Source organism: Achromobacter ruhlandii, assembly GCF_902859695.1.
Classification (GTDB): Bacteria; Pseudomonadota; Gammaproteobacteria; order Burkholderiales; family Burkholderiaceae_B; genus Achromobacter; species Achromobacter ruhlandii.
This window is the reverse complement of the sequence record NZ_CADIJL010000027.1, coordinates 1-55089: the sequence shown is the minus strand read 5'-3', so window position 1 is coordinate 55089 and position 55089 is coordinate 1. Positions and strand designations below refer to the sequence as shown.

General features: G+C 69.8%; 55 protein-coding genes and 1 pseudogene (1 of these 56 only partly in view). 32 read left to right on the top strand and 24 right to left on the bottom strand.

Annotated features, from left to right (window positions below; translation table 11 throughout):
- On the top strand, positions 1–1133 hold the 3' portion of the coding sequence (locus tag HV742_RS24730) for a tetratricopeptide repeat protein (protein WP_175146623.1). Its footprint begins 781 nt before the window's first position; 1133 of the gene's 1914 nt are visible here — the last part of the coding sequence; its start codon lies off the left edge, out of view; the stop codon is at positions 1131–1133.
- A gap of 96 nt (positions 1134–1229) precedes the next feature.
- Here HV742_RS24730 and HV742_RS24725 read toward each other — a convergent pair whose 3' ends face one another.
- The gene (locus HV742_RS24725; protein WP_006385295.1) at positions 1230–2357 is read right to left on the bottom strand and encodes an acyl-CoA dehydrogenase family protein; all 1128 of its coding nucleotides are present in this window, start codon (positions 2355–2357) and stop codon (positions 1230–1232) included.
- Between the two features lie 127 nt (positions 2358–2484).
- Positions 2485–2931, bottom strand: a complete 447-nt coding sequence (locus HV742_RS24720; RefSeq protein ID WP_175146622.1) for an Rrf2 family transcriptional regulator — start codon at positions 2929–2931, stop codon at positions 2485–2487.
- A gap of 93 nt (positions 2932–3024) precedes the next feature.
- Here HV742_RS24720 and HV742_RS24715 point away from each other — a divergent pair, with 93 nt between their 5' ends.
- Positions 3025–3984, top strand: a complete 960-nt coding sequence (locus HV742_RS24715) for an NAD(P)/FAD-dependent oxidoreductase (RefSeq protein ID WP_175146621.1) — start codon at positions 3025–3027, stop codon at positions 3982–3984.
- 75 nt (positions 3985–4059) lie between these two features.
- On the opposite strand, the gene HV742_RS24710 is transcribed toward HV742_RS24715, so the two are convergent.
- Together HV742_RS24710 and HV742_RS24705 are read right to left on the bottom strand one after the other, a co-directional pair.
- Positions 4060–5415: a hypothetical protein gene (locus tag HV742_RS24710; protein ID WP_254601242.1), complete on the bottom strand. Its 1356-nt coding sequence runs from the start codon at positions 5413–5415 to the stop codon at positions 4060–4062.
- Positions 5412–6047, bottom strand: coding sequence for a DUF2971 domain-containing protein (locus tag HV742_RS24705; RefSeq protein WP_211485586.1), 636 nt, complete (start codon positions 6045–6047; stop codon positions 5412–5414). The genes HV742_RS24710 and HV742_RS24705 overlap by 4 nt, the downstream gene beginning before the upstream one ends.
- Before the next feature lie 90 nt (positions 6048–6137).
- On the opposite strand from HV742_RS24705, the gene HV742_RS24700 reads away from it, so the two are divergent.
- Positions 6138–6590, top strand: coding sequence for a hypothetical protein (locus HV742_RS24700; RefSeq protein ID WP_175146620.1), 453 nt, complete (start codon positions 6138–6140; stop codon positions 6588–6590).
- A 67-nt stretch (positions 6591–6657) separates the two neighbouring features.
- Here the strand turns inward: HV742_RS24700 and HV742_RS24695 are convergent, their stop codons facing one another.
- Positions 6658–7686, bottom strand: coding sequence for an alpha/beta hydrolase family protein (locus HV742_RS24695; protein ID WP_437340600.1), 1029 nt, complete (start codon positions 7684–7686; stop codon positions 6658–6660).
- A gap of 241 nt (positions 7687–7927) precedes the next feature.
- On the opposite strand from HV742_RS24695, the gene HV742_RS24690 reads away from it, so the two are divergent.
- Positions 7928–9082 carry a porin gene (locus HV742_RS24690; RefSeq protein ID WP_175146619.1) on the top strand — a complete coding sequence of 385 codons (1155 nt, stop codon included), beginning with the start codon at positions 7928–7930 and terminating at the stop codon, positions 9080–9082.
- Between the two features lie 164 nt (positions 9083–9246).
- Here the strand turns inward: HV742_RS24690 and HV742_RS24685 are convergent, their stop codons facing one another.
- On the bottom strand, positions 9247–10491 hold the full coding sequence (locus HV742_RS24685) for a hypothetical protein (protein ID WP_175146618.1): 1245 nt from the start codon (positions 10489–10491) through the stop codon (positions 9247–9249).
- 284 nt (positions 10492–10775) lie between these two features.
- Between HV742_RS24685 and catB the strand changes: the two genes are divergently transcribed.
- On the top strand, positions 10776–11426 hold the full coding sequence (catB, locus tag HV742_RS24680) for a type B chloramphenicol O-acetyltransferase (RefSeq protein ID WP_175146617.1): 651 nt from the start codon (positions 10776–10778) through the stop codon (positions 11424–11426).
- On the opposite strand, the gene HV742_RS24675 is transcribed toward catB, so the two are convergent.
- From HV742_RS24675 to HV742_RS24640, 8 genes are all read right to left on the bottom strand, one after another.
- Positions 11401–11763: a winged helix-turn-helix domain-containing protein gene (locus HV742_RS24675; RefSeq protein ID WP_175146616.1), complete on the bottom strand. Its 363-nt coding sequence runs from the start codon at positions 11761–11763 to the stop codon at positions 11401–11403. The genes catB and HV742_RS24675 overlap by 26 nt on opposite strands.
- A 21-nt stretch (positions 11764–11784) precedes the next feature.
- Complete coding sequence (locus HV742_RS24670) at positions 11785–12090, bottom strand: DUF4148 domain-containing protein (RefSeq protein WP_054417486.1); 306 nt, start codon at positions 12088–12090, stop codon at positions 11785–11787.
- A gap of 152 nt (positions 12091–12242) precedes the next feature.
- Complete coding sequence (locus HV742_RS24665; RefSeq protein WP_175146615.1) at positions 12243–13973, bottom strand: ABC transporter substrate-binding protein; 1731 nt, start codon at positions 13971–13973, stop codon at positions 12243–12245.
- A gap of 111 nt (positions 13974–14084) precedes the next feature.
- Complete coding sequence (locus HV742_RS24660) at positions 14085–14393, bottom strand: DUF2160 domain-containing protein (protein WP_064528077.1); 309 nt, start codon at positions 14391–14393, stop codon at positions 14085–14087.
- A gap of 16 nt (positions 14394–14409) precedes the next feature.
- Entirely contained in the window at positions 14410–15222 is an 813-nt protein-coding gene (locus HV742_RS24655; protein ID WP_006385279.1) for a carbohydrate ABC transporter permease, read from the bottom strand.
- Positions 15215–16105, bottom strand: a complete 891-nt coding sequence (locus HV742_RS24650) for a carbohydrate ABC transporter permease (RefSeq protein WP_006385278.1) — start codon at positions 16103–16105, stop codon at positions 15215–15217. Before HV742_RS24650 ends, HV742_RS24655 begins: the two co-directional genes overlap by 8 nt.
- Positions 16102–17190 carry an ABC transporter ATP-binding protein gene (locus HV742_RS24645; protein ID WP_175146614.1) on the bottom strand — a complete coding sequence of 363 codons (1089 nt, stop codon included), beginning with the start codon at positions 17188–17190 and terminating at the stop codon, positions 16102–16104. Before HV742_RS24645 ends, HV742_RS24650 begins: the two co-directional genes overlap by 4 nt.
- Entirely contained in the window at positions 17190–18275 is a 1086-nt protein-coding gene (locus tag HV742_RS24640; protein ID WP_175146613.1) for an ABC transporter ATP-binding protein, read from the bottom strand. The genes HV742_RS24645 and HV742_RS24640 overlap by 1 nt, the downstream gene beginning before the upstream one ends.
- Before the next feature lie 230 nt (positions 18276–18505).
- Between HV742_RS24640 and HV742_RS24635 the strand changes: the two genes are divergently transcribed.
- Together HV742_RS24635 and HV742_RS24630 are read left to right on the top strand one after the other, a co-directional pair.
- Positions 18506–19297: a DeoR/GlpR family DNA-binding transcription regulator gene (locus HV742_RS24635; protein ID WP_035360337.1), complete on the top strand. Its 792-nt coding sequence runs from the start codon at positions 18506–18508 to the stop codon at positions 19295–19297.
- Positions 19298–19400: 103 nt separating this feature from the next.
- Positions 19401–20999, top strand: a complete 1599-nt coding sequence (locus HV742_RS24630) for a glycerol-3-phosphate dehydrogenase/oxidase (RefSeq protein ID WP_175146612.1) — start codon at positions 19401–19403, stop codon at positions 20997–20999.
- 163 nt (positions 21000–21162) lie between these two features.
- Here HV742_RS24630 and HV742_RS24625 read toward each other — a convergent pair whose 3' ends face one another.
- From HV742_RS24625 to curA, 3 genes are all read right to left on the bottom strand, one after another.
- A complete protein-coding gene (locus HV742_RS24625; RefSeq protein ID WP_175146611.1) occupies positions 21163–21777 on the bottom strand; it encodes an HD-GYP domain-containing protein in 615 nt (204 codons plus the stop codon).
- Between the two features lie 129 nt (positions 21778–21906).
- The gene (locus HV742_RS24620; protein ID WP_054417482.1) at positions 21907–22587 is read right to left on the bottom strand and encodes a type 1 glutamine amidotransferase domain-containing protein; all 681 of its coding nucleotides are present in this window, start codon (positions 22585–22587) and stop codon (positions 21907–21909) included.
- Positions 22588–22610: 23 nt separating this feature from the next.
- Positions 22611–23648 carry an NADPH-dependent curcumin/dihydrocurcumin reductase gene (gene curA, locus HV742_RS24615; protein WP_049073412.1) on the bottom strand — a complete coding sequence of 346 codons (1038 nt, stop codon included), beginning with the start codon at positions 23646–23648 and terminating at the stop codon, positions 22611–22613.
- 120 nt (positions 23649–23768) lie between these two features.
- Here curA and HV742_RS24610 point away from each other — a divergent pair, with 120 nt between their 5' ends.
- From HV742_RS24610 to HV742_RS24565, 10 genes are all read left to right on the top strand, one after another.
- Positions 23769–24536, top strand: a complete 768-nt coding sequence (locus HV742_RS24610; RefSeq protein WP_175146610.1) for a TetR/AcrR family transcriptional regulator — start codon at positions 23769–23771, stop codon at positions 24534–24536.
- 2 nt (positions 24537–24538) lie between these two features.
- Positions 24539–25510: an HlyD family secretion protein gene (locus HV742_RS24605; RefSeq protein WP_175146609.1), complete on the top strand. Its 972-nt coding sequence runs from the start codon at positions 24539–24541 to the stop codon at positions 25508–25510.
- Positions 25507–26469 (top strand): ABC transporter ATP-binding protein, encoded by a 963-nt coding sequence (locus tag HV742_RS24600; RefSeq protein ID WP_054417478.1) that lies wholly within the window; start codon positions 25507–25509, stop codon positions 26467–26469. Before HV742_RS24605 ends, HV742_RS24600 begins: the two co-directional genes overlap by 4 nt.
- Complete coding sequence (locus HV742_RS24595) at positions 26466–27611, top strand: ABC transporter permease (RefSeq protein WP_175146608.1); 1146 nt, start codon at positions 26466–26468, stop codon at positions 27609–27611. The genes HV742_RS24600 and HV742_RS24595 overlap by 4 nt, the downstream gene beginning before the upstream one ends.
- A gap of 8 nt (positions 27612–27619) precedes the next feature.
- Complete coding sequence (locus HV742_RS24590) at positions 27620–29101, top strand: efflux transporter outer membrane subunit (protein WP_175146607.1); 1482 nt, start codon at positions 27620–27622, stop codon at positions 29099–29101.
- Positions 29102–29244: 143 nt separating this feature from the next.
- Complete coding sequence (locus HV742_RS24585; RefSeq protein WP_059270821.1) at positions 29245–29964, top strand: response regulator transcription factor; 720 nt, start codon at positions 29245–29247, stop codon at positions 29962–29964.
- A gap of 74 nt (positions 29965–30038) precedes the next feature.
- Positions 30039–30527, top strand: coding sequence for a YbaK/prolyl-tRNA synthetase associated domain-containing protein (locus HV742_RS24580; protein WP_049073405.1), 489 nt, complete (start codon positions 30039–30041; stop codon positions 30525–30527).
- A 79-nt stretch (positions 30528–30606) separates the two neighbouring features.
- Positions 30607–32535, top strand: a complete 1929-nt coding sequence (locus HV742_RS24575) for an FUSC family protein (RefSeq protein ID WP_254601241.1) — start codon at positions 30607–30609, stop codon at positions 32533–32535.
- Positions 32536–32538: 3 nt separating this feature from the next.
- A complete protein-coding gene (locus HV742_RS24570) occupies positions 32539–33348 on the top strand; it encodes an NRDE family protein (RefSeq protein WP_175146606.1) in 810 nt (269 codons plus the stop codon).
- Between the two features lie 77 nt (positions 33349–33425).
- Positions 33426–33860, top strand: a complete 435-nt coding sequence (locus tag HV742_RS24565; RefSeq protein WP_049073402.1) for a peptidase associated/transthyretin-like domain-containing protein — start codon at positions 33426–33428, stop codon at positions 33858–33860.
- A gap of 71 nt (positions 33861–33931) precedes the next feature.
- On the opposite strand, the gene HV742_RS24560 is transcribed toward HV742_RS24565, so the two are convergent.
- Entirely contained in the window at positions 33932–34306 is a 375-nt protein-coding gene (locus HV742_RS24560) for an MAPEG family protein (protein ID WP_049073401.1), read from the bottom strand.
- A gap of 227 nt (positions 34307–34533) precedes the next feature.
- On the opposite strand from HV742_RS24560, the gene HV742_RS24555 reads away from it, so the two are divergent.
- Positions 34534–35385 carry a CPBP family intramembrane glutamic endopeptidase gene (locus tag HV742_RS24555; RefSeq protein WP_175146605.1) on the top strand — a complete coding sequence of 284 codons (852 nt, stop codon included), beginning with the start codon at positions 34534–34536 and terminating at the stop codon, positions 35383–35385.
- A 49-nt stretch (positions 35386–35434) separates the two neighbouring features.
- Here the strand turns inward: HV742_RS24555 and HV742_RS24550 are convergent, their stop codons facing one another.
- From HV742_RS24550 to arfB, 3 genes are all read right to left on the bottom strand, one after another.
- Positions 35435–36493, bottom strand: coding sequence for an alkene reductase (locus tag HV742_RS24550; RefSeq protein WP_049073399.1), 1059 nt, complete (start codon positions 36491–36493; stop codon positions 35435–35437).
- Positions 36494–36538: 45 nt separating this feature from the next.
- Positions 36539–36880: an ArsR/SmtB family transcription factor gene (locus tag HV742_RS24545; RefSeq protein ID WP_175146604.1), complete on the bottom strand. Its 342-nt coding sequence runs from the start codon at positions 36878–36880 to the stop codon at positions 36539–36541.
- Positions 36881–36979: 99 nt separating this feature from the next.
- On the bottom strand, positions 36980–37396 hold the full coding sequence (gene arfB / locus HV742_RS24540) for an alternative ribosome rescue aminoacyl-tRNA hydrolase ArfB (protein WP_049073397.1): 417 nt from the start codon (positions 37394–37396) through the stop codon (positions 36980–36982).
- A gap of 623 nt (positions 37397–38019) precedes the next feature.
- Between arfB and queE the strand changes: the two genes are divergently transcribed.
- The 11 genes from queE to HV742_RS24485 all read left to right on the top strand — a co-directional run bounded on the left by queE (position 38020) and on the right by HV742_RS24485 (position 49317).
- A complete protein-coding gene (gene queE, locus HV742_RS24535; protein WP_049073396.1) occupies positions 38020–38652 on the top strand; it encodes a 7-carboxy-7-deazaguanine synthase in 633 nt (210 codons plus the stop codon).
- Positions 38649–39092 (top strand): 6-carboxytetrahydropterin synthase QueD, encoded by a 444-nt coding sequence (gene queD, locus HV742_RS24530; protein WP_049073395.1) that lies wholly within the window; start codon positions 38649–38651, stop codon positions 39090–39092. Before queE ends, queD begins: the two co-directional genes overlap by 4 nt.
- Before the next feature lie 312 nt (positions 39093–39404).
- Positions 39405–39878, top strand: coding sequence for a MarR family winged helix-turn-helix transcriptional regulator (locus tag HV742_RS24525; protein ID WP_006387237.1), 474 nt, complete (start codon positions 39405–39407; stop codon positions 39876–39878).
- Positions 39875–41926, top strand: a complete 2052-nt coding sequence (locus HV742_RS24520; protein ID WP_068953647.1) for an FUSC family protein — start codon at positions 39875–39877, stop codon at positions 41924–41926. The genes HV742_RS24525 and HV742_RS24520 overlap by 4 nt, the downstream gene beginning before the upstream one ends.
- On the top strand, positions 41923–42135 hold the full coding sequence (locus HV742_RS24515) for a DUF1656 domain-containing protein (protein WP_020927916.1): 213 nt from the start codon (positions 41923–41925) through the stop codon (positions 42133–42135). Before HV742_RS24520 ends, HV742_RS24515 begins: the two co-directional genes overlap by 4 nt.
- A 2-nt stretch (positions 42136–42137) precedes the next feature.
- Entirely contained in the window at positions 42138–43058 is a 921-nt protein-coding gene (locus HV742_RS24510) for an efflux RND transporter periplasmic adaptor subunit (RefSeq protein WP_049073393.1), read from the top strand.
- A gap of 55 nt (positions 43059–43113) precedes the next feature.
- Positions 43114–44535, top strand: coding sequence for an efflux transporter outer membrane subunit (locus HV742_RS24505; protein WP_049073392.1), 1422 nt, complete (start codon positions 43114–43116; stop codon positions 44533–44535).
- 385 nt (positions 44536–44920) lie between these two features.
- Positions 44921–45784, top strand: a complete 864-nt coding sequence (locus tag HV742_RS24500; protein ID WP_175146603.1) for a hypothetical protein — start codon at positions 44921–44923, stop codon at positions 45782–45784.
- Positions 45768–47501 (top strand): thiamine pyrophosphate-binding protein, encoded by a 1734-nt coding sequence (locus HV742_RS24495; RefSeq protein ID WP_175146602.1) that lies wholly within the window; start codon positions 45768–45770, stop codon positions 47499–47501. The genes HV742_RS24500 and HV742_RS24495 overlap by 17 nt, the downstream gene beginning before the upstream one ends.
- 42 nt (positions 47502–47543) lie before the next feature.
- A complete protein-coding gene (locus HV742_RS24490; RefSeq protein WP_175146601.1) occupies positions 47544–48521 on the top strand; it encodes a Bug family tripartite tricarboxylate transporter substrate binding protein in 978 nt (325 codons plus the stop codon).
- 1 nt (position 48522) lies between these two features.
- Entirely contained in the window at positions 48523–49317 is a 795-nt protein-coding gene (locus HV742_RS24485) for an SDR family NAD(P)-dependent oxidoreductase (protein WP_049073389.1), read from the top strand.
- A gap of 123 nt (positions 49318–49440) precedes the next feature.
- Here the strand turns inward: HV742_RS24485 and HV742_RS24480 are convergent, their stop codons facing one another.
- Both HV742_RS24480 and ypfH read right to left on the bottom strand, forming a co-directional pair.
- Complete coding sequence (locus HV742_RS24480; protein ID WP_063587757.1) at positions 49441–50247, bottom strand: IclR family transcriptional regulator; 807 nt, start codon at positions 50245–50247, stop codon at positions 49441–49443.
- Between the two features lie 82 nt (positions 50248–50329).
- Entirely contained in the window at positions 50330–51049 is a 720-nt protein-coding gene (ypfH, locus tag HV742_RS24475) for an esterase (protein WP_049073388.1), read from the bottom strand.
- A 162-nt stretch (positions 51050–51211) separates the two neighbouring features.
- Here ypfH and HV742_RS24470 point away from each other — a divergent pair, with 162 nt between their 5' ends.
- A complete protein-coding gene (locus tag HV742_RS24470) occupies positions 51212–52753 on the top strand; it encodes an amino acid permease (RefSeq protein WP_054447476.1) in 1542 nt (513 codons plus the stop codon).
- Between the two features lie 147 nt (positions 52754–52900).
- Here HV742_RS24470 and HV742_RS24465 read toward each other — a convergent pair whose 3' ends face one another.
- Positions 52901–53962: a methyl-accepting chemotaxis protein gene (locus tag HV742_RS24465; RefSeq protein WP_332849336.1), complete on the bottom strand. Its 1062-nt coding sequence runs from the start codon at positions 53960–53962 to the stop codon at positions 52901–52903.
- A gap of 319 nt (positions 53963–54281) precedes the next feature.
- Between HV742_RS24465 and imuA the strand changes: the two genes are divergently transcribed.
- The gene (imuA, locus tag HV742_RS24460; protein ID WP_049073385.1) at positions 54282–54980 is read left to right on the top strand and encodes a translesion DNA synthesis-associated protein ImuA; all 699 of its coding nucleotides are present in this window, start codon (positions 54282–54284) and stop codon (positions 54978–54980) included.
- Positions 54910–55089 (top strand): annotated as a pseudogene (locus HV742_RS32140) (DNA polymerase Y family protein); the annotation flags it as partial. The gene imuA and the pseudogene HV742_RS32140, both read left to right, overlap by 71 nt.

The window sequence follows — 55089 nt, the reverse complement described above, 5'->3', positions numbered from 1 at the left end:
ACGCCGGCGCGATCGAGCCGATCGTGCAACTGGCCGGGCCGCGCTTCGATGCCGCGCTGCACGGCATCCAGGTCGGCAACAACCTGATCCGCGCCTACGTCGAACTGGGCCGCCACGACGAGGCCCGCGCCATCCTCGACCAGCTCTACGCGCAGCAGCGCCCCGACTGGAAGGACAACCTGGCCTATTGGGACACCGAACTGGCGCGCGCCGCGCTGGGCGACGGCGCCACCGAACCGGCGCAGATGCGGCTGGCAATGCTGCTGGGCCGCGGCCCGGTCTGGCTGACACCCGATTCGCCCGCGGCGGCGCTGTTCACGCCGGTGACGCCCGACCGTCCGCTGGTGTCGTTCCTGGGCGGCTCGGCCGAGATCGGCGACGCGCCCGAAGGCGCCGAGCGGCAGCTGGCCGACGCCACCGGCCGCCTGAGCCGCGCGCTGCCGCTGTACTTCAACGAACAACTGGCGCTGCGCTGCGGCCTGCGCACGCAGACGCTGGTGCCGTGGCTGACCGAACCGCATCCCGGCTTCCTGCTGAGCGGCGCGGCCTGGGACGACACCGATGCCATCGGCTACGCGCAGCAATGCGAGGCGCAAAGCGATTACGTGGTGATCTCGCACCTGGTCACCGTGGCCGAGCCGTGGCGCGCCGAGGTGCGCCTGGTGCGCACCGAGGACGCCGAGTGCATCGGCGCGCTGTCGGCCGAATTCCCGATGGCCGATCCGACCGCCGCGATCCAGCGCCTGACCGAGGACCTGGTGGCGCTGGTCGGCCGCGCCACCGCGCAGGCGCCGCTGGCGGCGCCCGCCAACTACACGGTGCCGGACGGCGCCGCCTTCCCGTACTACCTGTTGCGCCTGGAACAGTTGCTGGCGGTGCGCTGCAACGGCGCCGACCCGGACCAACCGGGCCAGCTCAATGGCGAACGCGAGATCATTGACGGCAACCTGCGCCAGTGCCTGGACTTCCCGCGCAGCGTCAACGCGCGCCTGCTGCTGGCGCAGACGGTGCGCGCCATGAAGAAGGTGCGGCCGGATGTGGCGGGCGAGTTCGAGGAAAAGATCGCGCGGTTGCAACGTGAGCAGCCGCTGGCAGCGCCGGCGCAGGCCGTGGTGCAGGCCCTGTTGGACTGATACCCCGGCAGGCCCTGCCGGCGCGCAGCGTCAACCAGGCCGCCGACGCCCGCGGACCGCCCGCCCGGGCCGACACCGCCCGCGCGTCGCGCCGTTCTACAAAGCGCGCGCGATCACCAGCCGCTGGATGTCGCTGGTGCCTTCGTAGATCTGGCACACGCGCACGTCGCGGTAGATGCGCTCCACCGGGAAGTCGGCCAGGTAGCCATAGCCGCCCAGCGTCTGGATCGCGGCCGAGCAGACCTTCTCGGCCATCTCGGAGGCGAACAGCTTGGCCATCGAGGCCTCGGTCAGCGCCGGCCTGCCGGCCTCGCGCAGCGCCGCCGCGTGCAGCACCATCTGCCGCGCCGCGTGGATCTGCGTGGCCATGTCGGCGAGCCGGAACGACACCGCCTGGTGCTCCATGATGGGTTTGCCGAAGGCCTGGCGGTCACGGGCGTAGTCGCGCGCGCATTCGAACGCCGCGCGCGCCATGCCGACCGACTGCGAGGCGATGCCGATGCGGCCGCCCTCCAGGTTCGACAGCGCGATCTTGTAGCCCTCGCCCTCCTCGCCCAGCCGCCACGCGGCGGGAATGCGCATGTCCTCGAATGCGATCTGGCAGGTGTCGGACAGATGCTGGCCGAGCTTGTCCTCGACCCGCACCACCTGGTAGCCCGGGGTGTCGGTCGGCACGATGAAGGCCGAGATGCCGCGCTTGCCGGCCTGCGGATCGGTCACCGCGAACACGATCACCAGTTGGCCGGTGCGGCCCGAGGTGATGAACTGCTTGGCGCCGTTGAGCACGTAGTGGTCGCCGTCGCGCACCGCGCGGGTGCGCAGGCTGCTGGCGTCGGAGCCGGCCTGCGGCTCGGTCAGGGCGAAGCCGCCGATGGCCGCGCCCGTGGCCAGCGGCCGCAGGAACTGGTCCTTCTGCGCGTCGCTGCCGTACTTCAGGATCGGCATGCAGGCGACCGAGTTGTGCACGCTCATGATGGTCGAGCAGGCGCCATTGCCCGCCGCGATCTCTTCGAGCGCCACCGCGTACGACAGGTAGCCGCTGGCGTTGCCGTCCCATTCCTCCGGCACCAGCATGCCGAAGAAACCCAGGTCGGCCATCTCGCGGATGGCGTCGGCCGGATAGTGGTGTTCGCGGTCCCAGCGTTCGGAATTCGGCGCCAGGCGTTCCTGGGCGAAACGGCGCGCCATGTCCTGCACGCTGAGCTGTTCTTCGGTCAATAGCATGTTCGATGTCTCCTGGTCGGGCAGTGCCGGACTGGCGCGGGTGGCCGCCGTCCGTGTTCTCTGGCGCGGGCCGGCGTCCGGGATGCGGACACGGCACGATTGCGAGGATACACCGCCGCTCTACCCGCTAGCGCTCCGTGCGGTGCGGATGCAGCTTGAGTCGTTCCTGGAAGTCCCGCGCCAACTGATCCATGCGGATCGTCGCGAAGCGTTCCAGCAGCAGCCGGCGCGACTCGGCCATCGCGCCTTCCAGCCCGGCGTTGACGGCCTGCTCCACCAGGCATTTTGGTTCGCTCTGGTCCAGCCCGAGCGCGAAGATTGGCGGCTCGCCCAGCGCCTGGTAGACGTCCAGCAGCGTCAGCTCGGACAACGGGCGCGTCAGCACCCAGCCGCCGCCGTGGCCCTTTTCCGATTGCACATAGCCGCGCTCGCGCAGGCCGGACATCATGCGCCGCACCACCACGGGATTGGTGCTCAGCATCTTGCCGATGGTCTCGGAAGTCAGCGGCGCGTCCTGCTCCGCCATGTGCAGCAGCACGTGCAGCATGCGGGACAGGCGGTTATCGCTGCGCATGGAAAGACTCCTGGTTCATGGTTTGAAACATTATAAGTTGCGTGACCGGGCGGGATCGCCGTATCATGCAACTTTTAAAGTATCGAGATAGCGATGAAGCCCGAAAAACTGCCCCCCTGCTACGACGCCATCATCATCGGCGGCAGCTTCGCCGGCCTGTCGGCCGCCATGCAACTGGCCCGCGCCCGCCGCCGCATCGCGCTGGTGGATGCCGGCCTGCCGCGCAACCGCTTTGCCGCGCATTCGCACGGGTTCCTGGGCCAGGACGGCAAGACGCCGGCCGAGATCGCCGCCGTCGGGCGCGCCCAACTGGGCGCCTACCGCACGGTGGACTTCATCGCCGGCGCCGCCGCCAGCGCCGCCGGCGAATCGGGCCGCTTCCTCGTCACCATGGAAGATGGCCGCGAACTGCGCGGCGCCCGCCTGATCCTGGCCATCGGGGTGCGCGACGAACTGCCCGCGCTGCCGGGCCTGCGGGAACGCTGGGGCCAGACGGTGCTGCACTGCCCCTACTGCCATGGCTATGAAGTGGCCGACCAGCCGCTGGGCGTGCTGGCCGCCCACCCCATGTCCTCGCACCAGGCCGCGCTGCTGCCCGACTGGGGCCCGACCACCTATTTCACCCAGGGCGAGTTCGAGCCCGATGCCGAGCAGGCCGCGCTGCTGACCGCCCGTGGCGTGCGCATCGAGCGCACCCCGGTGACGCAGTTGCTCGGTTCGGCGCCACGCATCGACGCGGTGCAGTTGGCCGATGGCCGCCGCCTGCTAGTCAATGCGCTGTTCGTCGCCAGCCGCGTGCACATGGCCAGCCCGCTGGCAATGCAGCTGGGCTGCGCCTTCGACGAGGGCTTGCTGGGGCCTTACCTGCGGGTCGACGATTTCAAGCAGACCACGGTGCCGGGCGTGTACGCCGCGGGCGATGCCAGCCTGCAGATGGGCAATGCCACGCTGGCCAGCGCCTCGGGCGTGATGGCTGGGATCGGCGTACACCAGTCGCTGGTGCGCGATGACCCCGTCAAGTGCTGGCGCGCGCAGGCCAGCCGGCCGGTGTAGGCATGCGCGCGGTCCGCGTCGCGTACGCAGTGAAAGGCGCGGCGGGGATCCCCGCTGATGCCGGCGGCGCGACGTTCAGGTGCATTGCCACAGATGTGCGCTGACGCGGCAGTGGCCGCACCAGAAGCTGTAGTTGCAGCCGCCGCTGCCCCACATCCAGTCGCCGCCGTCCGCCTGCGGCAGGTCGGAATCGAGCTGCATCGCGAACGACATGCGCCGGTCGCAATCCGGACAGGCGGGGTAGTCCGCCGACTGCACCCAGCTGGGCGGGCCGCCGACACGGCTCAGGTTCTGGCGGCCGTTGGAATCGCCCCAGTCCTGCCAGGCCCAGCGCGCCGGGGCCTGGAACAGGGCCACGTCGGCCTCGCGCAGCGGTTCGGCGGGAAACTCCGGCGTCACCGGCTCGGCCTGGCGCTGCGACGGATGCGCTTGCGGCGCGCCGTCGCCGTCGTGTTGGAAGAAGAGGATCGGGCCGTCCTGTTCCCACCCCTGGCACGACAGGCAGGTGGCCAGCGTCAGCGGTGTGGCGCAATCGATACCGGCCACCTCGGGCCGCGGCAAGGTCAACAGGCGATGCAAGGGTCCATGGCACAGGCCGCAGGCGGCCGCGAGCGTGCCGCCCATGCGGCCCGCCGTCACGGTGGCCATCGGCCACTCGGCGTCCGGCGCCGGCGAACCCCAGGTGGGATGCAGGCGCTGGATCTCGCGCCGCCACGCGGGTTGCGAGGCCGTCATCTGCTTGCGTTGCGCCGCGTCGAAACGGATGTGCAGGGGCTGCTCGCCATGCAGCGCGCGCGCCTGGCCGTCGTCGTCGGCATAGCCCACTTCCATCAGCCAATAGATGGCGTCGGGATCCACGCCGCCCCCGAAGCCCTGGCGCCAGGCGCGCGACACCGTCCGCGGCTGGCGCGAGTGCAACAGGGCGCGGGCGCGCAGTTGGTCCGGGGAATCCGCTTCGATCGTCGGCGGCAGTTGCGCCAGCCACGCCCGCGCCGTCTCGGCGTCCAGCGCGCGCCACGCCCGGTCGGTATTGAAACGCGGGCCGCCCGCGCCGGCTTCCGCCATGGCCAGCAGCGCCGGCCAGTGGCCCGCGAACAGCTGCGGCCATTGCAGCGCGGCCGAATCCAACACTTCCGCCACGCCTTCCGAGGCCGGCCCGCGCATCGCCCGCTGCCACGCCTGGCGCAACGTGGCGGCATAAGTGGCGTCGTCCATCAGGTCGAGCGCGGCGTCGATGAAGGTGGCGTGCTTGAGGCCGCGATCCAGGAACCGCGTGACCAGTTCCCCCAGCGCCGCCGGGTCATCGCGGCGCAGCCGCAACACCTGGCCCATGGGGTCGTTGTTCGTCCAGCCCAGCCGCTCAAAGGCGTCGACGATCTGCGCCGGCGACAGCGCGGCCTGCGCGGCCATCTTGTCGTTGCCGTCCGTCATGCGGGCTCCTTGCGGCCGGCGCTGGCGAATTTCTTCCAATCCTCGTTCTCGACCAGCGTCGAGCGGAACACGCGCAGTTTCTCGCAGCCCTTGATCGACTTCAGCACCTTCTTGACCTGATCGCACACGGTGGCGGGCAGCCACGGGCTGAGCGTGACGCGCTTGATGGTCGCGGGTGCCACCGGAATGCGCAGCACCGGCGTATCGCGCGTCCTGCGGCAGACGAACAGGCGGAACTCTTTTTCATCGCGGAAGGCGTGGCGCTTGAGGAACGGCAGGTCGGCCTCGACGGGCGGCTGCTCGCGCAGCGACTTGATGGTGCGATACTGCACCGCCTCGGCCCGCAGGTCGGGCACGGCTTTGACCTGCTCGATCAGCTTTTCCTTGTCGAACTCGATGCAGACCCCGCCGCTGCCGTGCGAGAACACGCGCCAGTGGTGATAGGTCTCGGAGGCCTCGGCCAGGCACAGCGCGTAGATGCCCTGCAGGCGCTTGGCGCGGGCGTATTCCTCGATGTAGAACGAGTCGTTGCGGTCGTCCCACGCCTTCGGATTGAGCAGCGCCAGCTCGCCTGTCTGCAGGTAATCGATCAGGTAGGGAAGCTCGGTGTATCTGCGCAACGAGGTGGCCAAGGCGGTGCTCCGGTGTGTACCCAGCCGCCAGTCTACCCGCATCGCCGCCGGCACGACGTTACACTGGCCGCTTGCCAAAAAGGAGACCCCATGCAGCAGAACAATGGCGAAGGAAGGCAAGCTCCGCGGCGCCACGCGCCTACCAGTCAGCGGTTCTGGTACATCGTCCTGGCGGGCATGCTGATCACCCTCAGCTATGACCTCATGCCGCTGCTGCGCGGCCAGCTCTCGCCCCTGCTCAAGCTGATCGTGCCCGGACTGCTGCTGGCCGGGCTGTACCGTGGCAGCGAATGGGCGCGATGGCTGCTGATGGTATTGCTGCTGGGATTCGGCGTGCTGGTCATGTACCTGACGACCTCGCTGATGCCCTACTCGATCGACATCTGGCTGCACCGCTTTGTGTGCAGTGCCGCCATGATCGCGACGGGGCTGTACCTGGCGCTGGCCAGGAAGGACTTCCAGCGCTATTGCAGCTACGTGGCGTTTCGCGACGGCCCCAAGGCCGCGGCCAGGAAGCGGGCCGCCGCCGACGCCCGCCGCTAGCGCCCGGCACGCCGGGACGCACGGCCGTCAACCGCTCACGCCGGCAGGCCGGCGCGTCCCCGGGCGGTCAACGCAACGCGGTCTTGAAGAACGCGACCACCGCCGCGTTGAAATCACGGTGCCACGCCGCGCGGTCGAAACCCGGCGCATCGCGGCAGATCGCCGGCATGGCCTCGGCCTGCGCGGCCGAGCACGGCGCCAGGAAGGCGAAATGCCCGGCGCCAGCCACCGGGTGGAACTCGGATGCCGGCAACCCCTGGCGCACCGCCTCGACACTGGCCGGCGTGACGCCGTCGCCGCCCAGCGCCGATGCCCACAACTGCACCGGCGCCGACACCGCCTTGAGCGCATCCGCGCCGAAAGCGTTGAGCGGGTCGGCGATGACCAGCGCCTTGATGCGCGCATCCTTCACGTAGGGTTGCGCCGGCACCTTGCCGTCGCGGATGTCGCGGCACATTGGCAGTGACGGTTCGTCGCCGCAGAGCGCCAGGCCGCGCGTGAAATCGGGCGTCGCGCCGGCCAGCACCAGCCCCGTGTAGCCGCCGCGCGAAAAACCGAAGAAACCCACCGCGCCGTCCAGTTGCGCCCGCTGCGGCCAGGCGCCGGCCAGATAGTCGATCAGCCGCTTGATCTCGCGCGGCCGGGTCGAGAAGATCGACAGATAGCCCTGGCGCGAGCGGTCCACCGCGTTGTCGCCGACATGGTTGATGGCCGCCACCACGAAGCCCGCGTCCGCCAGCGCCGCGGCGGTGTCGTGATGGCCCAGGTAAGAGCCGGCCGATCCGTGCGACATGACGATGAGCGGCTTGCGCCCGTCGGTCATCGGGCAGTCCGGCGTTGCCGCGAGGGTGACGCGGCCGATGGCGACTTCCCTTGGCGGCGCGGCGCACGGATACCAGATGCCGCCCTGCAGGGCCGGGCCGTTCATGTCCATCGGCAGGTTCAGGCGCTGGAAACCGGCGGCGTGCGCGTTGGCGCCGAGCGCCAGCGACAGGCCGACGCAGGCGCGCGCCAGGCGCAGGCCGGCGGCGGCGGCGGCGGCGGCGGCGGCGGAAAAACAACGGAAAAACGCGGAGCGAATGGAAGCAAGGCGCATGCGGGCAGGCGGAATCGGAGGGAATCGGATGGCGCGCCGCAGGGGCGCGGCGGGTGACGCGCCGCGCGGGCGCGGTTAGCAGGAAATGATGACGGCAGCCAGGCCGCGGCGTGATCGGAATTGTCATTTTAATGTCCGCGAACTGTCGAAGCGGCGCGCCCAGACTGTCTTTCGCCGCGCGCCCGCTGGCCGAGCCCGCGCCGCGTGGCGCAATCGAGTCATCCCGTCTACGGAGTCATCCATGAAAAGAATATTCGTCGCCGCGGCCGCTACGGCCCTGTCCGGCGCGGCGGCCGCGCAAACGTCCGTCACGCTCTACGGTGTCATCGACACCGGCATCGGCTATGCCAATGTCGATGGCAGCTACACCGACCCGGCCACCGGCCGCCGCAGCAGCATCGACAGCAGCCGCATCGGCACCACCACCGGCACCACGGCCGGCTCGCGCTGGGGCCTGCGCGGCAAGGAAGACCTGGGCGATGGCCTGTACGCGGTCTTCCAGCTGGAGTCGGGCTTCGACAGCCGCAACGGCAACTCGCTACAGAGCGGCCGCCTGTTCGGCCGCGAAGCCACCGTCGGCCTGGGCAGCGCCGAGTGGGGCGAAGTGCGGCTGGGCCGGCAGTACAACGTCGCCACGCGCTATTTCGGCGGCATGCTCGGGCCCGCCTTCGGCGGCGGCTTCAACCAGCTGAACACCGGTGGCGGCCTCGGCTTCAGCTCGGCCTACTTCCCGCGCTACGACAACCTGGTGGTGTACGAGACGCCGTCGATGGGCGGCTTCAAGGCGGCCGTCGGCTACGCCTTCAACGTCGACGACCAGAAGACCGCGCAGACCGGCTTCGCCACCGCCGACAACACCCGCGCCATCACCGCCGGCCTGCGCTACGACAACGGCCCGCTGATGGGCTTTGCCACCTATGACCAGTTGACCGCCTCCAACAAGCTGAGCCAGGGCCAGGTCGACGCCACGCCGCGCTCGTACATCGTCGGCGGCTCGTACGACTTCGAGGTCTTCAAGGTAGCGCTGGCGTACAACCGTCTCACCGACGGCTGGTTCGCCGGCAAGAGCCTGCCCGGCGGCGCCGGCATCGGCGGCTTCACCGGCACGCCGTCCTATGCGTTCTCCAAGGGCTTCCGGTCGAATTCGTACATGCTCGCGGTGGCGGCCCCGGTCGGCAAGTCGGGCGGCGCCTTCGCCTCGTGGCAGCGCGCCGACGCCAACAGCGCGCAACTCACCGGCGGCGACTCGGCCAGCAACACCTACAGCCTGGGCTACAACTACAACCTGTCCAAGCGCACCGACCTGTATGCGGTCGCCTCGTACACGACCAACTGGGCGTTCCTGGACAACGCCAAGGCGACCGAAGTGAATCTGGGGATACGCCACCGCTTCTGATCGCGGACGCATCGATTCCCCTTGCGCAAGTTCCCGTTGATGACGCCCGCCTCCGCGAAGGGATGGGTGGTTTGTCGCCGCGCGTTTCCGGGTCCGTCCGGGGACGCGCGTTTTTTTGCGCGGCGCGGCGCGGCGCAAGACCTCGCAGGCGCGCTTGCCGCGCCCTAGACCTCCTCGATCACCGCCGTGGGCGCGAACGGCGTGCCCAGCCCCAACGCGCGATAGATGCGCTCCAGGATGCGCTGGCGCCGCGTCGGCCGGCCCATGCGCCAGCGCGTATCCAGAATCAGCAGCGGCAAGGCGACGCACAGCCACGCCGCCAGCAGAAACACGAACGTCACCACGGCCAGTTCGGGCGCCGTCTCGCGGCCCGAGGGCGAGTCAGAGGAAGACAGCACCGCCACCACCACCAGCCAGCACACCAGGAGCAGGATCGCCAGCAAAGACAGCATCGGCACGCGCTGCCTCAGGCCCACGCCCACGGGCGCGATGTCGGTGAAAGCGGCGCGGAAATAGTGGTGACAGACATAGACGCGGCCGTCTTCCCGGTTGCGCAGGCCGTACACCAGTTGCTCGGGCCCGGCGCCGGCGATGTGGCCGGCATAGGCGGCCACATCCACCTGGTCGCCCTCGGCCAGAAACGGCAGCACGTCGCCGAAATTCTCGGCGACGTACATGATGAAGCGGCGCGCGCCGACCTGGAAGCGATAGACGCCATAGCTGGGCGTCGTGCGCATTGACGGCCGGGCCTCATGCGTCAGCGATGCCAGGGCGCCACGTATCAGCAGGATCTCGGGCGCCGCGTCGGTGATCAGCGTCTCGCCCTCGCCTTGCGGGCGCGAGACGGACGCTTGCGCCGGCGGCGCGACATGGCGCACCGGGGTCCGCAGCAAGTCGCGGTACAGCGCTTCGCTGCGCAGGATCGCCGCCCGATGCCGGCGGTTGTCCCACAGGCCGTACAGCGAGAAGCCCGCCAACAGCACGGCAACCAGCGCCACCGTCAGCGCCAGCACGAGCAACAGGACCTGCGCGAACGATGACAGGTCCAGCAGGCTGGCGCCGGCGCCGGCCACCGCGGCCACGGCCAGGCTGATGCCGATGCCGCGCCATCCGCGGCGGCGCTGGTCGACGTAGTAGCGCGGCGGGATGCCCCGGCCCTGCCCCGCGTTCAACCAGGAAAAGTGGCGCAATCCCCCAGGTCCGCCTTCGAGCACGCCGACGCGCACCGGCGTGGCCTGTTGCCGCAACCCTTGCAGCGTGCGGATATCGGCCGGATCATCGAAGGTGCCGTTGACCGCCACGCCGTTCACCCGCAACCACACCTGGCCGCGGACAAGAGGCACCGCGACCCGCATCGCGTCGATGCGGCCTTCGACCGTTGCGGCCACCGTGTTCGTGCGTCTGGACATGCGCGCTGACGGGCCGCAACGCGGGCGGCCGATGTTGAAAGCGCCCAGCATACCGCAAGCCTGCGCGGGCACGGGCGAGGACGATGTTTTCAATGGCGGTTTGCACATCCATCGGCTTCGACCGCCATCGACGGCCGCGCCCTCGTGTCCGCCGCCTGCGTCGCAGTCGGCGCGCGGGCAAGGCGATGCGCGCCGGCCCGCGATTGTGCGATCATCGACGATTGCAAGCCGCTGCGCCAGCCGCCACGACACCGCGCGAGCCGGAGCCGGCCACCGAGGCCCTCATGACCAATCACTTCGAAAGCCCCTTCAAAGGCAAGCTGCTCTCCGACGACGTCACCAACAGGAACATCAAGGTCGGCCGCTACAGCTACTATTCCGGCTATTACCACGGCCACTCGTTCGACGACTGCGCGCGCTATCTCATGCCGGACCGCGACGACGTGGACCAGTTGATCATCGGCAGCTTCTGCTCCATCGGCTCGGGCGCCGCCTTCATCATGGCGGGCAACCAGGGCCACCGGTACGACTGGGCGTCGTCGTTCCCGTTCTTCTACATGAGCGAAGTGCCGGCGTTCGCGCAAGCACGCGACGCATTCCAGAAAGCCGGCGACACCGTCATCGGCAACGACGTCTGGATCGGTTCCGAAGCCATGATCATGCCCGGCATCACGATCGGCCACGGCGCCGTGATCGGCAGCCGCGCCCTCGTCACCCGGGACGTTGACCCCTACACGATCGTCGGAGGCAATCCCGCCAAGCCCATCAGGAAGCGCTTTGCCGACGACGACATCGCCCTGCTGCTGGAAATGCAGTGGTGGGACTGGACGGAGGACAGGCTGGGCGGCGCCATGCCCCTGCTGTGCTCGGGCGACATCAAGGGCCTGCACCGGTATTGGCGCGACGGCGTCACAGCGGCCCCGCGGCCAGCATGAAGCTGCCGCCACGGATCACGTGCAGCAAGCGCGGCCGGCTGCCGCCATCGACCTTCCTGCGCAGGCGGCGCATGGCGATCGCGACGGCCTGGCACTTGACGTGTCCCGCGCCCAGGGCGGGCGCCCGGGCCTTCCAGACCGACTCGGCCAATTGCCAACTGGTGAACACCGCGCCCGGCCTGCCCATGAGCATGGCGAGCAGCCCGAACTCCTTCGGCGTCAACAGCAGCGGCTCGCCATCCCGGTACGCGCGACAGCGCAGCAGGTCCAGCTCCAGGTCCGCGAATTGCAGCCTGTCGCCGGACGCGGGCATGCACGTCAACGAAACGTGGCCCATTTCGGCCTGACTCCGGCGCCGTTATCGGCGCAGTTCGTTCTGGCGCTGCACTTCGGCCTGGTAGTCCGGACCCGAGCGCAGCCGCACATACTCCGAGAACGCCGCCTTGTACTCGGGGCTGTAGATGTCCGGCGTGGCCTCGCCGCGCCAGAACCGGTCCACGCCGGCGCGCTTCCACAGCGCCAGGTCGGCCAGCACCTCGGCGCGCGAGAGCGACGCGCCGTAGGGGCTGGTCAGGGCCGTGGACGGCGCCGGCTGGGCCAGCGCCGTGCCGGAAACACCCGCCGCCAGGGCCAGGATCAGTGCGGTTTTACGAAGAATCTGCATGCTTCACTCCTATGAATCGTGGGGGGTACTGCACGGGATTCATTCTAGGAAGGCGATGCGGACAGAAAGCGGATAAGGGGATTACGTTTTTGCAATGAAAAAGCGCCACGGAAACCGTGGCGCTTCGAGATCGCGAAGATATCGCGCGGTGCCTACCGCACCTTCCCCGCCTTCCAGGCTTCCAGCAGCTTCTCGTACGCCACCGTTTCGCCCTTGGGCTTTTCATTGGCCAGCTTCTTCCACGGCGCGTGCTGATCCGACAGCCACTTGTTCGGATCGCCCTTGGCGTTCAGCTTGGGCGCGCATTGCGCCATGCCGGCCCGCTCCAGCCGCGCCATCACCTGGTCCATTTCGTTGGCCAGGTTGTCCATCGCGGCCTGCGGCGTCTTCTCGCCGGTGACGGCGGTGGCGACGTTCTTCCACCACAGTTGCGCCAGCTTGGGATAGTCGGGCACGTTGTTGCCGGTCGGCGTCCAGGCCACGCGCGCGGGGCTGCGGTAGAACTCGATCAGGCCGCCGTAGTTGGCCGCGTTCTTGCTGAAGTAGTCGCTGTGGATGTCGCTGTCGCGGATGAAGGTCAGGCCGGTGATCGACTTCTTCAGCGACACCGTCTTGGCCGTGACGAACTGGGCGTAGAGCCAGGCGGCGGCCATCTTGTCGGGGTTGGTGGACTTGAAGAAGGTCCACGAGCCCACGTCCTGGTAGCCGTTCTGCATGCCGTCCTTCCAGTACGGGCCGTACGGCGACGGCGCCATGCGCCACTTGGGCGTGCCGTCCTCGTTGACCACCGGCAGGCCCTTCTTGGTCATGTCGGCGGTGAAGGCCGTGTACCAGAAGATCTGCTGCGCGATCTGGCCCTGCGCCGGCACCGGGCCGGATTCCGAGAAGGTCATGCCCATGGCCTGCTGCGGCGCGTACTTCTTCATCCAGTCGACGTACTTGGTCAACGCATAGACCGCGGCCGGGCTGTTGGTGGCGCCGCCGCGCGCCACCGAGGCGCCCACCGGCGTGCACTTGTCGTCGGCCACGCGGATGCCCCACTCGTCCACCGGCATGCCGTTGGGCAGGCCCTTGTCGGCGGCGCCGGCCATCGACAGCCACGCGTCGGTGAAGCGCCAGCCCAGCGACGGGTCCTTCTTGCCGTAGTCCATGTGGCCATAGACCTTCTTGCCGTCGATCTCCTTGACGTCGTTGGAGAAGAAGTCGGCGATGTCCTCGTAGGCGGACCAGTTGGTCGGCACGCCCAGCTCGTAGCCGTACTTGGCCTTGAACTTGTCCTTCAGGTCCTGGCGCGCGAACCAGTCGGCGCGGAACCAGTAGACGTTGGCGAACTGCTGGTCGGGCAGCTGGTACAGCTTGCCGTCCGGCGCGGTGGTGAACTTGGTGCCGATGAAGTCCTTCAGGTCCAGGCCCGGGTTGGTCCATTCCTTGCCGGCGCCGGCCATGTAGTCGGACAGCGGCAGGATGGCGCCGTAGCGGTAGTGGGTGCCGATCAGGTCGGAGTCGGAGATCCAGCCGTCGTAGATGGACTTGCCCGACTGCATCGAGGTCTGCAGCTTCTCGACCACGTCGCCTTCCTGGATCAGGTCGTGGTTGACCTTGATGCCGGTGATCTCGGTGAAGGCCTTGGCCAGCACCTTGGACTCGTACTCGTGGGTGGTGATGGTTTCCGACACCACGTTGATTTCATTGACGCCCTTGGCCTTGAGCTTGGCGGCGGTCTCGATGAACCACTTCATCTCGGCCATCTGCTGGTCCTTGGACAGGGTCGACGGCTGGAATTCCGAATCGACCCACTTCTTCGCCTCCGGCTCGCCGGCCCAGGCCCCTGACGTACCGATCAGGGCGATGGCGGCCGCCATGGCGTGCATGCGCAATTTCATGACCTGTCTCCTCGATAAGTCCTCCCCTGGGGTGCTGCGGACTTCTGGCCGGGGAAGACACTGGCCGATCGTCCTTCCAAACCGCTGATATCGCGCGGGGTCTGCGCCCCGTCAGCCTTTCCTCATGATGAAGGCCAGCAGCAGCATGGACAGCACGAAGCTGATCCACACCGATGGCGGCTCATCCAGCGAAAACCATTCCACCGCCTTCTGCCCGAACCCCAGGAACGCCAGGTTGAGCCAGGCCGCCGCCATCAGGCCGATGAAGAGGCGGTCGCCCCGGGTCGTGCGCAGCGGCAGGAAGCCCTTGCGCTCGACCGTGGGCGATTTCAGTTCCCAGATCGTCATGCCGACCAGCATCAGCACGATGCAGGAGAAGAACACGGCGACGGGGGTGGTCCATACCATCCAGCTCAACATGTGGCGCCCTCCCCCCTCAGACCCGGCCCATCGCGAAACCCTTCGCGATGTAGTGCCGCACGAACCAGATGACGATGCCGCCGGGCACGATGGTCAGCACCCCGGCCGCCGCCAGCACGCCCCAGTCCATGCCCGAGGCCGAGACCGTGCGCGTCATGGTGGCGACGATGGGCTTGGCGTTGACCGAGGTCAGCGTGCGCGCAAGCAGCAGCTCGACCCAACTGAACATGAAGCAGAAGAACGCCGCCACGCCCACGCCCGACTTGATCAGCGGCAGGAAGATCGTCAGGAAGAAGCGCGGGAACGAATAGCCGTCCACGTAGGCCGTCTCGTCGATCTCGCGCGGCACGCCCGACATGAAGCCTTCCAGGATCCACACCGCCAGCGGCACGTTGAACACCAGGTGCGCCAGCGCCACCGCCAGGTGCGTGTCCATCAGCCCGAACGAGCTGTACAGCTGGAAGAACGGCAGCAGGAACACCGCCGGCGGCGTCATGCGGTTGGTCAGCAGCCAGAAGAACACGTGCTTGTCGCCGATGAAGCGGTAGCGCGAGAACGCGTAAGCCGCCGGCAGCGCCACCGCCAGCGAGATGACCGTGTTGATGACCACGTAGATCAGCGAATTGATGTAGCCCGAATACCAGGCCGGATCGGTGAAGATGGTCCGGTAGTGCTCCAGCGTGAAATCGCGCGGCCACAGCGTCAGGGTGCTGACGATCTCGGTATTGGTCTTGAACGACATGTTCAGCATCCAGTACAGCGGCAGGATGGCGAACACCAGGTACAGCGCCAGGAAGGCGCCGCGCCACCAGGTGGATTGCTCACGCATTGGCGCGCTCCTCGTCGAAACCGCCGGTGGTGCCGGCGCGCTGCATCCAGTTGTACAGAATGAAGCAGAGCAGCAGGATGATCAGGAAGTAGATGATCGAGAACGCCGCCGCCGGGCCCAGGTCGAACTGGCCCACGGCCTTCTGCGTCAGGTACTGCGACAGGAAGGTGGTGGCATTGCCCGGCCCGCCGCCGGTCAGCACGAACGGCTCGGTGTAGATCATGAAGCTGTCCATGAAGCGCAGCAGCACCGCGATCATCAGCACGCCGCGCATCTTGGGCAGCTGGATGTAGCGGAACACCGCCAGGCGCGAGGCGCCATCGATGCGCGCGGCCTGGTAGTAGGCGTCGGGAATGGCGCGCAGGCCGGCATAGCACAGCAGCGCCACCAGCGGCGTCCAGTGCCAGACGTCCATCACCAGCACCGTGACCCAGGCATCCAGGTCGTTGCCGGTGTAGTTGTAGTCCACCCCCAGCCACGACAGCGTCGCCCCCAGCAGGCCGATGTCGGTGCGCCCGAACACCTGCCAGATGGTGCCCACCACGTTCCACGGGATCAGCAGCGACAGCGCGATGATGACCAGCACCGCCGAGGCGCGCCAGCCGCTGGCCGGCATCGACAGCGCCAGCAGGATGCCCAGCGGGATCTCGATGGCCAGCACCGCCAGCGAGAAGCCGATCTGGCGCAGCAGCGCGCCGTGCAGTTCCTCGTCCTGCAGCACGGCGGCGAACCATTCGGTGCCGACGAACACGCGGCGCTCGGGCGAAATGATGTCCTGCACCGAGTAGTTGACGATGGTCATCAGCGGCAGGATGGCCGAGAACGCCACGCACAGCACCACGGGCAGCACCAGGAACCAGGCCCGGTGATCGATCGGTTTCATCGGATCAGCTCCTCGTCGCGGTAGAAGCAGGTATGCGGATTGAGCGCCGACAGCCACACCGTGGCGCCGGGCGCGATGGATGCCGCCTCGGTGCCCAGGCGGGCGCGCAGCGGCGCGCCCTCGAAGTCGGCCAGCAGCAAGGTGTAGGTGCCCACGTCCTGCACCCGCTGGACCGTGGCCGGGATGGCGCCAGGCGCGTTGGCGTCGGCCAGACGCAGGTATTCCGGCCGCACGCCCAGCTTGACCGGGCCGGCGTCGGCCAGTCGGGTCGCCATCGCATCCGGCAGGCCGTCGACACGGCGCTGGCCCACCATCAGGCCGCCGTCGCGCCATTGCGCCGGCAGGAAGTTCATGCCGGGCGAGCCGATGAAATGGCCGACGAAGGTATGCGCCGGCCGCTCGAACAGGTCGTCGGCGCTGCCCACCTGCACCGCGCGGCCGCGCGCCATCACCATCACCTGGTCGGCGAAGGTCAGCGCCTCGGTCTGGTCGTGCGTGACGTAGATCAGCGTCAGCTTGAACTCGTGGTGGATTTCCTTGAGCTTGCGGCGCAGCTCCCACTTCAGTTGCGGGTCGATCACGGTCAGCGGTTCGTCGAACAGCACCGCCGACACGTCGTTGCGCACCAGGCCGCGGCCCAGCGAGATCTTCTGCTTGGCGTCGGCCGTCAGGCCGCTGGCGCGGCGCTCCAGCACGTGCGACATCTCCAGCATCTCGGCGATGCGGCCGACGCGCTCGCGGATCTGCTTGGCGGGCACGCCGCGGTTGCGCAGCGGAAACGCCAGGTTCTCGGCCACGGTCATGGTGTCGTACACCACCGGAAACTGGAACACCTGGGCGATGTTGCGCGCCTGCGGCGTCTTGTGGGTAACGTCCCGGCCGTCGAACAGGATGCGGCCGTGCGAGGGCCGCAGCAGGCCCGAGACGCAATTGAGCAAGGTGGTCTTGCCGCAGCCCGAGGGGCCCAGCAAGGCGTAGGCGCCGCCGTCGCGGAAGGTGAACTTGAGCGGCAGCAGCGCGTAGTCCTCGTCGGCCTGGGGGTTGGCGACGTAGGAATGGGAGAGGTCCAGCTCGATCTGCGCCATCAGGCGATCCCTCCGCTGGCGTGGAGTCGGGCGGGCGCCGCCAGCAAGGCGCCGTCGGCGCCGAAGGCGTAGGTCTGGGCCGGGTCGAAGTACAGTGTCAGGCGCTGCTCCAGCGTGTAGCGATGCACGCCCGACAGCTGCGCGACCACGTCGCCGGCGGCCGTTTCGGCGTGCACGAAGGTGTCTGACCCGGAGATCTCGGCCAGCTTGACCACGCCGTCCAGGCCGATGTGGCCAGGGCGCGCCGCAATGTCCAACGCCCCCGCCCGCAAGCCGGCGGTGAGCGCCCCGCCCGCGCCCGGCGGCAGTGGCCGCGCGACCGCGATGCCGCCCTGCAGCGTGAAGCCGTCGGCGCCGCGCTGGGCGGCAAACAGGTTCATGGGCGGATCGCTGAAGGCGCGCGCCACCCGGATCGAATTGGGCCGATGGAAGACCTCGGCGGTCGGGCCGTACTGCAGCAGTTCGCCCGCGTCCAGCACGGCGGTGTGGCCGCCCAGCAGCAGTGCCTCGCCCGGCTCGGTGGTGGCATAGACCACGGTCGAGCGGCCTTCGGCGAACAGGGCCGAGAGCTCGTCGCGCAGTTCCTCGCGCAGCTTGTAGTCGAGGTTGACCAGCGGTTCGTCCAGCAGAATCAGCGGCGCGTCCTTGACCAGGGCCCGCGCCAGCGCCACCCGCTGCTGCTGCCCGCCGGACAGTTCAGACGGATGACGGGCCAGCAGGTGGTCGATGTGCAGGCGCGCGGCCATGGCCCCGACCTTGTCGGCGATGCCGGACGCGCCGCGCAGCTTGAGCGGCGAGGCGATGTTGTCGAACACCGTCATGGACGGATAGTTGATGAATTGCTGGTACACCATGGCGACGTTGCGCTGGCGCACGGGCACCCCGGTCACGTCGGCGCCGTCGGCCAGCACCCGGCCCTCGGTGGGCCGGTCGAGCCCGGCCATGATGCGCATCAGCGATGTCTTGCCCGCCAGGGTCACCCCCAGCAACACGGTCATGGCGCCTGGCACCGGGGCCAGGCTCATGGGATACAGGTGCGTCTGCGAGCCGGCTCGCAACGCAATCCTGTCCAGGGTCAGCTGCATCTGGTCTCCTCTGCCTTTAATACGTCCCCGGTTTATCAACCGGACTTCGGTACATCGGGTACAGCGGCCCTGCGAGCGCGCAAGAACGCGCCGGTTCGGGTTTTTCTTTCAGATCGCTTTCGTTTTTTGTGCGTTTTACTCAAGAAGCGAAAAAAATACAATCTTGCAGCGCGTCATTATTTTTCGCTTTTGTTGTTTTATGATGCGACTGTGACACTCCATACGCCAACATGACACTCAATCCCAGACAAAGCGCCTTGATCGAAATGGTTCGAGCCCAGGGCTCGGCCACGATCGAAGAGCTGGCCAAACGCTTCGACGTCACGCTGCAGACCGTGCGGCGCGACGTCAACATCCTGTCCGAAGCCGGCCTGCTGTCGCGCTTCCACGGCGGCGTGCGCATCGAAGCGTCGACCATCGAGAACATCGCCTACCGCAAGCGCCAGGGGCTGCACGCGGCCGGCAAGCAACGCATCGCCGAGGCCGTGGCCCGCGCCGTGCCCGATGGCTGCTCGCTGATCCTGAACATCGGCACCACCACCGAGGCCATCGCCCGCGCCCTGCTGCGCCATCGCGGCCTGCGCGTCATCACCAACAACCTGCACGTGGCCGACATCCTTTCCGACAACCCGGATTGCGAAGTCATCGTCGCCGGCGGCGTGGTGCGTTCGCGCGACCGCGGCATCGTCGGCGAGGCCACCATGGACTTCATCCGCCAGTTCCGGGTCGACATCGGCCTGATCGGCATTTCCGGCATCGAGGCCGACGGCACGCTGCGCGACTACGACTTCCGCGAAGTGCGCGTGTCCCGCACCATCATCGAACAGTCGCGCGAAGTATGGCTGGCGGCCGACAGCAGCAAATTCAAGCGCCAGGCCATGGTGGAACTGGCGCACATCTCGCAGATCGACCGCTTCTTCACCGACGCGCATCCGCAGGAACCGCTGGCGCAAGTGCTGCTGGACGCCGGCGTGCGCTGCGAAGTGGCCGCCGCGCCGAACGCGGCCAAGGTACCCGCCTGACCGGCTTGACCCGGCCCGCGGCACGGCGCTTGCGCCGCGCCCGGCCGGCACGAAAAGAAACGAACACCGCACCGAACCCTAGCGGCCCCGCCGCCCCACGCATATGAACCAACCGCTCGCCACCGTCACCCCGCCCGACCGCAATCGCCTGCTGGCGCAACTGGACAACACGCCCGCCTGGGACGTGATCGTCATCGGCGGCGGCGCGACCGGCCTGGGCACCGCCGTCGACGCCGCCAGCCGCGGCTACCGCACCCTGCTGATCGAGGCGGCCGACTTCGCCAAGGGCACCTCCAGCAAGGCCACCAAGCTGGTACACGGCGGCGTGCGCTACCTGGCGCAGGGCAACATCAGCCTGGTGCGCGAAGCGCTGCACGAACGCGGCCTGCTCAACCGCAACGCGCCGCATCTGGTGTGGCCGCTGGGCTTCGTGGTGCCGGCCTACAACCTGCTGGACCAGCCCTTCTACGGCATCGGCCTGAAGATGTACGACATGCTGGCCGGCAAGCTGAATCTATCGCCCAGCCGCTGGCTGTCGCGTCGCGACACGCTGGCCAACGCGCCGACGCTGGCCGAGAACGTAAACGGCCGCGGCCTGAAGGGCGGCGTGCTGTACTACGACGGCCAGTTCGACGACGCGCGCCTGGCGCTGAGCCTGATGCGCACCCTGTTCGACCTGGGCGGCACCGCGGTCAACTACGTGCGCGCCACCGGCCTGACCACCACCGGCGGCAAGGTCGACGGCGTCACGGCGCAGGACGCGCTGGGCGGCTCCAGCTTCACGCTGCGGGCGCGCTGCGTCATCAACGCCACCGGCGTCTGGGTCGACAGCGTGCGCCGCATGGAAGACAAGAACGCGCCCACCATGGTGGCGCCCAGCCAGGGCGTGCACCTGACGCTGCCGCACGATTTCCTGCCCGGCAAGCGCGCCATCCTGATCCCCAAGACCGACGACGGCCGCGTGCTGTTCGTGGTGCCGTGGAACGGCCACACCATCGTCGGCACCACCGACTCGCCGCGCAACGACCTGCCGCTGGATCCGGAAGCCGGCGCCCAAGACGTCGATTTCATCCTGAGCACCGCCGCGCGCTATCTCAGCCGCAAGCCGACCCGCGACGACGTCACCAGCGTCTGGGCGGGCCTGCGGCCGCTGGTCAAGGCCACCGGCGACGCCTCGACAAAATCGCTGTCGCGCGAGCACACCATCCTGGTGTCGCAGGCGGGGTTGGTGACCGTGACCGGCGGCAAGTGGACCACCTACCGCCGCATGGCGCAGGACGTGGTCGACACCGCGATCCAGCACCAGTTGCTGACGCAGGCCAGCTGCCGTACCGAGTCGCTGGCGCTGCATGGCGCCAACGGGCTGGCGCCGTCCCAGGAACACGCCGGCACGCCGGACAGCTACTACGGCAGCGACCTGCCCGTGCTCAAGTCCCTGCCCGGCGCCGAGCGCATGCTGGTCAAGAGCAGCGGCCTGTCCGAAGCCCACGTGCGCTTCGCCGCGCGCTTCGAGCTGGCGCGCAGCGCCGAGGACGTGCTGGCGCGCCGCAACCGCGCGCTGTTCCTGGACGCCGAGGCCGCCATGCTGGCGGCGCCCGAAGTAGCGCGCATCCTGGCCGAGGAACTGGGCCACGACGCCGCCTGGCAGCAACGCACGCTGCAGGAACTGGCCGGCGTGGCGGCGCACTACCGCCTGAAGTGAGACGCTGAAGTGAGGCGCTGAATTCACACGCTGAAGTGCCGCGCTGAAGCGGCGCGCCCGGCCGCGCCGTGATCGTCCCCACCCGCAACGCCGCGCCGGCATGGCGCGGCGTTGTCGCATGGGGCCGGGGCAGCTTCACACGACAAGCAGCCCCGCACAGGCCCTAGGGCACGCGCAGCGGGCTGGACTGGATCATGGTCTCGAACACGCGCAGCAGGTCGGGATCGCACTTGGATCCCGCTTCCACATTGAGGATGCGCATGATCTCGGCGTGCGTGCGCGCCGGATGATAGGGCCGCGCGTCACCGAGCGCGTCGTAGGAATCGGCCAGTGAAATGATGCGCGCGTGCAGCGGGATGTCGTGGCCCGCCAGCCCCTCGGGATAGCCCGAGCCATCGAAATGCTCGTGGTGGTGGCGCACGGCCAGCGCGATGCGCTCGCGCTGCGGCATGTCGCTCTGCAGGATGATGTCCGCGCCGACGGCGGCATGCGACTTCATGATTTCCCAATCTTCTTTTTCGAGGCGGCTGGGCGAGAACAGCACACGATCGGGCGTGCCGATCTTGCCCACGTCGTGCAGGCGGGCGGCAACGGCGACAGCCTGCTGTTCATCGTCGTCCAGGCCGCAGGCCCGGGCCAGCGCCACGCTCAGGGCGACGACGCGGTGGCAATGGCGGCCGGTGGCGGCGTCGCGGGCCCGCATGGCGGCGAACAGCGCCGCTTCGCAAGATCCGGCGGGAAACGCGGCGTCCGCGCTTGGGGGTACATCTGGAGGCATCGGTGTGAGCGCGCGCGGTTGCAACGGAACCCCGCGCTTGTGTCAGAAAGTATCAATTCTGACACAAGCGCGTGCGATTTCGGCGCGGTCGGCGCCTGCGCGCCGCCAGATCGGCGCGCGGCCACGCGGTCAACCCTTCAAGCGCTCCAGCAGCGCCTGCGCCACGCCGACCGATGAGGCCGGGTTCTGCCCCGTGATCAGCAGGCCATCGGAAACCACGTGCGGCTGCCAGTCGGCGCCCTTGCTGTAGAGGCCGCCCAACAGCGCCAGTTCATCTTCCACCAGGAAGGGCACGACGGCGGTCAACTGCACCGCCGCTTCTTCCGTGTTGGAAAAACCGGTCACCTGGCGGCCCTGCACCAGCGGCTTGCCGTCGGCGGTCTTGGCGTGGCGCAGCACGCCCGGCGCGTGGCAGACCGCCGCCACGGGCTTGCCCGCCGCCAGCATGGTCTCGATCAGCGCCACCGACTTGGGGTCTTCGGCCAGGTCCCATAGCGGGCCGTGGCCGCCGGGATAGAACACCGCATCGTAATCGGCGGCCTGCACCTCGGCCAGCCGGCGCGTGTTGGCCAGCCGCCGCTGCGCCTCGGCGTCCTGGCGGAAGCGGCGCGTGTCATCGGTCTGGGCGTCGGGATCGTCACTCTTGGGATCGAGCGGCGGCTGCCCGCCCTGCGGCGAGGCCAGCGTCAGCGTGGCGCCCGCGTCCAGGAAGGCGTAGTACGGGGCGGCAAATTCCTCCAGCCAGAAGCCGGTCTTGCGGCCGGTGTTGCCCAGCGTGTCGTGGGAAGTCAGCACGATCAGGATATTCATGTTGCGCTCCTCATGTTGCGTTCCTATTCATCCGGTCCGACGCGCACGATGCGCTTGCCGGCGTTCTCGCCCTTGAGCAGGCCCATCAGCCCGCGCGGCGCGTTCTCCAGGCCATCGACCACGTCTTCGCGGTACTTGATGCGGCCGTCGCGCAGCAGCTCCTGCATGGCCGCGCGGAACTCGCCGAAACGCGGCGCGTATTCGTTGAAGATGATGAAGCCCTGCATCTTGATGCGCTTGGTCAGGATAGTGCGCATCAGCAGCGGCAGGCGGTCGGGGCCGTCGGGCAGGCTGGTGGCGTTGTAGGCCGAGATCAGGCCGCACACCGGCACCCGCGCGCGCGGATTGAGCAGCGGCAGCACGGCATCGAACACCGCGCCGCCGACGTTCTCGAAATACACGTCGATCCCCTGCGGCACGGCCTTGGCCAGCAGGTTGGCCATGGCCGGATCGCGGTGGTCGATGCAGGCGTCAAAGCCCAGTTCCTCGACCACGTAGCGGCATTTGTCGGGACCGCCGGCGATGCCGACCGCCTTGCAGCCATGGATCTTGGCCAGTTGGCCCACCACCGCGCCGACCGCGCCGCTGGCGGCGGCCACCACCACGGTTTCGCCGGCCTTCGGCTGGCCGATGTCCAGCAGGCCCATGTAGCCGGTGAAGCCGGGCATGCCCAGCACGCCCAGCGAATACGACGGACGCTCGGGCGCCGAACCCAGCTTGAGCAGGCCGCTGCCGTCCGAGACGGCGTAGTCCTGCCAGCCCGACTGGGACAGCACCCACTCGCCCACCGGATAGTCGGCGTGGCGCGAGGCCACCACCCGGGCCACGGTGCCGCCCACCATGGGCTGGCCGACCTGCACCGGCTCGGCGTACGAGGGCGCGTCGCTCATGCGGCCGCGCATGTAGGGATCGAGGGAAAGATAGACCGTGCGCAGCAGCAGCTGGCCCGGCCCGGGTTCGGGGACCGCGCCGGTTTCCAGGCGGAAATCGCTGTCGGCGGGTTCGCCGCGTGGCCGCGAGGCCAGGACGATGCGGCGGTTGAGGGAGGACGATTGCGGCATGGCGTGCTGACTCCTTCTGTTCCGGTTCGGCCATTACACCACCCCAGCCGCGCCGGCCGCCGGCCGACCCTGCGGGCTGCTCCCCTTTTAATTAATTAAATACTTAATTAGAATCTGCCCATGCCTGCCAAGCCTTCCCCCGCGCGCCGTCCCGGCCGCCCCGCCCGTCCCGACAGCGCCGCCGTGCGCGACCAACTGCTGGACATCGCCACCGACCTGTTCGCCACCCAGGGCGTCGCCGCCACCCGCCTGGCCCACATCGCCGAACGCGCCGGGTTCACCTCGGCCATGCTGCACTACTACTTCAAGAGCCGCGACCAGTTGCTGGACGCCGTGGTGCTGGAACGCGTGGTGCCGGTCATCGGCTACGTCTGGAGCCCGGTGCCGCAGACGGCGCGGCGCCTGGACGGTTCCGCCGACACGGCGCGCATCGTCATCACCGAGATCGTCTCGCGCATCGTGCGCTGCGGCACCGACCGGCCCTGGCTCCCGGCCCTGTGGATGCACGAGGTCGTCAACGAAGGCGGCCAGTTGCGCGAGCGCGTGCTGCGCCACCTGCCGGCCCAGCGCCTGCAGGTGTTCGCCGGCCTGATCGCCGACAGCCAGCGCGCCGGCGCCATCACCCCGGGCGTGGAGCCGCGGCTGGTGTTCCTGTCGATCCTGGGCCTGACGCTGCTGCCGCTGGCCACGTCCAGCCTGTGGCGCCGCATCTGGCAGAACGATCCGCGGGTCCAGGCCATCGACCACGACGCCATTGCCGCGCACGCCATCGCCATGCTCACGGGCGGGCTGTTTTCCCCGCCAGCCCCGGCGCCCGCCGCGCCGGCACAGCGGACCCGGCGCGCCAAGCCGGCCGCCACCACCGAACCGCCCGCCACAGGACGCTGACCATGCGCACCCCTTCCCTCCCGCGCTACGCGCTGCCCGTCGCCGCCGCGCTCGGCCTGTCGCTGCTGGCCGCCTGCGGCAAGCGCGACGATGCCGTCTACCAGGGCTACGTCGAGGGCGAATACCTCTACATCGCCTCGTCCGAGGCCGGCCGGCTCGATACGCTGTCCGTGCAGCGCGGCGAGCAGGTCGCCGCCGCCGCGCCACTGTTCGCGCTGGAGGCGACGCGCGAAACCGCGGCGCGCGACCAGGCCGGCGCGCAGTTGGCGGCGGCCAGCGCCCAGCTGGAAGACATCGCCACCGGCAAGCGGCCGCCCGAGGTCGATGTCGCCCGCGCCCAGCTGGCCCAGGCCGAGGCCGCCAGCCGGCGCTCGGCGGCGCAACTGGCGCGTGACACCGCGCAGTTCCGCGCCGGCGGCGTGGCGCGTGCGCAGCTGGACGACAGCCGCGAGCAGGCCCAATCGGATGCCGCACGCGTGCGCGAGCTGCGCGCCCAGCTGGAAGTGGCCAACCTGCCCGGCCGCCAGGACCAGCGCCGCGCCCAGGCCGCCCAGGTCGAGGCGGCGCGCGCGACGCTGGCGCAGGCCGACTGGACCCTGGCGCAGAAACGCCTGGCGGCGCCCGCCGCCGCCCTGGTGTTCGACACGCTGTACCGCGTGGGCGAATGGGTGCCGGCCGGCAGCCCGGTGGTCAGCCTGCTGCCGCCGGGCAACATCAAGGTTCGCTTCTTCGTGCCGGAGAGCGTGATCGGCACGCTCAAGCCCGGGCAGCAGGCCATGGTGCGTTGCGACGGTTGCGGCGACCCGGTGCCGGTGCGCATCGACTACATCTCGCCGCAGGCCGAGTACACGCCGCCGGTGATCTACAGCCGCGAAACGCGCGGCAAGCTGGTCTACATGGTCGAGGCCCGCCCCGCGCCGGACGCGGCCACGCGGCTGCATCCGGGCCAGCCGGTCGAGGCGGCGCTGCAATGAACGGCGCCCCCGCCCGCCCCGCGGCCGAGCGCGGCTACGTCATCGACGTGCACGGCCTGAACAAGCACTTCGGCAACAAGCACGTGGTCAACGACGTTTCGCTGCAAGTGCGCGAAGGCGAGATCTTCGGCTTTCTCGGCCCCAACGGCAGCGGCAAGACCACCAGTATCCGGCTGATGTGCGGCCTGCTCACGCCCGACTCCGGCAGCGGCACCTGCCTGGGCTACGACATCCTCAAGGACAGCGCCGAGATCAAGCGCCACGTCGGCTACATGACGCAGAAGTTCTCGTACTGGGACGACCTGACCATCCGCGAGAACCTGGACTTCGTGGCCCGCATGTACGGCATGCCGAACCGCCGCGAGACCGTTGACCGCGCGCTCGAGGACCTGGGCCTGCAGACCCGCGCCAACCAGCTCACCGGCGCGCTGTCCGGCGGCTGGAAGCAGCGCCTGGCGCTGGCCGCCTGCCTGCTGCACGAGCCGCGCCTGCTGCTGCTGGACGAACCCACCGCCGGCGTCGACCCGACCGCGCGGCGCGACTTCTGGGAACAGCTGCACGAGCTGGCCGCGCGCGGCATTTCGGTGCTGGTCAGCACCCACTACATGGACGAGGCCGAGCGCTGCCACAAGCTGGCCTACATCTCGTACGGCAAGCTGCTGATCCAGGGCACCGCCGATGAAGTCATCGCCCAGCAGCGCCTGACCACCTGGGCCATCCACGGCCATGACCTGGTGCCGCTGGCGCAGCGGCTGCGCGGCGCGCCGGGGGTGGACCAGACCGTGGCCTTCGGCACCGCGCTGCACATCAGCGGCCGCGACGCCGCCGTGCTCGAACGCACCTTGCGAGACGTCGTGGCCGGCCAGGACCTGCGCCTGGAACGCATCGACACCAGCCTGGAGGATGTCTTCATCTACCTGATGAACCGCTCCGACGACAACTACGCGAGCGCGGCATGAGACGCCACCTGGAGGGCTTCTCGTGGTCGCGCTGGTGGAGCATGGTGCTCAAGGAATTCCTGCAGCTGCGGCGCGACCGCATCACCTTCGGCATGATCGTCGGCATCCCGATCATGCAGCTGGCGCTGTTCGGCTACGCCATCAACACCAACCCCAAGCAGCTGCCGACCGCCATCATCGTGGCCGACCACAGCCCGTTCACGCGCAGCTTCGTGGCGGCGATGACCGCGTCCGACTACTTCGACATCGTCGAGACCCTGCCCGACGAAGAGGCCGGCCGCGCCGCGCTGGCGCAGGGCCGGGTGTTGTTCGTGCTGACCATTCCACCGGACTTCTCGCGCCAGCTGCTGCGCGGCGAACGGCCGGCGCTGCTGATCGAGGCCGACGCCACCGACCCGATGGCGACCGGGCTGGCGATCGGCTCGGCCACCCAACTGGCGCAGGCGGTGGCGCGCAAGGACCTGACCGGCCCGCTGGCGCACCTGGCCGGCGGCCAGCCGCCGTTCGACGTGCGCGTGCATCAGCTCTACAACGAAGAACAGATCTCGCAATACAACACCGTGCCCGGCCTGATGGGCGTGATCCTGACCATGACGCTGGTGATGATGACCGGCCTGGCCATGACGCGCGAACGCGAGCGCGGCACCATGGAAAACCTGCTGGCCATGCCGGTGCGGCCGCTGGAGGTGATGACGGGCAAGATCGTGCCCTACATCGCCATCGGCCTGATCCAGGCCACCATTATCCTGCTGGCGGCGTATTTCGTGTTCCACGTGCCGTTCCTGGGCAGTTTGGTGACGGTGTACCTGGGCGCGCTGATCTTCGTGGCCGCCAACCTGACTGTCGGCATCACGCTATCGTCGCTGGCGCAGAACCAGCTGCAGGCAATGCAGCTGACGATGTTCTATTTCCTGCCCAACATGCTGCTGTCCGGTTTCATGTTCCCGTTCCTGGGCATGCCCAAGTGGGCGCAGTACCTGGGCAACCTGCTGCCGCTGACGCACTTCAACCGGCTGATCCGCGGCATCCTGCTCAAGGGCAACGGCTGGTGGGACCTGTGGCCCACCATCTGGCCCATGCTGCTGTTCACCGTGGTCGTCATGACCGCCGCCGTGAAGTTCTACCGCCGCACCCTGGATTGAAGGCCGCCATGCCCCGCCCCCACCTGCCCTTCGCCCGCCGCGCCGCGCTCGTGGCCGCCTGCGCCCTGTTGCCCGGCTGCGCCGTCGGACCGGACTTCGAGCGCCCCGCCGCGCCGCCGGTCGCCGCCTACACCTCGCCGACCGACAGCGCCGCCCCCGCCAGCGGCGCCCAACCGCGCCTCACCGACGCCGACATCCCGGCCCAATGGTGGCGCCTGTTCCGCTCCGACGCGCTGGACACGCTGGTGCGGCAGGCGCTGGAGGCCAGCCCGACCCTGGAACAGGCCCGCGCCCGGCTGCGCCAGGCCGGCGAGGATCTGAACGCGGAGACCGGCGGCCGCCTGCTGCCGGCCGTCGACGCCAACCTGTCGGCGACCCGGCAGAAGATCGATCCGTCCGCCTATGGCGTGCCGGTGACCGAGCAGCCCGCGCCGTTCACGCTCTACAACGCCTCGATCGACGTGTCCTACACGCTCGATGTGTTCGGCGGCAACCGCCGCGCGCTGGAGGGGCTGGCCGCGCAGGTCGACTACCAGTCGCACGAACTGCAGGCCGCGCGCATGACGCTGGCCGCCAACGTCGTGACCACCGCCATCCGCCAGGCCGACCTGGCCGCGCGCCTGGCCGACACCCGCGAGCTGCTGGCGGCCCAGCAGCGCCAGCGCGACATCATGGCGCAGCGCCTGCGGGCCGGCGGCATCGCCGAGGCCGACCTGCGCAACCAGGAACTGCTGCTGGCGCAGACCGCCGCGACCGTGCCGCCGCTGGAATACCAACTGGCCCAGGCCACGCACCAGCTGGCCACCTACCTGGGCCAGCCGCCCGCCGCCTGGCAGGCGCCGCCGCTGCGCCTGGCCGACCTGGCGCTGCCGGCCGAAATTCCCACCGGGGTGCCGTCGGCGCTGACCCGCCAGCGACCCGACATCCTGGCCGCCGAGGCCCTGCTGCACCAGGCCTCGGCCAACGTCGGCGTGGCCACCGCCAACCAATACCCGCGCTTCACCCTGACCGCCAGCTTAGGTTCGCAACGCACCCGGGCCGGCGATATCACCGATGGCGTCAATGTCTGGAACCTGGGCCTGGGGCTGGCGCAACCGCTGTTCCATGGCGGCGAACTGCGCGCCCGCAAGCGTTCGGCCGAGGCCGCCTACGAGGCGGCGGCGGCCGGTTACCGGCAGACCGTGCTGGACGGTTTCCGCCAGGTGGCCGACGCGCTGCGCGCGGTGCAGGCCGACGCCCGCGCCTATGAGGCCTACGACACCACCTGGCGGCGCGCCGACGACGCCGCGCGCATCGCCGGCGAACGCTACCAGGCCGGCGGCATCAGCCACCTGGCCCTGCTGGACAGCCAGCGCCAGCTGCTGCAGACGCGCATCGCCCGCGGCGCGGCCGACGCGGCGCGCTACGCCGACACCGCCGCCTTGCTGCAGGCGCTGGGCGGCGGCTGGTGGAACGAGCCGCCGGACAGTCCGGCCGCTCCCGCCCGATAGCCCGCAAACCCGCGCCAATACATACATTCCACGGCCATGTCCGAGAATTCGGGTCAGAAAGTGGCGTTGTGCGGCGTTTAGGAATCCGTTGTATCCGATGCATCATGCATGCGCTGAAGCTGCACTGATCCCGACAACGATTCATGAATGACCTACTAGACCTGATCGTCTTCTCGCCCGACTCCCGCCAACGCGCGCACCGCAGCGATGCCCTGGCGGGCATGGGCTTCTCGCCCCGCGGTTGCGAGGACTCCAACGGGCTGTTCCGGCTGTTCCAGGCGCGGCGCACGCCGCTGCTGGTGATGGAGGCCGAACTGACCGACCTGTGCATGGCCGTCGCCGGCCTGCGCGCCATGGACACCACCGCCGGCATCGTCGCCGTGTCTACCTTCGATTCGCCCGAAAACCGCATCCTCGGCCTGCACTGCGGCGCCGATGCCTGCTTCCCGACCGACGTGGCCACCGCCGAGATCGCCGCCGCGCTGCAGGCGCTGGTGCGCCGCGTGCCGATCAGCGGGCGGCGGCCGGCCGATGCCGATGCGCGCGCCGGCGCCACCACGCCAGCCGAGGCCACCGGTAAGTGGCAGTTCCAGGATGCCGCCTGGACCCTGGTCAGTCCGCGCGGCACCCGCCTGGCGCTGACCCAGGCCGAACGCGACTTCCTGCTGAAGCTGACCACCAGCCCCGACAAGCGGATGCCGCGTGGCGACCTGCCGGCCAGCGATCCGCAGGCCGGCCGCGATTCGGTGCGACGCACCGACGTGGTCGTCAGCCGGCTGCGCCGCAAGGCCCACGAAACCAATATGGAACTGCCGATCCGCACCGTCTGGGGCTGGGGCTACGCCTTCACCGGCGACATTTGAGGCGGGCGGCGTATCATGCGGGCATGGCCCGCCGGATTCCCGGCGCTGGCCTTGCCAACCCACCATTTCCCGCCATGGAAGTCTACGACCGCCTGCAGGCCCTGCTGACCGAGCATCAGGCCCGCTACCGCCTCATCTCCCACCCCGCCGCCGGGCGCTCGGTGGAAGTCGCCGCCGTGCGCGGCACCGCCGTCAGCCAGGGTGCCAAGGCGCTGGTCTGCCGCGTCAAGATCTCATCCAACCAGCGCCGGAACGTGCTGGCCGTGTTCCCCGCCGACCAGCAGGCCGACCTGGAAGCCATCGCCCGCGCGGCGGGCGGCAAGAAGGCCTCGCTGGCCTCGCAGGACCTGGCGCGCGAGCTGACCGGCTGCGAGATCGGCGCGATCCCGCCCTTCAGCTTCAACCCCGACCTGCACCTGCTGGTGGATCCCACCCTGCGCCAGCGGCACGATGAAATCGTGTTCAACGCCGGCCGGCTCGACGCTTCCATCCTGATGGCCACCGCCGATTATTTCCGCCTGGCCGCGCCGCAGGAAGCGCCGCTGATCAAGGGCCAGGGTTAACCGGCCCGGGACCGCCGTGCCGCACTCAGCCGCCTCCCGCGAAAACCGCCGCGCGCGCGCCTCCAACATGCGCTGGCTCATGAGCCTGGCGCACATGGAACCGTCGCCGGTCAGTCGCTGGGTCGCGCTGCGCGCCGCGCTGGCCATCGGCCTGCCGACCGCCGCCGGGCTGGCGCTGGACCAGAGCGCGGCCGCCGCGCTGGTGGCGCTCGGCGCCCTGCCCGCGATCACCGGCGATAACGGCGGCCCCTACCGCAACCGCGCGCTATCCATCGGCAGCACGGTGTTCGGCGGCGCGCTGGGTTACTTCCTGGGCACGCTGCTGTCCGGCCACGGCCTGCTCACCGCCGCCGGCATGACGCTGCTGGTGCTGGCAGCCAGCCTGGTCGGCACCTTCAACAACATCGCCGCCGTCGCCACGCTGCAATTCGCCACCTACGTGATCGTCGGCGCCAGCCTGACGTCGCCGCTGCCCCCCTGGCTGCCGCCGGCGCTGGTGGGCGCGGGCGGCCTGTTCGGCCTGGCGCTGACCCTGCTGGGCTGGGTAGTGAACCCGATCGCGCCCGAACGGGCGGCGGTGGCGCTGGCCTATCGCAAGCTGGCGGCCATGTTCGCCGCCATCGGCACCTCGCGCATCATGACGGCGCGGCGCGACATGGAAGCCGCCATGGCCGGCGCCTACGACACGGTGCTGGCGGCCCGGCGCCGCGCCGCCGGCCCCTCGCCGCGGCTGGCCCGGCTGGCCGCGCAATTGCAGGCCTGCACGCCGCTGTCGGACGCGGCGCTGGCGCTGGCGCGGGCCGGCCGGGTGCTGCCGCCCGAGTGCGCGCGGGCCATGAACCGGCTGGCCGACCACGTCGAGAACGCCACGCCGCTGGCGCCCGGCGACGACATCGCGGCCGTGCGCCAGGCCGGCGCCACGGCGCTGGCCGACGCGCTGGAGCAGGCGCGGCCGTTGCTGGAAGGCAGCGGCCCGGCGCGGCCCGACGCTTTCCCGGCCCTGCCGCCGGCGCGTCCGCGCACGCCCTGGCGGGTGCTGGCGCGCACCTACCGGCCCGGCCCGACCACGCTGCGCTACCTGACGCGGCTGGGCCTGTGCCTGGTGGTCGCCGAGGCGGTGGCGCGCACCCTGGCCCTGCCGCGCTCCTACTGGGTGCCGCTGATCGTGGTGGTGGTGTTCAAGCCCAATTTCGGCTCGGTCTTCGCCCGCGCGCTGCAAAGCTGCGCCGGCAGCGTGGTGGGCGTGGCGATCAGCGCCACGGTGCTGGCGCTGGACCGCAGCGGCGTGGTCAGCCTGCTCACCGTGACCGCCCTGGCGGCCTTGCTGCCGTGGTCGATCCGCCGCAACTACGGCCTGTTCTCGGCGATCCTGCTGCCCATCCTGATGCTGCTGATCGGCGCGCTGCAGCCGGGCAGTTGGCCGATCGCGCTGGCGCGGCTGGAGGACGTCGCGGTGGCCGCCGCCATCGTGCTGGCGGTGGGCTACCTGCCCTGGATGCGGATCGAGCGCCACAACCTGGACCAGGCCGTGGCCACCGCCATGGACACCCTGGCCGCCTACCTGAACACCGTATTCCAGGCCGATTCGGCGGCCCGCCACGACCTGCGCACCCAGGCCTATGCGCGCCTGTCCGACCTGCGCATCGCCTTGCAGCGCGGCCTGTCGGAACCCCGGCTGGTCAGCCGCCGCGCGCTGGCCTGGTGGCCGGTCGAAGTGGTTCTGGAACGCGTGGCCAACGCGGTCTCCGACAGCGCCTGGTCGCTGCCCGCGGGCCAGCCGCCGCCCGACCCGGCGGCGGTGGCGCGGCTGGCCGAGACACTGCAGGCCATGGCGCGGGCCGTGATTCAAGGCATGGCGGTCCCCGCCGCGCCCGTGACGACCGACACGCCCGCGCTGCGCGAAGCCGCCAGCGCCATCGAAGCCCTGCGCGCGACCCTGGCCGGCCCCGGCTTCGCGGCCGAACCGGGCCGTGTTCGCCCGCCTTCCCCGACCACCCAACCGGACTGAACCATGTGTCTCGCCGTCCTCGCCCTGCATACCGTGCCGGGCATTCCCGTCCTGATCGCCGCCAATCGCGATGAATTCCACGCCCGGCCGACGCTGCCGGCGGCGCAGTGGGCCGACGCCGCCCACGTGTACGGCGGCCGCGACGCGCTGGCCGGCGGCACCTGGATGGGCGCCACCACTGGCGGGCGCTATGCGCTGGTCACCAATTTCCGCGAGCCCGGCCGCGTGGTCGCCGACGCCCCCTCGCGCGGCGCCCTGGTCGAGGACTTCCTGCGCGGCCGCGCGCCGGCCGCCGACTACATCGCCGCCGCCCATGCCGCCGGCCAGGCCTACAACGGCTTCAACCTGATCGTCGGGGACGCGCAGGGCGCCTGGTACGCCAGCAACCGCGACGGCGCGCCGCGGCCGCTGGCGGCCGGCGTCTATGCCCTGTCGAACCACCTGCTGGATACCCCCTGGCCCAAGCTGGCGCGCACCAAGGCCGCCTTCGAGCGGGTGCTGGCGCAGGCTCCCCAGCCCGACCTGCCGGCATTGTTCGAGGCGCTGGCCGACCGCAGCCCGGCCGACGACGCCGACCTGCCCGCCACGGGCCTGCCGCCGGATCGCGAAAAACTATTGAGCAGCCCCTTCATCGTCAGTCCGAACTATGGCACCCGCAGTTCCACCGTGCTGACACTGCGCGACGACGGCACCGGCCAACTGGTCGAAAAGCGCTTTGCGCCCGACGGCGCCGCCAACGGCGAGAGCGTCCTGGCGTTCGCCTGGCGCGATCCCGGCGCGAGCGATACGCTTGGATCGTCCACGCCCCGGTAAAACGGACAGCGCCGGCGAACTCGGCGCGCATATGCCGGTCGAATTTCCTGCGTGATCATCCCTTCAAGGAGAATTGCATGAACAAGCGCATCGAACGTTGCACCCTGGCCGCCGCGATGGCCGTGGGCACCATGGCCCTGGCCGGCTTCCTGACCGCCGCGCAGGCGGCGCTGCCCGCGGTGCAGCACCAGGGCAGCGTGGAATACGTCAGCGGCGGCATCGGCCTGGACGAATCCGAAGCCATGAAGGCCGCCGCCAAGGACTACCCGCTCTCGCTGACCTTCGCCGCGCAGCGCGACGGCAAGGCCGACTACGTGGCCAACGTCGCCGTCGTCATCAAGGACGGCCATGGCAAGCAGGTGCTGCAGGCCGAGTCCCAGGGCCCCTACATGCTGGTCAAGCTGCCCGCCGGCAGCTACAAGGTCTCGGCCACCTTCAACGGCAAGGCGCAGGAACGCGAAGTCAACGTGCAGAACAGCGGCACGGCGCGCGCCGTGTTCGAATGGAAGTGAATCCCTGATGGCCATGCCGCCTGGCCAGGCGCGCGGGGCGCCCGGTGCCAGGCCGGGACCGCGTGGGCGCGCTAGACGCCCGAAAACAGGATGGCGATGACAAAGCCCACGCTGATCGTCCAGACCAGCGAGCGCAGCGCGCCCCAGCCCGCCAGGTACATCGCCAGGTAGCCCAGGCGCACGCCCAGCCAGCAGGCCATCAACGTGGCCACGTGCGCGGGCGCCGCCTGGTTGTACAGCGCGAACAACACCGCCGCGTAGAAGAACGGCAGCGCTTCGAACGTGTTGGCCTGCGCCGCGTTGGCGCGCGCGCGCCAGCCTTCCTGCCGCGCCAGCCAGGCGCGCGGATCATTGTTGTCGAACTTCCTGCCGCCCGCCTTGGCGACGATCGTGCAAACGAACGGCAGGATCGCCGCCGCCAACATCAACCATGCGATCAATTTCATTGCTGCTCCTTGCGCGGAACGAGCCTCTTCCCGCCACCGGGCGGGACGCGCCGCTGCGGCATGGTCGCCCGAAAGCGCGGAAATGAAAAGCGGTCGGCGCAAACGGCAAATGCCTATCGGCCAACCGCAAACGCGGCCTCACCCTCCGGCGCTTACACTTGCGGCTTTGGCGCCTCCCGCGAACGCGATGCCGGTGACGCGCCGCCCGTTGTCTCGCAGGAAGAACCATGCCTCTCGCCTCTCCCGGCTCCCTGATGTTCCTGGCCGCCGTCCTGCTGTGGCTACCTGCCACCCGCCGCTGGGCCCTGCCGCCACTGGCGCTCGCCTATGCCTGGGCCTGGACGCAGGGCGGCATCGAGCCCGTGGCGCTGGCCTGGCCCGCGTTGCTGGCGCTGGCCGCCGTGCTGGCGCGGCCGACCATGGCGGCGCCCGCTCGCGCCGCTGGCCATGCGCTGTTCCTGATCCTGGCGGTGCTGCTGTTCCTGCACTGGCTGCCCGGCTACCACAACCCGCTGGTCATCCCGCGCGCCGCGCTGACGCCCGATGCCGTGCCCTTCGCCATGTACCTGAACCTGGACAAGCCGCTGGTGGCGTTCTGGGTGGTGCTGGTCGCCGCGCCCGCCATGGCCGGCGCCAGCGCGCGCGCCACGCTCACGGCGGCGCTGGCCGCGTGCGCCGGCGCGATCGCGGCCTGCCTGGGGCTGGCCCTGGCGCTGGGGGTGGTGGGATGGGCGCCGAAGTGGCCCGACTCGGGCTGGCTATGGCTGATCAACAACGCGCTGCTGGTGACGCTGGCCGAGGAAGCCCTGTTCCGCGGCTACGTGCAGGAACGGCTGACGCGCGCCTGCCGCGGCCGCCCCTGGGGCGCCACGGCCGCGCTGCTGGTCGCCGCGCTGCTGTTCGGGCTGGCGCACTATGCCGGCGGCTGGCAATGGATGCTGCTGGCCGGCATCGCCGGCGTTGGGTACGGCCTGGCCTACCGCCACGGCGGTCTGGCGGCCGCGGTGCTGGCCCACCTGGGGCTGAACGCGGCGCACTACGGTCTGTTCACCTACCCGATGCGCGCCGCGCTGCATTGAAACGCCCAAGCCGCTGCCGACCCGTCGTGGCCGCCAACGGCGCGGCGCTTCAGGCCGTCGCCAGGGCCGGATAGTCGGTGTAGCCCGCCGCGCCCGAGGCGTAGAAGGTCGACGAATCCGGCGCGTTCAACGGCGCGTTCAGCGCAAAGCGGCGCACCAGGTCGGGATTGGCGATGAATTGCACGCCGAACGCCACCGCGTCGGCGCGGCCCGCGGCAATCGCCGCCTCGGCCGATTCGCGCGTGAAGCCTTCGTTGGCGATGTACACGCCGCCGAACGATTCCTTGAGCTGCGGCCCCAGGCTGTCGGCGCCCTCATGTTCGCGCGCGCACAGGAACGCCAGGCCACGGCGGCGCGCCGCCCGCGCCACGTAGTTGAAGGTCGTGGCCGGGTCCGAATCCCCCATCGAGTGGGCATCGCCACGCGGCGACAGGTGCAGGCCGACGCGGCCGCCCCCCCACACGCTGACGCACGCATCCACTACTTCCAGCATCAGGCGCGCGCGTGCTTCGAGCGAACCGCCATAGCCGTCGGTGCGATGGTTGGTGCTGTCCTGCAGGAACTGGTCCAGCAGATAGCCATTGGCGCCGTGGACTTCGACGCCGTCGAAACCGGCCTCCTGCGCCAGTTGCGCGCCGCGGCGATAGGCCTCGACGATGCCCGGGATCTCATCGGTCTCGAGCGCGCGCGGCACCACATAACCGCGCTTGGGACGCACATGGCTGACATGGCCGCCGGCCGCGATCGCGCTCGGCGCCACCGGCAGTTCGCCATTGAGGAACACCGGGTCCGAAATGCGGCCCACGTGCCACAGCTGCGCGAAGATGCGGCCGCCGGCCTCGTGCACCGCCGACGTCACCTTGCGCCAGCCCTTGACCTGCTCCTGCGACCACAGCCCCGGCGTATCGGCATATCCCACGCCCTGCGGCGTCACCGAGGTGGCCTCGGTCAGGATCAGGCCAGCGGACGCGCGCTGGACGTAGTACTCGACCATCAGGTCGTTCGGCACCCGGCCCTCGCTGGCGCGCTGGCGCGTCAACGGGGCCATGATGATGCGGTTGGGCAGGGTCAGTTCCCCCACTTGCAAGGGTTCGAACAGCAGGCTCATAACAATCCTCGTGCCCGGCGGGCGGGCGTGGGTAGCGGCGGCAGGCTACATGTCTTGATTCAATTGCCGCAGGAACGCGGCAATCACGGATTCATTGCGACGGAAGAACACCCACTGCCCCACCTTGGTGGCCGAAATCAGCCCCGCGCGCTGCAGCACCGCAAGGTGCGAAGACACGGTGGACTGCGACAGCCCGCAGCGCCCATCGATATGGCCCGCGCACACCCCGTGTTCGAAGGTATGCCCCGGACGCTCCTCGAAGTGCGCCTGCGGCGTCTTCAACCACCCCAAAATCTCGCGGCGCACGGGATTGGCCAACGCCTTGAGAATGGCGTCGACATCGATCTCCGTGGTGGCCTCGGTGGCGGGGGCAGCAGTGGTCGTCATATTGAAATATCGCAATTTATCGAATCTTATATCGAGACATCCCGATATATCGTTATACCCCTGTCGGTCGAGGGGCCTTCTTCGGAATCCGAGGGCCCCTCACTCCCCCTGCACCCGCCCGCGCAACCGCTTCACCTCGCCATGCAGCACCTTGCGCTGCACCCGCCGCCGCTGCGACGCCCGCGTCGGTTTCGTCGCCCGCCGCGGCTTCTCCACCTTCGCCGCCGCCCGCACCATGTTCACCAGCCGCTCGATCGCCTCCGCCCGGTTCTTGTCCTGGCTGCGGAACGACTGCGACTTGATGACGATCACCCCCTCCTTGGAAATGCGATGGTCGCTCATCGCGCACAACGCATCCTTGATATCCGCCGGCAACGACGACGCCCGCACATCGAACCGCAGATGCACCGCGCTCGACACCTTGTTGACGTTCTGCCCGCCCGCGCCCTGCGCCCGGATCATCGAGAACTCAATCTCGCGCTCGTCGATATAGAGAGAATCTTGAACATGAAACATAGCGCGAGAGTATATAAGCCTTCGCCAGGCGATAAACCCTCCGCTCCCGCCACCGGATGGCGTGAAAATCCCTCACGCCCCCCCCTCGTGGCGCAAGCACATCCGGCAACAGCCCCCCAACCACCGTCCCACCCAGATCCGCCCCCCCCCTCGCGCATCCGCCACGCCTGCGCGCCAGCGAACCCCGCCCAACACCCCACACCGCGTATGCCTGGAGCGGCCGCCCGCGCGGCCACTCCAGGCGGGCCCGGCAAGACTCTCCAGAACCCTGAAGCCCCGCAGCGCCACGCCCCCAGACATTCGCAGCCCTGGGCGCGGGCGGGTCGGGAGGCGGGCAACCTCGATGCGCCCGAGGGAATCCGTAGGCAGCCGCCGTCAGGCGGCAACGAGGATGACGCAGGGGCAGTCCGGAGCGAACGCTCCGGACCGCAATCGTGGGCGCCCGCCTCCCGACCCGCCCGCGCCCAGGGCGACCTACGAAGCCCCCGGCAACGTCACGCAACCGCCCCAACAAACGAGAAAAAGCCCACGACATCAAGGACATCCCAGCCCCCCGCAACCAAGACCGACTAAAATAACGCCCTTTTGCCCCTCCCTGGCGCGCCGCCCAGCGCCACTCCCCCATGACCTACACCGCCAAAGAAATCTTCAAAACCCTGCAAGGCGAAGGCGCCCACGCAGGCCGCGCGGCGGTCTTCTGCCGGTTCGCGGGCTGTAATCTCTGGAGCGGCCGCGAAAGCGACCGCGCCAGCGCCGCCTGCACCTTCTGCGACACCGACTTCATCGGCACCGACGGCGACGGCGGCGGCAAATTCGCCACCCCCGAGCTGCTCGCCGACGCCATCGAAGCCGCCTGGGGCCCCGACACCGCCAACCGCTACATCGTCTTCACCGGCGGCGAACCCCTGCTGCAACTGGACGAAGCCCTGCTGGCCGTCGTCCACGCCCGCGGCTTCACCGTCGCCATCGAAACCAACGGCACCGTCCAGCCGCCCCCCGGCATCGACTGGATCTGCGTCAGCCCCAAAGGCACCGCCCCCGTCGTCATCGAACGCGGCAACGAACTCAAGCTGGTCTACCCCCAGGCCAACGCCCTGCCCCCGCGCTTCGAACACCTGGACTTCGACCACTTCTTCCTGCAACCCATGGACGGCCCCGCCCGCCTGGCCAACACCGAACAGGCCGTCCAGTACTGCATGCAGCACCCGCAATGGCGCCTGAGCCTGCAGACCCATAAATACATAGGCATTCCATGATTTCCGTGACCCGCAGGCTTGAATTCGACGCCGGCCACCGCATTCCCGACCACCGCAGCCAGTGCCGCAACCTGCACGGCCATCGCTACGTGCTCGAAATCACCCTGACCGGCGACGTCGTCCAGGCCCCGGGCGAATCCGACAACGGCATGCTGATGGACTTCGCCGACATCAAGCGCATCGCCAAGACGCATATCGTCGACGTCTGGGACCACGCCTTCCTGGTGTATGAAGGCGACACCGCCGTGCGCGGCTTCCTCGACTCGATGCCCGACCACAAGACCGTGGTGCTGGACCGCATCCCCACCGCTGAAAACCTGGCCGCCATCATCTTCGAGATCCTCGCGCCGCACTACCACGGCCACTACGGCGCCGACCTGCGCCTGACCCGCGTGCGCCTGTACGAAACGCCCAATTGCTGGGCCGACTGCAACGGTTGATCGCCCAGGGCGGCCAGCCTGGCCGCCCCGCGAGCCGGCGCGACAGCAGGCGCTTGCCGCCTGGCGCGACCACGCATGCCGCTCGCCGGTTTTCCCGGCAGACATGGGCGATGCCGACGCCAGATGACGCCCGGCTCCCGGCGGGCCCGGCACCCAGCACGACGCGCCCCGCCGCATCAACGCCGCCCCTCGCCGCCCCGCCTTTCCATCCACGGAAAACCCGCCCCTGATTTTCCCGATTGAAAAAATCAATGGAGATCTTCGCCATTTTCAATTAATAGTAAGCTAATAGATAGGATACAATCGATTTCCATGGACACCCCCACCGACTCCCAACTCATGGCCACCACTGCCAACCTGATGGTGCTGTCGCGCGCCTACCGCGGCGCCGCCGACAAGGCCCTGGCCGACTACGGCCTGTCGCAAGCCACCGCCTGGCCCGTGATCCTGGCCGGCCGGCTGGGCGACGGCGTGCGCCAGGGCGCGCTGGCCGAGGCGCTGGGGGTCGAGGGCCCGTCGCTGGTGCGCGTGCTTGACCAACTGGTCGCCGCCGGCCTGATGGAACGCCGCGAAGACCCGCATGACCGCCGCGCCAAGACCCTGCACCTGACCGACGCCGGCCACGCCCTGCGCAAGCAGGTCGAGGACGTGCTGGTGGAACTGCGCCGGCGCCTGTTCGACGGCGTCAGCGAAGCCGACCTGCAAGCCTGCCTGCGGGTGTTCGACGCACTCAAGGCCGCGCTGGGCCGCAGCGCCGCCGGGGCCCAGGAGGACCCGCGGCCATGAAACTGCCCAACGTCCGCGAGACGATCTTCTCCCTCAAGAGCTACCTGAGCGCCATCATGGCGCTCTATCTTTCGTACAGCATCGGCCTGCCGCGCCCGTTCTGGGCCATGACCACCGCCTACATCGTGGCCCAGCCCTGGTCGGGCGCGGTGCGCTCGAAGGCGCTGTACCGTCTGGTCGGCACCTTCTGCGGCTCGGCCATGACCGTCTACATGGTGCCGCGCCTGTCCAATTCGCCCGTCGTCATGACCGCCGCCATGGTGGCCTGGGTCGGCTTCTGCCTGTACCTGTCGGTGCTGGACCGCACGCCGCGCTCGTATCTCTTCATGCTGGCCGGCTACACCGCCGCCATGATCGGCTTTCCCAGCGTCACCGATCCGTCGCAGGTGTTCGACACCGCGCTGGCGCGGGTCGAGGAAATCAGCCTGGGCATCGTCTGCGCCACGCTGGTCCACAGCATCGTCCTGCCGCGCGGCCTGGCGCCCGCCCTGACCTTGCAGCTGGACAAGGCGGTGCGCGACGCCAAGCTCTGGATCCACGACACCCTGAGCGGCAAGACCACTGAACAAAAGGACCGCGACCGCCGCGAGCTGGCCAACGACATCACCCAGTTGCGCCTGCTCTCGACCCACGTGCCGTTCGACACCGGCAACCTGCGCTGGACCGCCGGCGCGGTGCGCGCCATGCAGGACCAGATCGCCGCGCTCACGCCCGCCGTGTCCGCGGTCGAAGACCGCATGCGCGCCCTGCAGGCCAATGGCCAGACGCTGCCGGAGCCGGTCTCGCAAGTGCTGGCCGACATCTCCGAATGGATCAACGCCGGCGCCAAGGCCACCCACGAAACGGCCGTGCAGTTGCGCGCCGCCGTCTCGCGCCTGACGCCCGCCATCGACAGCCATTCCGGCTGGCGCGACGCGCTGCTGGCCAGCCTGATGACGCGGCTGCGCGAGCTGATCGACACCTACGACGAATGCCTGGCGCTGCGCCGCGAGATCCGCGCCGGCCTGGCCGGGGCGCCGCTGCGCGGCACGCGCGCCCCCGTCCGCACCGCGCCCAGCCGCGCCCTGCACCGCGACCGCGGCATGGCGCTGCTGTCGGCGGCCGCCGCCGGCGTCGCCATCTCGGTCGTCTGCCTGTTCTGGATCGGCACGGCCTGGAGCAACGGCGCCACCGCCGCCCTGATGGCCGCCATCTTCAGCTGCTTCTTCGCCTCGCAGGACAACCCGGTGCCGGGCATCATGCAGTTCCTGACCTACACGGTGTATTCGATCCCGCTGTCGGCGCTGTACCTACTGGGCATCATGCCGGCCATCCATTCGTTCGAGATGCTGGCGCTGGCGATGCTGCCCACCGCCTTCGTGCTGGGCATCTTCATCGCGCGGCCGGCCTCCACCGGCAAGGCCATGGCGGTGCTGTTCGGCTTCCTGGGCACCATGGCGCTGCAGGACACCCACACCGCCGACCTGGTGTCGTTCATCGACACGCAGGTGGCGCAGTGCATGGGCGTGGCCACCGCCGCCATCATCGCCGCCATCTTCCGCACCGTCAGCGCCGACTGGAGCGCGCGCCGCATCCAGGCCGCCAACTGGAACGAACTGGCCACGCTGGCCAGCTCGCCGCGCGCCCCGGCCCGCCACACCTATGCCGCCCGCATGCTCGACCGCATCGGCCTGCTGCAGCCACGCCTGGCCATGGCCAAGCGGCCCGACGACCTGGTCGCCGCCGACGCGCTCAAGGACCTGCGCGTGGGCCGCGACATTACCGAACTGCAACGCGCCCGCCGCCACCTGCCCATGGCCGACGCCACCATCGCGCCGGTGCTCGACAGCCTGGCGCGCTTCTTCCGCCAACGCTCGGCCTGGCGCGGCGGCGACAAGGCGCCGGAAATGCTGGCGCAGATCGATCGGGCCCTGGCCAGCGTCAGCGCCACGCCCGGCACCGTCGCCGCGCGCGACCGCGCCGTGGTGGCCCTGGTGGGCCTGCGCCGCGCCTTCTTCCCCGACGCGGCCGATTACCAACCCGCCCATCCCACGCTGGAAACACCATGATCGGCGAATTCAATCTCTACGGTATCTACTTCCCCTGGCTGCTGGTGCTGGGCGTGGTCACCCTGGGCGTGGCCTGGGCCGTGCGCCGCGTGCTGGCGCGCGCCGGGCTGTATCGCCTGGTGTGGCACCCGGCGCTGTTCGACCTGGCGCTGTTCATCGTGCTGCTGTATGGCGTCTCCCTGATTTCCCCTTATTTTCTGCAGAGATAGGTATGAAACTCCCCAATGCCCTGCGCCCCGCCGCCATCGGCAAATTCGCGGTGACCGCCGCCGTGGTCGCGGCCGCCGTCTACGCCGGCTGGCAGCTGTGGGTGCACTATGAAGTCGAGCCCTGGACCCGCGATGGCCGCGTCAAGGCCTACGTGGTGCAGGTGGCGCCGGACGTGTCCGGCCTGGTGACCGCCGTGCCGGTGCACGACAACCAGGACGTCAAGGCCGGCGACGTGCTGTTCGAGATCGACCGCGCGCGCTTCCAGCTGGCCTACGACCAGGCCGAAGCGTCCGTGCGTTCGCAACAGGTGGCGCGCGAACAGGCGCTGCGCGACGCCAAGCGCAACCGCTCGCTGGGCCAGTTGGTGGCCGCCGAGGCGCTGGAACAGAGCCAGACCAAGCTGCAGCAGACCGAGGCCGCGCTGGCCCAGGCCGAGGTGCAGTTGAACACCGCGCGCCTGAACCTGGAGCGCAGCCGCGTGCTGGCCGTGACCGACGGCCGCGTCACCAACCTCGACCTGCGCGCCGGCTCGTACGCCAGCGCCGGGCGCGGCGTGATGGCGCTGGTCGACGCCAGCTCGTTCTACGTCGAAGGCTATTTCGAGGAAACCAAGCTGCCCGGCATCCACGAAGGCGACCCCGTCACCGTCACGCTGATGGGCGACAACCGCCAGATCCGCGGCCACGTCGAGAGCATCGCGCTGGGCATTGCCGACCGCGACCGCAGCACCGGCGCCAACCTGCTGCCCAACGTCAACCCGACCTTCAACTGGGTGCGCCTGGCGCAACGCATCCCGGTGCGCGTGAAGATCGACGAAGTCCCCGCCGGCGTGCGCCTGGTGGCCGGCCAGACCGCCACCGTGGCGGTCGGCGCCGCCGCCGCGCCCGCGCAGACGCGGACCGACGCGCGCCAACCCTCTTGAGCGTGCGTTTTCACCCACCCGTCAACCACTTAGACAACGCCAAGCCGTAACCGCCATGAACACCAGATTCCTCCTGCCGCTGATGCTGTCCGCCGCGCTGGCCGGCTGCGCCGCCGTGGGCCCTGACTACCAGGTGCCCGCCGACGCGGCCGCCGCCCGGCCAGGCGCGCAGGCGCCATTCGCCGAGGCGCGGGAAGGCGTGTTCCAGCGCGACCAGGTGCCCGGCCACTGGTGGCGGCTGTACAACGATCCGGTGCTGGACGGCCTGGTGGAAAAGGCCCTGGCCGCCAACACCGACCTGCGCGTGGCCAGCGCCAACCTCGAACGCGCCCAGGCCGCCGTGCGCGAGACCGAGGCGCAGCAGCAGCCCAGCCTGGGCGTGAACGCCTCGCCCACCTTCGGCCACGTCTCCGGCATCCAGGAACTGGCGCCCGGCATCGATCCGCCCAACCGCTGGTCGTACTCGGCCGGCGCCAGCATGTCGTACCAGGTGGACCTGTTCGGCCAGATCCGGCGCGCCGTGGAAGCGGCCGGCGCCGATGCGCAGGCGGCCCAGGCCGCCTATGACGCCACCCGCGTCACCGTGGCGGCCGAAACCGCCCGCGCCTACGCCAACCTGTGTTCGGCCGGCATGCAACTGGCCTCGGCCGAGCATTCGGTGAAAGTGCAGCAGGAATCGCTGGACGCCGTCAGCCGCCTGCAACGCGCCGGCCGCGGCACCGCGCTGGACGTGACCCGCGCGCGCAGCCAGTTGGAACAATTGCGCGCCGGCCTGCCGCCGTTTCAGGCGCAGCAACGCACCGCGCTGTACCGGCTGGCGGCGCTGACCGGCCAGACCCCGGCCGAGATTCCGACCACGCTGCTGCAATGCGCCGCCGCGCCGCAACTGAGCCAGACGATTCCGGTGGGCGATGGCGCCGCGCTGCTGCGCCGCCGTCCCGACATCCGACAGGCCGAACGCGCGCTGGCCGCCGCCACCGCGCGCATCGGCGTGGCCACCGCCGACCTGTACCCGAAGATCACGCTGGGCCTGTCCGGCGCCTCGGGCGGGCCGGCCGCCATGTTCGGCGATCGCGGCACCTTCAGCTGGAGCGTCGGTCCGCTGATCTCGTGGACGCTGCCGAACACGGGCGCGGTGCAGGCGCGCATCGCCGAGGCCGAGGCCAACACCAAGGCCGCCGTGGCGCGCTTTGACGCCTCGGTGCTGAATGCGCTGCGCGAAACCGAGAGCGCGCTGGTGGTGTACGCGCGCCAGCTCGATCGCCAGGCGGCGCTGCAAGCGGCGCGCGACCAGGCGGCGCAGGCCGCGTCGCAGGCGCGCCAGTTGTTCCAGTACGGCAAGACCGACTACCTGACGGTGCTCGACGCCGAACGCACGCTGGCCAGCAATGAAAGCGCGCTGGCCGCCGGCCAGGCCGAACTCAGCAACGACCAGATCGCCGTGTTCCTGGCGCTGGGCGGCGGCTGGGAAAAGTAGACGCGGCAGGCGATACCCGGGCGGCCAGGCTGCCGCCCGCCTGTTGTTTCCCTCCGGCGCTTGGCGCCGTCCTCCCCGAACGGGCCAACGCGCCCGCCTCCCCGGGCTTCGCGCCCTTCCCCCTCCCTCCTTCGCATGGATCGCGCCGCGCCCGCGAGCCGCGGCCATGCCACGCACCGTTGCCCCGCGTCGGCCCGCCTGCCTCCCCGATGGATGCCACCCCCTCATTTTCAAATAGTTTCCACAATATGGATACATGATTGTTGGCGCCGCCCATGGCCTCTTAGAATCAGCCTCACACCATAATTCCAATTTAAGCAGAGACAGATCGAGTTCCCGGCCGCCTCCCGTCGCGCCATCGGGAATCAAGACAAACATCCATAATATGGAAGAACAAAACAGCCCCGAACCCGCCCGCGTCATGGACAGCATCACCAAGCTGCGCGCCGAAGACGCCGGCCGCGTGGTGATCGCCGGCTCCCATGGTGGCAGCTACGCCGCCTATTGCGCCGCCCGCGGCCGCGTGCGCGCGGTGGTGCTGAACGACGCCGGCGTCGGCTGGCAACAGGCCGGCATCGCCGGGCTGGACGAACTGCAGCAGTGGGGCGTGGCCGCCGCCACCGCCGACTACCGCAGCTGCCGCATCGGCGACGGCGCCGACATGGCGCGCCACGGCATCATCAGCCACGTCAACGGCCTGGCCCATGCGCTCGGCTGCCGGCCCGGCATGGCCGTGGCGCAGGCCGCGCGGCGGCTGGCCGATGCCGACATGGCGCCGACCTGGCCGGCGCCGCGCCACGAGGCCCGCACCGTCCTGGCCACGGCTGCCGACGGCACGCCGCGCGTGATCGGCGCCGACTCGGTCTCGCTGCTGGAGCCGGCCGACGACGGCCTGATCGCCGTCACCGCCTCGCACGGCGAACGGCTGGCGGGCCTGGCCACCGACGGCGTGCGCCCCCGCCCCTGGCTGGTGACCTTCAACGACGCCGGCATCGGCAAGGACAGCGCCGGCATCGGCCGCCTGCCCCTGCTGCAGCAGCGCGGCATCGCGGCGCTGACCGTGTCGGCCCACAGCGCCCGCATCGGCGACGCGCGCTCCTGCTACGAGGACGGCGTGGTGTCGTGCGCCAACGCCCGCGCCCGCGAACTCGGCTGCCGCATCGGCGCCCCCCTGAAATCCTTTATCGACGCCCTGCTGGCCGGGCGCGCAACCCACCTGGAGCATTCCCCGCATGTCGGAAACCCTTGAAATCACCGGCGGCGAAGCCATCGCCCGCATGTTCGCGGCGCATGACGTCGGCCTGATGTTCGGCATGGGCGGCTTCCAGCTGCTGCCGTTCTACGACGCGGTGCGGCGCCTGAAGCTGAACCACAACCTGATCAACGACGAACGCTGCGCGGTGTTCGCCGCCGACGCCTACACCAAGGTCAGCGGCCGCCCCGCCGTGTGCGACGCCACGCTCGGCCCCGGCGCCACCAACCTGGTCACCGGCCTGGCCGAGGCCTACAACGCCGGCACCGCCATGGTGGCGCTGGTGGGCGACTCGCACCGCATGCATTCGTGGAAGAACATGACGCAGGAGGCACGCCAGCTGGAAGTGCTGCGCCCCGTGGTCAAGGACGTGCTGCGGGTCGAGAAGATCGAGCGCATTCCCGAACTGGTGCGGCGCGCCTTCGCGGTCGCCACCAGCGGCCGGCCCGGCCCGGTGGTGCTGGACGTGCCCGAGGACATCGCGCATGAAGTCCACGCCTTCGACGCCGCCGCCTTCCACGCCAGCGAGACCTACCGCCGCGCGCCCGCGCTGCGCTGCCGCCCGGATGCCGACGCGCTGGCGCAGGCCGCCGCCATGCTGGCCGGCGCCGACCGCCCGCTGATGCTGTGCGGCGGCGGCGTGCACATCAGCGACGCCGCCGAGGCGGTGCAGGATTTCGCGCGGCGCTACAACATCCCGGTGGCCCACACCATGAGCGGCAAGGGCGCCATCGCCTGCGACGATCCGCTGAACGCGGGCCTGTTCGGCCGCTACAGCCGCATCGCCAACGACCTGATCGCCAAGTCCGACTGCCTGTTCGTGGTGGGCTGCAAGCTGGGCGAAGTGGCCACGCGCCGCTATGACCTGCTGGCCACCGGCGCGCCCATCATCCACCTGGACATCGTGGCCGAGGAATTCGACCGCACCACCACGCCGGCGCTGCGGCTGTGGGGCGACGCCCGCGCCACGCTGGCCGAACTGGACCAGGCCCTGGCCGCCCAGCCCGATAACGGCGGCGCCCGCCGGCAAGGCTACGCCGCCGAAGTCGGCCAGGCGATGCACACCTGGCGCGAATCGGTGCGCGCCAAGCTGACCTCGGCCGACCGGCCCATCGGCATGGCGCGCCTGATGCACGAGATCAACGCCAGCCTGCCCGCCGACGGCGTGCTGGTGGCCGACGGCGGCTTTGCCGCGCACTGGGGCGGCCTGCTGTTCGACACCAAGCGCGCCGGGCGCGGCTTCGTGCCGGACCGGGGCTTCGCGTCGATCGGCTACGGCATCCCCGGCGCCATCGGCGCGGCCGCCGCCGCGCCCGGACGGCAGGTGGTGAGCCTGACCGGCGACGGCGGCTGCAACATGTCGCTGGGCGAACTGGAAACCGCCGTGCGCATGGGCCTGGCCTTCACCCTGGTGGTGGTCAACAATGCCGCCTCGGGCTATATCAAGGCCTTGCAGCACCTGATGTACGGCAGCGGCAGCTACCAGTCGTCCGACCTGGCCGAGACCAACTACGCCAACGTGGCGCGGGCGCTGGGCTGCAACGGCATCCGGGTGGAGGACCCGGCCGAGATTCCCGCCGCGCTGGCCGCCGCCTACGCCTGCAAGGACCGCCCCACCGTGCTGGACGTGGTGGTGACGCGCGACCCCGCGCACATGCTGCCCGGCGTGGACAGCCGCGCCGCCAAGATCAAGCCGGGCGATCGCATCGCCTGAGCCTGGATAACAACACAGACATCCCAAGCGAGGAGACAACCCATGAATATCCGTACCTGGCTGACCGTGGCGGCCGCCGCCCTGGCCACCGTGCTGGCGCCGTCCGCCGGCGCCCAGAGCAACTATCCCGACCGCCCCATCCGCCTGATCGTGCCCTTCCCGCCCGGCGGCACCTCGGACGTGGTCGGCCGCATCTTCGCCGAGGCGCTGGGCAAGCAGATCGGCCAGCCCGTGGTGGTCGAGAACCGGGGCGGCGCCGGCGGCACGGTCGGCTCGCGCGCCGTGGCCAGCGCGCCGGCCGACGGCTACACGCTGCTGCTGGGCACCTCCAGCACCAACGGCACCAACTCGGCGGTCTACAAGAACCTGCCGTACGACGCGGTCAAGGACTTCACCCCGGTCACGCAGATCATCCGCGTGCCGGGCGTGATCGTGGTCAACAAGGACTTCCCGGCCAAGGACTACGCGTCCTTCGTGGCGCTGATCAAGGGCGCGCCGGGCAAGTATTCGTATGCCTCGTCGGGCAACGGCGGCGCCACCCACATGGCGATGGAGTACTACAAGTCGCTGTCGGGGCTGGACATGATGCACGTGCCGTATCGCGGCACCGGCCCGGCGCTCAATGACGTCATCGCCGGTCAGGTGCCGATCCTGTGGGACACGGCGGCCTCGTCGATGGCGCACATCCAGTCCGGCAGCCTGCGCGCCATCGTGGTGGCCGCGCGCAAGCGCCTGCCGCAACTGCCCGACGTGCCCACCTTCGCCGAGGTCGGCCTGCCAACGTATGACGCCGAGATGTGGAACGGCCTGCTGGCCCCGGCCGGGCTGCCCGCGCCGATCCTGGCCAAGCTGGGCGAGGCCTCGCGCCGCGCGCTGGCCGACCCCGAGGTGCAGGCCAAGTACGCTGGCGTGGGCGCCTACGTGGTGGCCGACAAGCCGGAAGCCTTCGCCGCGATGATCAAGGAAGACGTGGCCAAGTGGAAGAAGGTGGCCGAGTTCGCGCACATCTCGGTGGACTGACATGGGCCAGCGCATGCAAGGCAAGACCGCGCTGGTGTTCGGCGCGGGTTCGTCCGGCCCGGGCTGGAGCAACGGCCGCGCCGCCGCCGCGCTCTATGCCCGCGAAGGCGCCCACGTGTTCGCGGTCGACCTGCGCGCCGATTCGGCCGAGGAAACCCGCCGCATCATCGCCGAGGAAGGCGGCCGCTGCACCGCGCTGGCGGCCGACGTGACCGACAGCGCGCAGATCCTGGCGGCGGTGCGGGCCATGCAGGCCGAGGCCGGCCGCATTGACGTGCTGCACAACAACGTCGGCATCACCGAGATGGGCGACCCGATCGAGGCCAGCGAGGAGAGCTGGCACCGCGTCATGGACACCAACCTGACCGGCGTGTTCCTGACCTGCAAGCACGTGCTGCCGGTGATGCTGGCCCAGGGCGGCGGCAGCATCGTCAACATCTCGTCGCTGGCCTCGATCCAGGTCAACACCTACCCGTACACCTCGTACTACGCCGCCAAGGCCGGCTTGAACCACCTGACCCGCGCCCTGGCGGTGCGCTACGCGCCCGACAACATCCGCGTCAACGCGGTGCTGCCGGGCGTGATGGACACGCCGCTGATCTACACCCAGATCGCGGGCCAGTTCGAGGACGTGGAGGAAATGCGTCGGCGCCGCCACGCCGCCAGCCCGATGGGCCGCATGGGCGACGCCTGGGACGTGGCGCACGCGGCGCTGTTCCTGGCCAGCGATGAAGCGAAGTACATCACCGGCGTGTGCCTGCCGGTGGACGGCGGCAAGTCCTGCGCGGGGCGATAGCCGGCGTAGCAGGCCGGCCGGCGCCGGCGCGGACCCAGGACGCGCCGCCCGCCGGCCAGCTCCCGATCGGTCCGATGCCTGTCGGATAGCCCGGATCCAGGACGCGCGCGATCGCGCCGCGTGTCAGGCCGGACGCGGCGCCAGCTCGGCGCCCAGTTCCGTGGCGGCGCGTTGCAGCGCCGCGACCACTTCCTGCAACCGCGCCCCAGACAGCCGCGAGCGGATCGCGGCCACGCTGAGCGCGGCCACCACGTGCTGCTCGCGGTCATACACCGGCACGCCCACTCCCAGCATGTCCGGGATGATGCGCCCCGGGTTAAGCGCATAGCCATTCTTGCGGGCCGCGGCGATGTCCTCGCGCAGCATGGCGGTGGACGGCAGGTCGGGCGCGGCCGAGGCGTCGTAGCGCGCCAGCACCCGCTCGATGTCGTCGTTCGGCAGGAACGCCAGCAGCGCCAGGCTGCCCGCCCCCACGCCCAGCGGCCGGCGGTGGCCGACCTCCAGCGTCAGGATCTTGATGGGGAAATCGCCCGTCTTGCGGTCGACGCAGACCGCCTCGTGGCCCGAACGCACCGACAGGAAGCTGGTGTCGCCGGTCGATTGCGCCAGCCGCAGCACCGCCGATTCGGCGATCGCCTTGATGCCGTGGCGGCTTTCGGCCGCCAGCCCCAGGATGTACGACTCGCGGCCCAGGCTGTAGGTCTTGAGCTTGGGATTGAGCGCCAGAAAGCCCTCTTGCAGCAGGGCCGACAGCATGCGGTGCGCGGTGGGCGGCGTCAGGCCCAGGTCGCGCGCCACGTCGGTCAGGCCGACCCCGCGCGCGGGCGCGGCGCCCACGTACTTGAGGATGCGCAGCACGCGGAAGATGCTCTGCGCGCCGCCGACCGGATCGGCGTCGCGCGCGGCGGCGGGGGATTTGGCGGGGCTCATCCGGGCAGGCTCGGCCGATGGGATTCAGCGGCGGAATTGATCAGGCCGACATGGTATCCGCAAATACCGGCGTCGCGCGCCTTCAATGCAGCGTGGTGCCGTCGGGCGGCGACTGGTTCAGGCCCAGCGCCGCTTCCCAGCTGCGCAGCGGCACGCAGGTCTGCAGCCGCACGATGGCGCGCTGGATCAGCGCCGGATGCAGTTCGTGGCCGACGTGCGTGGCCACGTCGATGGTGGAATCGCCATGCAGCTCGTCCAGCCGCGCCTGCGCGGCCTGGATCAAGGCCACCGGCATGACCGGGTCGTCGGCGCCATGCAGCAGGTGCAGCGTGGTGTACTGCGGCGCGGCCTTGGGCAGTTGCGCGTAGCGGCCCGAAAAGGCGATCACGCGGCCGGCCATGCCGTCGTGCGCCTGCACCAGTTCCAGCGCCATGATGGCGCCCTGCGAGAAGCCGGCCAGCGCGGTGTCGGACTGCAACAGGCCGAAGCGGGCCTGGGCCGCCTTCACGTAGGCCTCCAGCGGCGGCAGGGCGTGGGCCACGCGCTCGGGCCGGTTGTCCTCGGACACGCCGCGCACCGAGAACCATTGACGGCCCGCGCCGCCGCCGTCGAAGGGCTCGAAGCCCTCGGGAATCAGCACCGCCGACGCGGGAAAGGCGGCGCGCACCGCCTCGGCCAGCGGCACCAGGTTGGCGGGCGTGCCGCCGACGCCATGCAGCAGGATGAACAACTGCCGCACCTCGGTGCCGGGCTCGGGCAGGAATTCGATTTCGTGGGGGGACGCGGGGGAAGAAGTGGCCATGCTACGGCTCCGGACAGGCACTGGATGGCCCCATTGTAAAATGCCCGTCATACGCAATCCTAGGCAAAGCGCCCCCCCGGGCCGGCTCCTGCCCCCGGTGTCCACAAGGCGCTCAGGGGCGTTCGCGGTCGGCGCGGGGCTTTGCATCAACCTGTGCATTCCATGAAAACACCGACGACAGACTCGGGAACCCCGCCGGCCGGCAAGAACCAGTTGCATCGCGTGCTCAAGGCGCGCCACCTGACCATGATCGCCCTGGGCGGCGCCATCGGCACCGGCCTGTTCATCGCCTCGGGCGCGGCCATCGCCCAGGCCGGCCCGGGCGGCGCGCTCACGGTCTACCTGCTGATCGGCCTGATGGTCTATTTCATCATGACCAGCCTGGGCGAACTGGCCACCTTCATGCCCGTCTCGGGCTCGTTCTGCACCTACGCCTCGCGCTACGTGGACGGCGGCTTCGGCTTCGCGCTGGGCTGGAACTTCTGGCTCAGCTGGGCCACGGTGGTGGCGGTGGACGTGGTGGCCGCCCAACTGGTGATGGCGTACTGGTTCCCCGATACCCCCGGCTGGATCTGGAGCGTCGCCTTCCTGGCGCTGACTTTCGGCCTGAACGCCTTCTCGGCGCGCAGCTTTGGCGAGGCCGAGTACTGGTTCGCCATCATCAAGGTGGTGGCGGTGCTGTGCTTCATCGTGCTGGGCCTGGCGATGCTGGTGGGCATCATCCACAGCGACGCGCCGGTCGGCGTGCGCAACTGGACCGTGGGCGACGCGCCCTTCGTCGGCAACGCCGCCACCTGGGTCGGGGTGGCCATGGTAGTGGCCTATTCGTTCCAGGGCACCGAGCTGGTCGGCGTGGCCGCCGGCGAATCCGAGAACCCGCGCCGCAACGTGCCGCGCGCCATCAACCACGTGTTCTGGCGCATCCTGCTGTTCTACGTGCTGGCGATCCTGATCATCGGCCTGCTGATCCCCTACACCGACCCGCAACTGCTGCGCAACGAAGTCGAGGACATCGCCGTCAGCCCGTTCACGCTGGTGTTCCAGCACGCCGGGCTGCTGTCGGCGGCCACCGTGATGAACGCGGTGATCCTGACCTCGGTGCTGTCGGCAGGCAATTCGGGCATGTACGCCGCCACGCGGATGCTGTTCAACATGGCGGTCGAGGGCCAGGCCCCGGCCGTGTTCAAGCGCCTGACCGGCAACGGCGTGCCGCTGTACGCGCTGCTGGCCACCACCGCGCTGGCCTGCCTGTGCATGTTCAGCGTGGTCTACAGCCCCAAGGCGGTCTACATCTGGCTGCTGAATTTCGCCGGCATGACCGAGTTCATCGTCTGGCTCAGCATCGCCGTCAGCCACTACCGCTTCCGCCAGGGCTATATCAAGCACGGCTACGACACCGCCAACCTGCCCTACAAGGCCGGGCTGTTCCCGTTCGGGCCGCTGTTTGCCTTCGTGCTGTGCCTGCTGGTCACGCTGGGCCAGAACTACCAGGCCTTCCTGGACGAGCGCATCGACTGGATCGGGGTGGTCTCGACCTACCTGGCGATCCCGCTGTTCCTGGCGTTCTGGATCGGCCACCGGCTGGTGAAAAAGTCGCGCTGGATCCGCTACGAAGACATGCAGTTCTACGGCTTCGAGGCCGACCGCGCGGCGGGCGTGCCGCAGGACGAACCGGTAGCCGCCGGCCAGGCCGCGCGGACCTGAGCGGCGGGCCTGAGCACGCGGCCCCGAGCACGCGCCCCCGAGCGCGCGGGCCGGAGCGTGCGGGCCTGACCGCAGGGGCCTCGCGGACCGGGGCGCATCCTGAGCCGCGCCCCCGCCCCCCCTCCTGCCGTCCCGTCGGCGCCGCCCCTATTCGAAGCTGTCGCGCGGACGCTGCGCGATGACGCCGTACCAGCCCAGGCCGGCGTAGGTTTCATAACCCGGCGTCAGCGAGAACCCCACCAGGCCGCGATCGGCGTTTTCGTAGTAGCCGCGCGGCCGCTCGTCGTGGCGCAGCACGTAGCGCTCCTTCAGCGACACGGGGCCGTCCGAGGCGGCGATGACGCGCTGGCGGCTGTCGACCAGCAGGCAGCGGGTGCGCGCCCACTCCTCTTCCGACAATCCCACCGACCTGACGATGCTGTCGGCCTGCTGGCTCCAGTCGAAGAACACCCCCAGCACGCCCAGCGGTTCGCCCTGCTTGTCGGCATCGCGCCGGATCGCGGTGGCGTAGGTGGCGACGTGGGCGCCGTCCAGCAGGCGCTCGCTGTCGATGTCCATGGCCACGTACTCGCCGCCGTCGGCCGTGGCCATCCCGCGCCGGAACCATTCGGCCTGGCTGACGTTGGCGCCGCGCGCCTGCGGATAGCGGTCGGGACGGCCGTTGGCCACCACCCGCCCCTGCGCATCGGCCACCCACAGGTCCAGGTAGACCGTATAGCTGTCCAGGATCACGCCCAGCCGGCCGCTGGCGTGGCGGGCGCTGTCGGCGCCGGGTTCCTGCAAGGCCCGCACCACCGACGAATCCGTCGCCCACCAGCGCACGTCGCAGGAACGCTCGTACAGGTTGCGGTCCATGGTCTCGATCATGTTCAGCGCCAGGTCGCCCAGGCGGCGGCCCTCGTAGCCGCGGATCTCGTGCAAGGTGTTTTCGCCGATGCGGATCAGGTCGGCGATGGACCCGGCCAACTCTTCCTTGAGCGCGTCGGCGATGCCGGTGATCTGCTCGGACACGTACTGCACCTGGTTGGCCACCACCGCGAAACCGCGCCCCGCCTCGCCCGAGCGCGCGGCCTCGATGCGCGCGTTCAGCGACAGGTATTTGGCCTGCTGGTTGATATCGACGATGCTCTCGATCTTCTCGTTCGAAATGCGCTCGACGCGGCGCGACAGTTCGACGATTCTTTCCGGTTGATGGGCCATGTTCAGCACTCCTTTTGTTGGTCGTTGTTGCGTGAGGAGACGGTGACATGGGGACAGAAGCAGGAAGCGTGCCAAGCCCTGCACGGGTTAATGACCGGCCCCTTCCAGGGGCGGGGCGGGGGTGGCGACGGCGCATCGTGCCTCCAAGCGGGCCTTGCGGCGCGCACCAATACGGTGCAATTGGCGGATACATCCGGTGCCTTCCGGGTCAGGTAAAATACTGTATATTCATACAGCAACAAGCGATTTCGGCCAGGCGCCCTCTCCGCCCGGCCGTGCCGCCGCCCACCGAATCTTCACCCAGGAAAAACCGGGTCGTCCGCCCGCCATGCCGTCGCCAGAACAGATCCATCCCGCGTTGTGGCGCGCCACCCAGTTGGCGCGCGGCGCCGCCCGCAGCCTGCCCACCGGCCACGCCGCCCTGTCGGCCGAGCTGCCGGACGGCGGCTGGCCGCTGGGCTCGCTGATCGAGCTGCTGGCGCCGCAACCCGGCATCGGTGAAATCCGCCTGCTGCGCCCGGCCCTGGCGCAACTGGAAACGCGCCGCCCCATCGCCCTGGTGCAGCCGCCGCACGCGCCGCACATCGCCAGCTGGATGAGCTGGCGGCTCGACCCGCGCCAACTGCTCTGGGTCGCCCCCGAAAAACCGCTGGACGCCCTCTGGGCCGCCGAGCAGATCCTGAAAAACGGCAGCTGTGGCGCCCTGCTCTGCTGGCTGCCGCACGTGCGCCCCGAATCGCTGCGCCGGCTGCACCTGGCGGCCCAGGCCAGCGACCTGCTGTTCGTCGCCCTGCGCCCGGCCAGCGCGGCGCAGCACGCCACTCCCGCCCCGTTGCGCCTGGCGCTCGCGCCCGCGCCGGGCGGGCTGTCCGTCCATATCCTCAAGCGCCGCGGACCGGTCTGCGAGGCCCCGCTGTACGTGGGCCTGGAGCCCGGCGTCCTGGCGCCCACCCGCCATGCGCCTCTGGATCGCCGCCTGCCTGCGCTGCCTGCCGCTGGACGCCCTGCGCCCGCACTGGCCGCTTGAGGCGCAGGCCTACGCGGTCCTCGACCAGGAACGCGTCGCCGCCCTCACGCCCGCCGCGCGCCAGGCCGGCGTGCGCGCGGGCATGCGCCGCGGCGGCGCGGCCGCCATC

Bases quoted from the DNA above. Each gene is read 5' to 3' on its own strand.
- HV742_RS24630 (WP_175146612.1), top strand. From the start codon at position 19,401: ATGAACCAACCGCTCGCCACCGTCACCCCGCCCGACCGCAATCGCCTG.
- HV742_RS24500 (WP_175146603.1), top strand. From the start codon at position 44,921: ATGGAAGAACAAAACAGCCCCGAACCCGCCCGCGTCATGGACAGCATC.
- HV742_RS24525 (WP_006387237.1), top strand. From the start codon at position 39,405: ATGGACACCCCCACCGACTCCCAACTCATGGCCACCACTGCCAACCTG.
- HV742_RS24650 (WP_006385278.1), bottom strand. From the start codon at position 16,105: ATGAAACCGATCGATCACCGGGCCTGGTTCCTGGTGCTGCCCGTGGTG.
- HV742_RS24610 (WP_175146610.1), top strand. From the start codon at position 23,769: ATGCCTGCCAAGCCTTCCCCCGCGCGCCGTCCCGGCCGCCCCGCCCGT.
- HV742_RS24520 (WP_068953647.1), top strand. From the start codon at position 39,875: ATGAAACTGCCCAACGTCCGCGAGACGATCTTCTCCCTCAAGAGCTAC.
- HV742_RS24580 (WP_049073405.1), top strand. From the start codon at position 30,039: ATGGAAGTCTACGACCGCCTGCAGGCCCTGCTGACCGAGCATCAGGCC.
- HV742_RS24695 (WP_437340600.1), bottom strand. From the start codon at position 7,686: ATGCGCCTTGCTTCCATTCGCTCCGCGTTTTTCCGTTGTTTTTCCGCC.
- HV742_RS24480 (WP_063587757.1), bottom strand. From the start codon at position 50,247: ATGAGCCCCGCCAAATCCCCCGCCGCCGCGCGCGACGCCGATCCGGTC.
- HV742_RS24595 (WP_175146608.1), top strand. From the start codon at position 26,466: ATGAGACGCCACCTGGAGGGCTTCTCGTGGTCGCGCTGGTGGAGCATG.
- HV742_RS24625 (WP_175146611.1), bottom strand. From the start codon at position 21,777: ATGCCTCCAGATGTACCCCCAAGCGCGGACGCCGCGTTTCCCGCCGGA.
- HV742_RS24485 (WP_049073389.1), top strand. From the start codon at position 48,523: ATGGGCCAGCGCATGCAAGGCAAGACCGCGCTGGTGTTCGGCGCGGGT.
- HV742_RS24710 (WP_254601242.1), bottom strand. From the start codon at position 5,415: ATGACGGACGGCAACGACAAGATGGCCGCGCAGGCCGCGCTGTCGCCG.
- HV742_RS24515 (WP_020927916.1), top strand. From the start codon at position 41,923: ATGATCGGCGAATTCAATCTCTACGGTATCTACTTCCCCTGGCTGCTG.
- queD (WP_049073395.1), top strand. From the start codon at position 38,649: ATGATTTCCGTGACCCGCAGGCTTGAATTCGACGCCGGCCACCGCATT.
- HV742_RS24720 (WP_175146622.1), bottom strand. From the start codon at position 2,931: ATGCGCAGCGATAACCGCCTGTCCCGCATGCTGCACGTGCTGCTGCAC.
- HV742_RS24575 (WP_254601241.1), top strand. From the start codon at position 30,607: ATGAGCCTGGCGCACATGGAACCGTCGCCGGTCAGTCGCTGGGTCGCG.
- HV742_RS24640 (WP_175146613.1), bottom strand. From the start codon at position 18,275: ATGCAGCTGACCCTGGACAGGATTGCGTTGCGAGCCGGCTCGCAGACG.
- catB (WP_175146617.1), top strand. From the start codon at position 10,776: ATGACCAATCACTTCGAAAGCCCCTTCAAAGGCAAGCTGCTCTCCGAC.
- HV742_RS24670 (WP_054417486.1), bottom strand. From the start codon at position 12,090: ATGCAGATTCTTCGTAAAACCGCACTGATCCTGGCCCTGGCGGCGGGT.
- HV742_RS24565 (WP_049073402.1), top strand. From the start codon at position 33,426: ATGAACAAGCGCATCGAACGTTGCACCCTGGCCGCCGCGATGGCCGTG.
- HV742_RS24715 (WP_175146621.1), top strand. From the start codon at position 3,025: ATGAAGCCCGAAAAACTGCCCCCCTGCTACGACGCCATCATCATCGGC.
- arfB (WP_049073397.1), bottom strand. From the start codon at position 37,396: ATGTTTCATGTTCAAGATTCTCTCTATATCGACGAGCGCGAGATTGAG.
- HV742_RS24675 (WP_175146616.1), bottom strand. From the start codon at position 11,763: ATGGGCCACGTTTCGTTGACGTGCATGCCCGCGTCCGGCGACAGGCTG.
- HV742_RS24490 (WP_175146601.1), top strand. From the start codon at position 47,544: ATGAATATCCGTACCTGGCTGACCGTGGCGGCCGCCGCCCTGGCCACC.
- HV742_RS24550 (WP_049073399.1), bottom strand. From the start codon at position 36,493: ATGAGCCTGCTGTTCGAACCCTTGCAAGTGGGGGAACTGACCCTGCCC.
- HV742_RS24585 (WP_059270821.1), top strand. From the start codon at position 29,245: ATGAATGACCTACTAGACCTGATCGTCTTCTCGCCCGACTCCCGCCAA.
- HV742_RS24560 (WP_049073401.1), bottom strand. From the start codon at position 34,306: ATGAAATTGATCGCATGGTTGATGTTGGCGGCGGCGATCCTGCCGTTC.
- HV742_RS24605 (WP_175146609.1), top strand. From the start codon at position 24,539: ATGCGCACCCCTTCCCTCCCGCGCTACGCGCTGCCCGTCGCCGCCGCG.
- HV742_RS24495 (WP_175146602.1), top strand. From the start codon at position 45,768: ATGTCGGAAACCCTTGAAATCACCGGCGGCGAAGCCATCGCCCGCATG.
- queE (WP_049073396.1), top strand. From the start codon at position 38,020: ATGACCTACACCGCCAAAGAAATCTTCAAAACCCTGCAAGGCGAAGGC.
- HV742_RS24685 (WP_175146618.1), bottom strand. From the start codon at position 10,491: ATGTCCAGACGCACGAACACGGTGGCCGCAACGGTCGAAGGCCGCATC.
- HV742_RS24545 (WP_175146604.1), bottom strand. From the start codon at position 36,880: ATGACGACCACTGCTGCCCCCGCCACCGAGGCCACCACGGAGATCGAT.
- HV742_RS24655 (WP_006385279.1), bottom strand. From the start codon at position 15,222: ATGCGTGAGCAATCCACCTGGTGGCGCGGCGCCTTCCTGGCGCTGTAC.
- ypfH (WP_049073388.1), bottom strand. From the start codon at position 51,049: ATGGCCACTTCTTCCCCCGCGTCCCCCCACGAAATCGAATTCCTGCCC.
- imuA (WP_049073385.1), top strand. From the start codon at position 54,282: ATGCCGTCGCCAGAACAGATCCATCCCGCGTTGTGGCGCGCCACCCAG.
- HV742_RS24725 (WP_006385295.1), bottom strand. From the start codon at position 2,357: ATGCTATTGACCGAAGAACAGCTCAGCGTGCAGGACATGGCGCGCCGT.
- curA (WP_049073412.1), bottom strand. From the start codon at position 23,648: ATGCCGCAATCGTCCTCCCTCAACCGCCGCATCGTCCTGGCCTCGCGG.
- HV742_RS24665 (WP_175146615.1), bottom strand. From the start codon at position 13,973: ATGAAATTGCGCATGCACGCCATGGCGGCCGCCATCGCCCTGATCGGT.
- HV742_RS24470 (WP_054447476.1), top strand. From the start codon at position 51,212: ATGAAAACACCGACGACAGACTCGGGAACCCCGCCGGCCGGCAAGAAC.
- HV742_RS24645 (WP_175146614.1), bottom strand. From the start codon at position 17,190: ATGGCGCAGATCGAGCTGGACCTCTCCCATTCCTACGTCGCCAACCCC.
- HV742_RS24555 (WP_175146605.1), top strand. From the start codon at position 34,534: ATGCCTCTCGCCTCTCCCGGCTCCCTGATGTTCCTGGCCGCCGTCCTG.
- HV742_RS24700 (WP_175146620.1), top strand. From the start codon at position 6,138: ATGCAGCAGAACAATGGCGAAGGAAGGCAAGCTCCGCGGCGCCACGCG.
- HV742_RS24635 (WP_035360337.1), top strand. From the start codon at position 18,506: ATGACACTCAATCCCAGACAAAGCGCCTTGATCGAAATGGTTCGAGCC.
- HV742_RS24570 (WP_175146606.1), top strand. From the start codon at position 32,539: ATGTGTCTCGCCGTCCTCGCCCTGCATACCGTGCCGGGCATTCCCGTC.
- HV742_RS24690 (WP_175146619.1), top strand. From the start codon at position 7,928: ATGAAAAGAATATTCGTCGCCGCGGCCGCTACGGCCCTGTCCGGCGCG.
- HV742_RS24505 (WP_049073392.1), top strand. From the start codon at position 43,114: ATGAACACCAGATTCCTCCTGCCGCTGATGCTGTCCGCCGCGCTGGCC.
- HV742_RS24620 (WP_054417482.1), bottom strand. From the start codon at position 22,587: ATGAATATCCTGATCGTGCTGACTTCCCACGACACGCTGGGCAACACC.
- HV742_RS24660 (WP_064528077.1), bottom strand. From the start codon at position 14,393: ATGTTGAGCTGGATGGTATGGACCACCCCCGTCGCCGTGTTCTTCTCC.
- HV742_RS24600 (WP_054417478.1), top strand. From the start codon at position 25,507: ATGAACGGCGCCCCCGCCCGCCCCGCGGCCGAGCGCGGCTACGTCATC.
- HV742_RS24590 (WP_175146607.1), top strand. From the start codon at position 27,620: ATGCCCCGCCCCCACCTGCCCTTCGCCCGCCGCGCCGCGCTCGTGGCC.
- HV742_RS24510 (WP_049073393.1), top strand. From the start codon at position 42,138: ATGAAACTCCCCAATGCCCTGCGCCCCGCCGCCATCGGCAAATTCGCG.